A 57,671-nucleotide genomic window follows, 5' to 3' on the forward strand; every position below is an offset into this window, starting at 1 on the left:
GTGGAGGACAGCGCCGGGCCGACGCCACCGTCCGCGCGCTTGACCAGCGTCGCGTCGAGGTTCTTCCACGCGCCGTTCTGGTAGCGGCGCACCGGAGCGAAGCTCTGGTTCATGGTGAAGGAGCCGTCGGCGTTGGCGGTCAGCGTGTCGGTGGCCGTGGTCGCGGCCTCGATGGGCACCGCCTTACCGGTGTGGCGGGCCTGCGCCGAGGCCTGATCGGCCGTCAGCGGCTTGGCCTTGGCGGGCGCGACGGGTGCGGGAGCGGTGGGGTTGGCGTGTGCGGCAGCGGTGAACGCGGTGAGCGACGCGGCGGCGAGCGCCGTCGTCACCGCCCCGGCCAGCCACCGCCGGCCCGGGGTGACCGATCTCGGTCTGGTCATGGCAAAGGATTCCTCGTCCTGGGATGAACTGATCAGCCCAGGGCGGCTCCAAGCCCCCCCGAGCGGGAAGCAGCCTCCCATGCCGTTCGCGCACGTGCGAGTCTGATCGGCCGTGAAGTTGCCGCGGTACGCCGGATTCGTCAGCTCTTTACCCGATTTGACTTGTCATCAGGAAGTAAAGGATTCGTCAAACTCGTTGGCCTGCTCTCGAACTTCGAGTGACTCGACAGGTCGTGCACTGTCATAGTCGCTGCCGAGCCGGCCGGTGCGCCGGGGGGTTTCTGCTGCCCGTGTGGCGGCTGAGCAGGGGGCGGTCCTTCGCATGCCCAGTTCTGATCTGATACGTCCCAGACGGGGCGGATTGCGACCGAGAAGCCTGGGGGTGCTGTGCACGGCCGCCCTGGTGGCCTCGTTGACGGCGGCTCCGGCGTTCGCGGTGCCGCTGTCGTCGTCCAAGCCGGGGGTGCCGGGCGCGGCGGCGGTCAAGGGGGTCAAGTCCCTCGCGGCCAGGAAGATCGAGGTGCCGGACGACGCGAAGCGGGCGTTCGCGCCGAAGGCGGTGGCGTGGCCGAAGGCGGCTTCGGGTCGGGCGGCGTCGGCTGCTCCGGGTGCGAAGTCGCAGGCCGCGGGGACGCCGGTGTGGGTGAAGGCGGATTCCTCCGCCGCTGCGCCGGGTGTGGACGTGAAGGTGCTGGACCAGGCGAAGAGCGCCCAACTGGGTCTATCAGGCGTGGTGTTCACCGTGGACGGCGGTGACGCGCGCGGGAAGGTGCGGGTCGGGGTCGACTACTCCGCCTTCGCGGAGGCGCTGGGCGGCAACTGGGCGTCGCGGCTTCAGCTCGTCTCGCTGCCGGCGTGTGCGCTGACCACGCCGGAGGTGGCGGCGTGTCAGGTGCGGACGCCGTTGAAGACGGACCGCGACGCGGCCGGGAAGTCGGTGTCGGCGGAGGTCGACCTCGGCTCGGCCGGTGCGGTGAAGGCGAGCGCGACCGACACCGGGAAGGTCGTTCCGGCTGTCTGGTCGGGCAACGCCTCGGCGGTGCAGGCGTCTTCGGCCTCGGCGCCGATGGTGCTGGCCGCCGCCTCGGGATCGGACGACGGCGGTTCGTCGGCGGGCTCGTACGCAGCCGGCGCGCTGAGCCCCAGCGGTTCGTGGACCGGTGGCGGATCCGCGGGCTCGTTCGGCTACTCCTACCCGCTGGGGGTGCCGGGCGCGTCGAGCGCACTGACGCCGAAGGTCTCGCTGGACTACGACTCGGCGGCGGTGGACGGCAAGACCGCCAGCACCCAGGCGCAGTCCTCGTGGGTGGGCGACGGCTGGTCGACTCCCGACTCCTCCATCCAGCAGACCTTCGTGCCGTGCTCGTCCGATCCGGAGGGCTCACCCGCACCGTCGGCCACGGCGGACCAGTGCTACGCGGGGCAGATCCTGACGCTCTCGCTGAACGGCTCGTCGACGTCGATCGTCTACGACGCCTCGAAGGGCACGTTCACGTCGAGCAACGGTGACGGCTCGAAGATCGCCCACGTCACCGGTTCCAACAACGGGACGGGCACCTACAACACGGACTACTGGACGGTCACCGACCGTTCCGGGACGGTGTACTACTTCGGGCGCAACCAGCTGCCGGGGTGGTCGTCGGGCAAGGCGGTCACCAACTCGGTGGACAGCGTGCCGGTGTACTCCTCGCACTCGGGTGACCCGTGCTACAACGCCTCGGGCTTCGATGCCTCGGTGTGCACGATGGCCTACAAGTGGCACCTGGACTACGTGAAGGACGTCCGGGGCACGGCGATGTCCTACTACTACGCCCAGGACACCAACTACTACGGGCAGAACAACGGGGCGTCGAACACCAAGTACGTGCGCGACTCGTACCTGTCCCGGATCGACTACGGCTTCCTGGACGGTGGCGCCTACGGCACCGTGCCGGACCAGGTCTCCTTCATCACCGGCTCGCGCTGCGTCGCCACGACGTGCGACCCGATCTCGGCGGCGAACAACGCGACGCAGTACCCGGACGTGCCGTTCGACCTGATCTGCAACCAGGGTGCCACCTGCACGCCCAAGGCGCCGTCGATGTTCTCCACCGCGCGCCTCAAGCAGGTCGTCACCAAGCAGTACGACACGGCGAGTTCGCAGTACAAGCCGATCGACACCTGGGACCTCGCACAGACCGAGCCCCCGACGGGTGACGGCACCTCGCCCACCCTGTGGCTGTCGACGATCACGCGGACCGCGAGCGACACCTCCGCCGGCGGCTCCGGCACGCTGGCGCTGCCGCCGGTGAAGTTCGCCGGCACCACGATGCAGAACCGCGTCGACACCGCGAACTTCCCGGGCATGTTCCGCTACCGCCTGACCGCCATCACCACCGAGCTCGGCGCGGTCACCGGCATCAGCTACGGCCTGCCGAACGCGTGCACCGCGGCCTACGTGGCCTCCGCCAACGCGTCAGCCAACACCAACTCCTGCTACCCGGTGAGCTGGACGCCGAAGTTCTACTCGGCGCCGATCACCGACTGGTTCCAGAAGTACGCGGTCACCCAGATCCTGGAGGCCGACGCGACCGGCGGCGCCCTGCAGAAGGCCACCACGTACGAGTACCTCGGCGGCGCGGCCTGGCACTACGACGACAACGAGGTCGTCCAGGCCAAGTACCGCACCTGGGGCCAGTTCCGCGGCTACGCCACCGTCGTCACGCGTACCGGTGACGGGGCGAACGACCGCAAGACCAAGTCCGTCACGGACTACTACCGCGGCATGGACGGGGACTACCTGACCCCGACCACCACGCGCAGCGTCAGCGTCACCGACTCCCAGGGCGGCGTCCACCCCGACAGCGCCCAACTCTTCGGCTCCGCGCTGGAGACCACCTCGTACAAGGGCGACGGCGGCGCGGTCGAGAACTCGACCGTCAGCTCGTACTGGATCTCGCCCGCCCTGGCGACGCGCAACCGCACCGGACTCCCTGCTCTGACCGCGAACACGGTCAAGCCGGTGGAGACCTTCACCCGGCAGGCCGTCACCTCCGGCTGGCAGTACACCGAGACCGACACGACCTACAACTCCAACACCGGCGACGCGAACTTCGGCCTGGCGACGGCGACCTACACGCACACCGTGCCGGTCAACCCGGCCTACGACCAGTGTGCGGTCACCACCTACGCGCCGGCGAACACCTCGCTCAACCTGGTCGGCCTGATCGCCTCCCAGGAGACCGACTCGGCCGCCTGCTCCGGGTACATCCAGGGCGCCAAGCCCTCGGTTCCGGCGTCCGTCAACGCGCTCGGCGCGCCGGCCTCGGTGAACCGCCCGGCGCAGGTGGTCTCCGCGCAGCAGAGCTTCTACGACGACCCGAGCTACGCGACGGCCTTCCCGCAGAGCGCCGCTCCGACGGTCGGCAACGTCACGATGGAGCGCAAGGCCTCCGACTACTCGGGCGGCTTCAGCTGGCAGACCGTCAAGCGCTCCACCTACGACGGGTACGGGCGCCCGCTGGTCGTCTACGACGGCAACGGCAACGCCGGCACCACCAGCTACACGGTGAACGCGGTCGGCCTGACGACCGGTCAGTCCGTCGCCAACGCCAGGGGCCAGGCGATCACCAAGACCTTCGCCCCGGCCAGAGCCCTCACGATGACGGCGACGGACGTCAACGGCGTGGTGGCGACGACCCGGTACGACGTGCTCGGACGGCTCACCTCGGTGTGGCTGAACTCGCGCCCGACCAGCGGCCCGGCTGACCTGCTCTACACGTACACCATTGCGCAGGCCGGCGTGTCGGGGACGACCGCGCAGTCGCTGAACGACTCGCTCGGCTACGCCACGGCTTACACGATCTACGACTCGCTGGGCCGGGTGCGGCAGACCCAGGCGCCGACACCCAAGGGCGGACGCCTGATCGCGGAGTCGTTCTTCGACTCGCGGGGCTGGGTGCGGAAGAAGAACAGCGCCTACTGGGACCCGGACAACTCGCCGTCCCTGTCGGTGGCCTCCGTGCCGCAGGACTCGAAGGTCCCCGACCAGACCGTCTCCACCTACGACGGCCTCGGCCGGGTGGTGGTGGACACCTCATACCAGTACGCGCAGGTCAAGGAGGTCACCACCACCGTCTACGCGGGTGACCGCACCACGGTGATCCCGCCCGACGGCGGCACGGTGAAGAGCACGGTCAAGGACCCGCTGGGCCGCACCGTCGAGAGTGACGACTTCAGCGTCCGGCCGACCGTGACCGCTCCGGCGGACACCTTCACTGGTACTTACGCCGTAAGTGGTGGTACCAGTCAGGCGATCACGTACGGCTTCGACGGGCACGGCAAGCAGAGCACCGTCACCGCCAACGGCTCGACCTGGACCACCACGTACAACCTGCTCGGCCAGGTGACGGCGAAGAACGACCCGGACGCGGGCGCCGACAGCATGCTCTACGACGCTGTCGGCAACCTCGTGCAGACCACCGACTCGCGCGGAAAGGCTGTCAGCACCACCTACGACGTGCTGAACCGCAAGACCGGCACGTACGCGGCCACCCTCGCCAACAAGAGCTCGGCGAACCAGCTCGCCTCCTGGGTCTACGACAACGACAACAGCGTCGCCGGCGTCACCAACCCGATCGGGCACGCCACCACGACCACGTCCTTCGACCAGGGGCAGGCTTACACCACGCAGGCGGTCGGGTTCACCGTGATGGGCAAGTCGGCCGGTGAGACGGTCACCATCCCGTCCGCCGAGGGACTGCTCGCCAAGAGCTACACCTTCAAGCACGTCTACACGGCGATCAAGGGGCTGCCCTACAGCGACCAGTCCCCGGCCGGTGGCGGCCTCCCGCTGGAGACCATCACCTACACCTACGCCACCGCGCTCGACCTGGCCAACGGCGCCACCTCCGGTACCACCGGCTACACCCAGGGCACCAGTTACGACGCGTTCGGGCGGATCGAGCAGAGCACGCTCGGCACGGGCACGAACCTGGCGTACATCACCAACACCCACGACGTGCACACCGGCCAGCTGACCGACCAGCTGGTGTCGCGGTCGAACACCGGGACGCCGAGCGACGTCGACAAGCAGCACTACGACTACGACCTGGCAGGGAACACGACCCGTCAGACCTCGACCCGGCTCGGCGCGACCACCGAGACGCAGTGCTACTCCTACGACCAGCTGGACCGGCTCACCCAGGCGTGGACGGCGACCGACTCCTGCGCCGCAGCCCCGACCGCGCTCAACCACTCCCAGGTGGGCGACCCGATCGGCGGCGGCGCGTACTGGACCGACTGGCAGTTCGACGTGCTGGGCAACCGGACGGTCCAGACCGAGCACTCCACCACCGGCGGCGCCGATGCCGCCACCACCTACACCTACAACGGCAACGGGGCGAACCAGCCCCACAGCCTCACCTCGACCAGCAACGGTTCCGCCTTCACCTACGACACCGCCGGCAACACCCTGCAGCGGACCACCCCGGCCAACGGCGCGCAGACCCTCACCTGGGACGACGCCAGCCGCCTCGCCAAGGTGCACGGCACGGCGGGCGACACCACCTACGTGTACGACGCCAACGGTCAGGTCCTGCTGCAGAAGGACCCGGCCTCCACCGTCCTCTACCTGCCCGGTGAGCAGATCACCCTGGCCGGCGGCGCGACGACCGGCGTCCGCTACACGGCGCTGCCGGGCGGCGGCACGGTGGTGCGCACCGGCTTCGGCGCCAGCTACCGGTTCGAGATCGCCGACCCGCACGGGACGGCGACCCTGAGCCTGGACAGCACGGCGCAGACGCCGACCTGGCGCCAGTTCACCCCCTACGGCGCACCCCGGGGCACCGCGGCCACCTGGCCCGACAACCGCGGCTTCCTCAACGCGCCCGCCAACGGGACCACCGGGCTCACCACCCTCGGCGCCCGGCAGTACGACCCGGTCACCGGCCGGTTCGCCAGTCTGGACCCGCTCTTCGCGGCCGACGACGCCCAGCAGCTCGGCGGGTACAACTACTCGGCGAGCAACCCGGTGGTCAAGAGCGACCCCTCGGGCCTGCGACCCGACCCCGACAGCAAGTGGTGCGACACCCACGCCTGCCCCACCCCGGCCCCGCCGAGCACGGGCACCGGTACGGGCACGCCGCAGGATCCGCCGGGGTGTGCCCACACCGTCAAGTGCGGCCAGGGCGACGACCCGAACGCCAAGCTGAGCGACTACGACAAGAAGATGATCACCTACTCGAAGATCATCAAGACGTCCCACATCAACATGGTGTCGCTGCTCTTCGGCAAGGACGCGGAGACGCAGGCGGGCAAGGACTACGCCGAGTACCGCGAGTGGGTCGAGATGTGCAAGAAGGACATCAACTGCTACGCGGAGATCGACGACAAGTTCGCCGGCTCACTCGACCCCGGAGACCCGTGCGCGAGTGAGGCGGCGCACGCCAGCGGCGCCTGCGGCCTGGAGCGCCCCGCTCCGGACGGGCTCGGGGAGTGGCTGGCCCTGCACGGCCAGATCTCGGCCTCCGGTTGCGTGATCGGTGTGGTGTGCGCGAACGCCACCTTCCAGGGCGGCTACGTCTGGGGGTCGTTCTCGGTCAACGCGCCCTTCCTGACCAAGGACTCGGACCTCGCCAAGCCCGGCGCGTTCTCCACGTTCCGCAGCGCCGTCAAGGCCGGCCTGGGCGGCGGCATCTCCGTCGGCGTGAACAACAAGATGCCGCCGGACCAGAACCTGGGCAGCGGCGGCATCTGCGGGTTCGACGGCGTCGGCGGCTGCATCACCGGCGCGCCGCCCGGGCCTGGCGGGAACATCGGGGTGTCCGTCGGCGGCGGCGTCGGCATCTACCCGACCGGATCCCGGTCGACCGACCCGATCTTCCTGACCCAGCTCCCCGGAGCGGCCTACCGCTGGATCACCCGCTGATCCCCTGACGCCACCCCGAAGGCACCGAAGGCACCGAAGGCCCCGACTCGCCGAGCCGGGGCCTTCGGCCTTCCCGGGCCGGCGCGCGTCTGCCGACTCACGCCGGGCGGGCGCCGCCGGGGCACGCACCTCGACGGCTTCCCGTCAGTCGCCCATGGCCCCGGCCCCCCTTGGGGCTGGGGGAGACGCCCGCTGATCCGACGTGAGTCGACAGACGCGCCCTAGGATGCGGCCTGTGACCGAAACCCTGCAGGACGCGGCGCTCGTCCTGGTGTTCATCGTGCTGGGCGGGCTGTTCAACGTCGCGGAGATCGCGTTGATCTCGCTGCGCGAGGGGCAGATCCGGACGCTGGAGACGGCCGGGTCGCGGCGGGCCGCGCGGGCCGCGCACCTGGCGGCGGACCCGAACCGGTTCCTGGCGGCGGTGCAGGTCGGGGTGACCTGCATGGGGTTCCTGTCGGCGGCGTTCGGCGCCGACACGCTGTCCGGGAAGCTGGCGCCGGTGTTCGTGGACGCGGGCCTCTCGACGGGCGTCGCGGACGCGGTGGCGCTGGTCTCGCTGACCCTGGTGATCTCGTACGCCTCGCTGGTGCTGGGCGAGCTGACGCCCAAGCGGATCGGCCTGCAGCGGGCCGAGTCGATCGCGCTGCTGGCCGCGCCGGTGGTGGACGTGATGTCGGTGGCGCTGCGGCCGGTGATCTGGCTGCTCGGCCACTCGACCAACCTGATGGTGCGTCTGCTGGGCGGCGATCCGACCGCCGGGCGCGGCGCGATGAGCCCCGAGGAACTCCGCGGGCTGGTCGCCGCCAACACCGAACTGGGCAGCGACGAACGCGAGTTGATCAACGACGTGTTCGCCGCGGGGGAGCGCCAGCTGCGCGAGGTGATGGTCCCACGCACCGAGGTGACCTTCCTGGACGCCGACCGGCTGGTCAGCGAGGTCCGCCCGGAGGCCGACTCCTCCCCGCACTCCCGCTACCCCGTCACCGAGGGCTCGTACGACGCGGTCACCGGCTTCGTGCACGTCCGCGACCTGTACGGGGTGCGCGGCGAGCAGGCCGCCCGGGTCCGCGACCTGGCCCGGCCGGTCAAGCTGCTGCCGGCCACCAAGCGGGTGCTGGAGGCGATGGGGGAGATGCGCCGGGAGGGCCACCACCTGGCGATCGTGGTCGACGAGTACGGCGGCACCGCGGGCATCGTCACCCTGGAGGACCTGGTCGAGGAGGTGATCGGCGAGATCCGCGACGAGTACGACGAGCAGGACACCACCGCCACCCGCCGGCTGGCCGGCGGCGGGGTCGAACTCGACGGCCTGCTCAACCTCGCCGACTTCGCCCAGGAGACCGGCTTCGCGCTGCCCGAGGGCCCGTACGAGACGGTCGCGGGCTACGTGGTGCGCGAGCTCGGCCGGCTGCCGGAGAAGGGCGACCAGGTGGTCGCCGACTCGGGGGCGCGGCTGACCGTCGCCCGGATGGACGGCCGGCGGATCGAACGGGTCCGGGTGAGCGCGGTCACACTGGCCCATCCGGTCGGGCCGGAGGTTTCCTGAGCGACCGGTGGAACTGGAAGAATGACCGCATGGTCAACGCAGCGGTCACCGGTCCCGTGAAGGACCGTCCCCGGGTGCTCTCCGGCATCCAGCCCACCTCAGGCTCGTTCCACCTGGGCAACTACCTCGGCGCGGTGCGCCAGTGGGTCGACCTGCAGAAGGAGAACGACGCCTTCTACATGGTGGTGGACCTGCACGCGATCACCGTCGAGCAGGACCCGGAGACGCTCCGGAACAACACCCGGATCTCCGCCGCGCAGCTGCTCGGCGCGGGCCTCGACCCGGAGCACTGCACCCTGTTCGTGCAGTCCCAGGTGCCCGAGCACGCCCAGCTGGCGTGGGTGATGAACTGCCTCACCGGGTTCGGCGAGGCCTCCCGGATGACCCAGTTCAAGGACAAGTCGGCCAAGCAGGGCAACGACCGCACCACGGTCGGCCTGTTCACCTACCCGATCCTGATGGTCGCCGACGTGCTGCTCTACCAGGCCGACGCCGTCCCGGTCGGCGAGGACCAGCGCCAGCACCTGGAGCTCACCCGCGACCTCGCGGACCGCTTCAACACCCGCTACGGGCAGACCTTCACCGTCCCCAAGCCGTACATCCTCAAGGAGACGGCGAAGATCCAGGACCTGCAGGACCCGGCCGCGAAGATGAGCAAGTCCGCGGCCACCGACAAGGGCCTGGTGAACCTGCTGGACCCGCCGAAGACCAGCGCCAAGAAGTTCAAGAGCGCCGTCACCGACACCGACACCGTGGTGACCTACGACGAGGCGAACAAGCCCGGCGTCTCCAACCTGCTGCGGATCCACTCCGCGATGAGCGGGATGAGCATCGACGAACTGGTCGCGCACTTCGACGGCAAGATGTACGGCGCCCTGAAGACCGAGCTGGCCGACCTGTTCACCGAGTGGGTGACGCCGTTCCAGGCCCGCACCCGGCAGTACCTGGACGACCCGGCCGAGCTGGACCGGGTGCTCGCGCTGGGCGCCGAGAAGGCCCGCGCGGTGGCGGCCGAGACGCTGGCCCAGGTGTACGACCGCATCGGCTTCCTGGCGCCGAAGCGCTGATGCCGACGGCTGCCGTCCCCGGTGGTGACGACCTCGACGAGGCCGTCACCATCGGCGTGTCCATACACGTGCCGGAGCCGTACGGCAGCCAGGTGCAGGACGCCCGGGCCGGGCACGGCGACCCGCAGGCCCGGGCGATACCCACCCACGTCACCCTGCTGCCGCCCACCGAGGCCGGCACCGGGCGACTGCCGGAGATCGACCGCCACCTGCGCGCGGTGGCCGCGCTGCAGCGGCCGTTCCGGATGCTGCTGCAGGGCAGCGGCACCTTCCGCCCGATCTCCCCGGTGGTGTTCATCCGGGTCGAGGAGGGCGCCCAGGAGTGCCGGGTGCTGGAGGCCGAGGTCCGCTCCGGGCCGCTCGCCCGCGAGCTCGCCTTCCCGTACCACCCGCACGTCACCGTCGCGCACGGCCTGAGCGAGCCGGTGCTGGACGAGGCGTACGAGAAGGCCCGCGGTTTCCGCGCCGCCTTCGAGGTCGCCGAGTTCGTGCTCTCCCGGTTCGGCGCCGACGAGGTCTGGCGGCCCTGGCGCAGCTACCGGTTCGGCATCGCCTGAGCGCCCGCTGAACAGCGCATGAGTGCAGGTTGAGGGCGGTCTGACCGTTTCACCCGCAGGCACTGCCAGTTCGATGAGAAAGCTTCGTCGGCACTTCGCCCGCCGTTGTGTCCTTGTTAGCGTCGCGACCAGGAACGAGGCGCGGCGGGAGAGACATGGCGGCCAAGACGGTGCTGAGGCCGGTCCGACGGGCCGCCGGACGGGCCCTGCGGGCGTGCGGACTGCTGCCGCCCCCGCCGTCCGCCCCCGTCGATCCGCAGCGGCTGCGCGAGGACGAGCTGCGGGCCGCCGGTGTTCAACTCGCACGCGATCGAGACCGGACTGCACCGGATCCCCGGCCTGGCCGAGCACTTCCTGTACTTCAACGACGACATGTTCCTCGGCCGGCCGGTCCGCCCCGAGGACTTCTTCCTCGGCAGCGGACTGCCCAAGGTCTTCCGCGACACCCGGATCGTCCCGCCGCCCGCCCCCGGCACCGACGTCTACACCGCCGCCCAGCAGACCACCCGCCGCCTGCTCGAACGCGACCACGGCCGCGCCCTCACCCGGGTGCTCAGCCACGTCCCCTACCCGCTGCGGCGCAGCCTGCTGCGCGACGCCGAACGCCGCTGGGCCCCCGAACTGCGGGCCACCGGCCGCTCCGGCTTCCGGGCCGGCACCGACGTCGCCCCCATCACCCTCGCCGCCTACCACGCGCTGCTCACCGGCCGCGCCGTCGACGGCGCCCTGACGCACGCCTACCTCGCCACCGACCGGCCCGCCGACCGCGCCCGCCTCGCCGACCTGCTCGACCGGCGCGACCTGGACGTCTTCTGCCTGGCCGACGGCGGCGACCGCCCCGCCGCCGAACAGGCGCACGCGGTACGGGAGTTCCTCGCCGCGTACTTCCCGGTGCCGGGCCCCTGCGAGGGCGCGGGACAGCCGACGAACCGTCAGGCCGTCCCGCGCGGCGCGAACACCCGGGCGTAGCGCGGGCTCCCGAAGCGGGGGCTACCGCGCTCCCGCTACTTCTCGGCGGCCGCCAGCAGCGCGTCGACCACCCGCGCCGACGCCTGGCCGTCGTCCAGGTCGCCGTACGCCTCCTTGAAGGCCGCGTACTTCTGCGCGTACTCCGCCGCGAGCTCCGGCACCCGGCCGAGCGCCGCCACGACCTCCTCGGAGGTGCGCAGCAGCGGACCCGGCGCCTGCGCCTCGAAGTCGAAGCTGAAGCCGCGCAGGTTGTCCCGGTAGTGCTCCAGGTCGTAGGCGAAGAACAGCACCGGCCGGCCCGTGCACAGGAAGTCGAACACCGACGCCGAGTAGTCCGTCACCAGCACGTCCGCGACCAGCAGCAGCTCCGCCATGTCGGGGTAGCTGGAGACGTCCCAGACGTAGCCGTTGCCGGCGTCCGGCACCTGGCCGCAGATCACCTCGTGGCTGCGCACCAGCAGCACCTGGTCCTCGCCCAGGGCGGCCTTCGCGGCGTCCAGGTCGAGCCGCAGGTCCAGCTGGTAGCCGCCGTCCGGCAGCCGGCGGTCCTCCCGGAAGGTCGGCGCGTACAGCACCACCCGCTTGCCCTCCGGCAGGCCCAGCTGCTCGCGCACCCGCTCCGCGGTCTTCTCCCGGTCGGCGGCGAACAGCACGTCGTTGCGCGGGTAGCCGCTCTCCAGCACCTCGCCCTCGTACCGGAACGCCCGCCGCAGCACCGGCGCCGACCAGCGGTTGCCCGCCAGCACCAGGCTCCACTGCGGGACCTCCTGGGCCAGGTGCTCCAGGTAGTCGGAGTCGGTGAACCAGACCTTCTCGAAGTCGTGGCCGATCCGCTTCAGCGGGACGCCGTGCCAGGTCTGCAGCACCACCTGGCCGGGGCGGCGGCGGAAGAACGTCGGCAGGTGGGTGGAGGCGACCACGTACTTCGCGGTGGCCAGCGCCTCGAACCACTCCGGCGAACGGTGCCGCAGCGGCTCCGCGGTCTGCGGCAGCTCCGTCTGCAGGTCCACCGAGGTCCACAGGTGACGCAGCGGCAGGCCGCGGCGCACCAGCTCCTCGTGCACCGCCCGCGGCGAGTCGGCGTACGCGCCGCCCAGCGCCGACCAGCGGTCCTCGCGCACGCCGTGGTACAGCACCGTGTCGGTCAGCGGGGCGCGCTGCAGCTCGGCGAAGGCGAGCCGCTGCTCGCGCTGCCGGTAGCCGCTGCGCTCCTCCGGCGCCAGCGCGTCGTACGCCTCCAGCGACAGGCCGTCGAACAGGCGGCGCTCCAGCGCGATGGTCTTGCCGCGGGCGTCCACCTCCAGCGGCAGCGCGTCGTTGGCGGACGCGCCGACCAGCGCGGTCGGCCAGCGGCTGCCCGCGGCGGCGCCGACCGGGCGGAACAGCACCGTCCAGGTGCCCTTGTGCAGCGGCACCCGGCCGGCGAACGACGCGGTCGGCACGGCCGGCAGCGCCGCCCGGAACCGGCCGTCGGCGATCTCCACCGGGTAGGCGTGCTCCTCGCGCAGCGTCTTGTGCCGGATCACCAGCTCGTAGCGGTGCTCACCGGGCAGCGGGAAGGAACCGGAGACCACGAAGCCCTCGGTGCCCTGCGCCGGGGCGACCTCCTCCACCACCGGCTGCAGCACCTGGTCGGACAGCTGCAGGTAGCCGCCGGGGGAGGGCTTGGCGTACAGCGCCCGGGTGCCCTCGGCGATCGCCGTGTGCAGCGTCGGCACGGCCTCGCGGTCGTCCAGCACCACCGGCAGCGCGCCGCCCTCGGCGAGCTTCAGCTCGACGTCCCAGCGGTCGCGCAGCCGCTCCGCGGCGGCCGGGTCGAGGGCGTCCCAGGCCTTGCGGACCGCGGTCAGCGCCTCGACCGCCACCTGCGCGGTGAACGGCACGTCCCGGCCCTGCGGCACGCCGAGCTCCAGCGGCACCACCACGTCGCGGTCGGACTCCACGTGCTTCAGCCGCAGCTCCGCACCGGCCAGGTCGGGGCCGGAGCGGACCAGGCCGCGGATCTCCAGGCCGCCGCGCTCGGCGGTCACCGACACCGCCCGGGCGCGCACCCGCTCCACCCGCAGCAGCAGGTAGGTGTCGCGCAGCCAGGGCACGATCCGCACGTCGTCCGCGACCCAGTGCACCGGCGGGTGCTCGGCGCGGTCGTGCCAGCCGCCGGCCACCCGGCCCTTGTACACGCCGCCCTTGCCGGCGCCGGCCACCAGCACCCGCCAGGAGCCTTCCTTCCACTCCCCGCGGTGCTTGAGCCGCTGCGGGTCGATGGTGGCGGAGAAGCCCGCCCAGTCGCAGCTGTACAGGTCGTGGTTGGAGCTGGCGGTCGCCTCCGGGCTGTACTCGGCGCGGGTCTGCACGCCCACCACCCGGCGGCCGGTCGCCTCGCGCAGGATCAGCGCCCGCACCATGTCGTGCTTGTGCTCGGCGCCCAGGTGCTCCGGGTAGGCGTGCCCGGCGAGCTGCAGCTTGCCGTCCTCCCAGCGGGCCTCGTACAGCCGAGAGCGCATCACCAGCGCGTTCTTCAGCCGCAGCACGTCCGCCGGGACGGACTTGCGGCCGCCGCGCAGGAACGGGTAGTCGGCGAACGGGCGGAGCAGGCCGCGGGCCGGGGCGGCGCCGTTGCTCTCCTTCTCGAACCGCAGCTGCTCGATCAGCTCGTCCATCCGGCCCTGCAGGGTCAGGTGGTACTTCAGCCGCAGCGGCGCCCGCATCCTGCGGACCTGGTCCGGGCCGATGGCGCGCAGCAGCCGGGTCACCGACTCCAGGTACGCGGCGTTGTACGCCTCGTCGCCCTCCAGCACCGAGTTGAAGAACATCGGGATCTCCTCGACGAGGTTGTTCTCGTCGTAGGAGCGCAGGTACTTGCGGAACTTCGGGTCGGACTGCGAGGTCATCCAGTCGCGCACCAGCTCCATCGACTTGACCCGGTCGGTGACGCCCCGCGGGTTGGTCTTCATCTGGGTGATCGACATCTCGCCGACCTCCCGCTCGCGCCAGTGGTAGATCGGGTCGGCCAGCACGTCCACCCGGCGGGCCAGGTAGTGGTGCGGCACGCTGACCGGCGCGTCCTCGTACAGGATGCCCTCGGGGTACAGCACCCCGGCCTCGTCGAAGAACGCGCGCCGGTACATCTTGTTCCACGCGGTGCGGTCGGTGACCAGCGCCGGGATCTCGGTGACGTGGGTGCGCAGCCGGGTCGCCGCGAACGGCTTCTTGTGGCCCCCGGACTGGTAGTAGCCGATCGCGCGGAACCGCAGCACGTTGCCGGTGCAGAAGTCCGAGCCGGTCTCCTCCAGGGTGCCGATCATCAGCTCGTACGCGGACGGCGGCAGGGTGTCGTCGCTGTCCACGAAGGCGAGGAACTCGGTCCCCTCGGCGATGTGCCGGTAGCCGGTGTTCCGGGCCGCCCCCAGGCCCTTGTTCACCTGCTTGACCAGCCGGAAGCGGGAGTCCTTGGCGGCGTACGCCTCGGCGATCGCCGCGCTGGAGTCCTTCGAGCCGTCGTCGACCATGACGCACTCGAAGTCGTCGAAGGTCTGGGCGGCGATGGAGTCCAGGCACTCCTCGAGATAGCGCTCGACGTTGTAGATCGGGACGACGACGGACAGACGGGGGGCCATCGGTAGCGCAGAGCCTTTCCTCAGGAGGTGCGACCGGGTTGCCCGAAAATGCGAGTAATCCGGACCGTTACCAGCGGCGATCCTACCTCCCGATTGTTGCTAGTCTGCGCCTGGCCAGGCCAGGTCCAGGAGAGTGAGAAATGCCCCGGTTCAGCGTCATCGTCCCGGTCCACGCCGTCGAGGAGTACCTGCCCGCCTGCCTGGAGTCGGTGCTCACGCAGTCCTTCCGGGACTTCGAACTGATCGCCGTCGACGACCGCTCCCCGGACGGCTGCGGCGCGCTGCTCGACGAGGCCGCCGCCCGCGACCCGCGGATCACCGTCCGCCACCTGGAGCGCAACGTCGGCCTCGGCCTCGCCCGCAACGCCGGGATCGAACTCGCCACCGGCGACTACCTGCTCTTCCTGGACAGCGACGACACCCTCACCCCCGACCTGCTGGCCGCCGCCGACGCCCGGCTGCGCGCCACCGACGACCCCGACCTGCTGGTCTACGACTACGCCCGCTCCTACTGGGACGGCCGGGTGGTCCGCTCCGCCTCCGCCCCGGTGTTCGCCAGGCCCGGCGCCGAGGTCTTCACCCTGGACGAGCGCCGCGACCTGCTCGACCTGCTGCAGGTGGTGTGGAACAAGGCCTACCGCCGCGAGTTCGTCGCCCAGCAGGGCCTGACCTTCCCCGCCGGGTACTACGAGGACACCCCGTGGACCTACCCGGCGCTGCTCGCCGCCGAGCGGATCACCCTGCTCGACAAGGTCGGCGTGCACTACCGGCAGCGCCGCGAGGGCGGCAACATCCTGGCCACCGCCTCCCGCAAGCACTTCGACGTCTTCGACCAGTACGACCGGGTCTTCGCCTTCCTGGACGCCCGCCCCGACCTGGACCGCTGGCGCCCGGTGATCTACCGGCTGATGCTCGGCCACCTGGCCACCGTGGTCGGCAAGCCCGGCCGGGTCCCGGCCGGCGACCGCCGCGAGTACTTCCGCCGCGCCGCCGACCACTGCGCCCGGCTCCGCCCCGACGGCTACCGCCCGCCGGCCGGCCCCGAGGGCGTGCGCGGCGAACTGCTCAGCCGCGGCAGCTACCTCGGCTTCCAGAGCCTGCGGGTGCTCGCCAAGGCCCGCCGCGCCGTCCGGCACTGACGGACCCTCACCCCACCCGCACGCGTCGCTCCCGGGCCCTCCACCGGCGGCGCGGTATACAGCGAGGCGTGGACTTCCTCACCAAACTGCCGGTGATCGGCCCGCTCGTCTCGTGGGTGCTGCGCAGCCGCGCGTACCGGGTGTACCTGCTGTTCACCGACGTCCAGGGCAACCGGCTGGCCGGGGCGGTCACCTTCTTCGGCTTCCTCGCCCTGTTCCCGCTGCTCACCGTGGCGCTGGCGATCGCGCTGGCCACCCTCTCCGACTCCCGGGTGCACCAGCTCCAGGACAAGATCTCCGAGCAACTGCCCGGCCTGTCCGACTCGCTCGACCTGAACGCGATGGTCGCCAACGCCGGCACCATCGGCCTGGTCAGCGGCGTGCTGCTGCTGGTCTCCGGCCTCGGCTGGGTGGACACCATGCGCGGCTCGGTGCGCGCCGCCTGGCGGCTGCCCGCGGAGGGCGGCAACCCGGTGCTGGTGAAGGCCCGCGACTGCCTGGTGCTGCTCGGCCTCGGCGTGGTCTGCCTGGCCTCGCTGGCCGCCTCCGCGGCCGCCACCACGCTGGCCCACCGGCTCGCCGACTGGCTCGACCTCGGTGGCGGGGCCGCCCGCTGGCTGCTCTCCGCGCTCGGCTTCCTGATCGCCGTCGGCGCCGACCTGCTGCTCTTCGCCTACCTGCTCGGCCCGTTCCCGCGGATCCACGGCCAGCGCCGCCGCGCCCTGCTGGCGGGCGCGCTGATCGGCGCGGTCGGCTTCGAACTGCTGAAGCTGCTGCTCTCCTCGTACCTCGGCTCGGTCGCCGGGCGCAGCCTGTACGGCGCGTTCGGCGTGCCGGTGGCGCTGCTGCTCTGGATCGACTTCGTCGCGCGGCTGTTGATGTACTGCGCGGCCTGGACGGCGCTGGCCGACCCGGAGGCCGCCCGGCAGCGCGCCGTCGAGCAGGCACGCAAAGCCCTCGAAAACGCCGAAGGATCTCCGGAGTTTCCCCCTGTCCAGCATCCGGACGAATGACTATGATCCCGGTCACAGTCGGTTGGTCGACCCCCCTGAGCCCAGCCGCACCGAGCTCTCTGGAGGTCGCGTGTCCAGCACCGACACCACCGCCGCGCCGGCGAAGCCCGCCACGCCCGACGACGTCCCCGGCTGGTTCTTCCGAGTGGACCGCGAGGTCTTCGGCTGGCTGCTGAGCCGACAGACCGGCGCCGGCGTCACCGGCGACCTGCTCGAACTCGGCGCCTACCTCGGTCGCTCCGCCATCCTGCTCGGCGACCACCTGCAGCCCGGCGAGTCGTTCACCGTCTGCGACCTGTTCGACTCGGACGCCCCGGACGACGGGAACTCCGCCGAGATGAACATGTCGTACCGCTCCACGCTCACCCGGCGCGCCTTCGAGACCAACTACCTGGCGTTCCACCCCGAACTGCCGACCATCGTCCAGGCCCCGACCTCGGTCCTCGCCGACGGCCGGATCCGCACCGGCAGCTGCCGCTTCGTCCACGTCGACGCCTCGCACCTGTACGAGCACGTGGCCGGCGACATCCTGGTCGCCCGGGACGCACTGGCCAAGGACGGCATCGTCGCCCTCGACGACTACCGCGCCCCGCACACCCCCGGAGTGGCCGCCGCGGTCTGGGAGGCGGTCTTCACCCTCGGCCTGCGGCCGGTGCTGCTCACCCCGGAGAAGTTCTACGGAACCTGGGGCGACCCGGACGCCGTCCGCGACGACCTGCTCGCCCGGGACTGGCGCGGCGACGGCTTCCGGATCGACGAGGAACAGCTCGCCGGGCAGCGCTGCCACCGCCTCGCCTACGACGAGCCGTCCCCCGCCGCCCACCGCTCCACCGCCCGCCGGGTCGCCCTCGACGTCCTCCCGCCGATCGCCGCCCGGGCCGCCCGCAAGGCGCTGCGCGCGGCCCGCAACCGCAAGCCTGCCTGACGGCCCGTCGCCCCCCCCGGGCCTGACCTGCCGTCAGGCCCCGCGGCGGGCCGCCCGGCGGCGCAGCGCACGCAGCCGCAGCAGCCCCGCGCCCGCGACCGCCGCGCACACCGCGACGGCCCACCAGGTGGCCATGTCCGGGCCGTCGCTCGCCGCGGCGTGCGCGGCACGGGCCGGGCCGGCGGGCGGCTGCGCCGCGCCGTTCGGCTGCGCCGCGCTGCTCGGCGGGCCCGCGGCGGGCTGCGGGGCCGGGCTCGGCGAGGACTCGGCCGCCGGAGCCACGGGAACGCCCCGGTCCTCGGCGAGGGTCCCGACGGGGGTGACCTTGTCGGCCGCGGCGAAGCCCCAGTCCAGCAGCGCCGCGGTCTCGTCGTACACCTTCGGGTTGGTGACGGTGTGCATCACCGTCACCAGCAGGGTGCGGCCGCCGCGTTCGGCGGCGCCGGTGAAGGTCGCCCCGGCATTGGTGGTGTAGCCGTTCTTCACCCCGATCAGGCCCGGGTAGGTGCCGAGCAGGCGGTCGGTGTTGGCGATCCCGAAGCTGCCGCGCTGCCCGGTCGTCTTGTCCACCGCACCGGGGAACTGCGCCGAGCGGGTCCCGCAGTACGCCCGGAAGTCGGCGTTCTTCAGCCCGGCCCGGGCGAACAGCGTCAGGTCGTACGCCGAGGAGAGCTGCCCGTCCATGTCGTAGCCGTCCGGGGTGACCACATGGGTGTCGCGGGCCTGCAGCGCCTCGGCGCGGGCCTGCATCTCGGCGACGGTCGGCTCGACGCCGCCGTTCATGTGGGCGAGGACGTGCACGGCGTCGTTGCCGGAGCTCAGGAACACCCCGCGCCACAGGTCCTCGACCTTGTAGTCGAGGTCCTCCTTGATGCCGACCAGGCTGCTGCCCGCGCCCATGCCCATCAGCTCGGCGGGCGCCACCCGGTGCACCGTCGCGGCCGGGAACTTCGGCAGCACGGTGACCGCGAACAGCATCTTCAGCGTGGAGGCGGGCGGCAGTTGGCTGTGCGGGTTGAACGAGGCCAGCACCTCGCCGCTGCCGGCGTCGGCGACCATCCAGGACTTGCCGGTCAGACCGGTGGGCAGCGGCGGCGCCCCGGGCAGCGGAGACACCTGCACCCCCGCCATGCCCAGCCGCTCGCCGCCCACGACCGCGGGCGGAGGGGCGTCCGCGCCGTCGGCGCGGGCGGCGGGTGCGCCGAGCGACACCACCAGGACAGCGGCGGCCGAACCGTGGACCAGTCGGCGGATTATCTGCATACCGGAACGGTCCCCAGCCGCCGCCCGCCCTTCCCGGACCCCGCCCGCCGACGCCACGAACGAGTACCCCCGGCTGCTCCGTTCGGCGCTCCCCGCATACTGGACGGGCATCCCGTCTGCCGCGAAGGACCCGTCATGAAGCTCAGCCGCCCGGTCTCCTGGTTCCTCACCGCCTTCGGCGTCTGGTCGGTCTTCATCTGGACCACCTTCGTCAAGAACCTGTGGAAGGACTCCGGCGGCCAGGCCTTCGTGAACGGCGACCACGGCCAGCCCACCGCCTTCTTCTGGGTCCACCTGCTGCTCGCCGTCACCTCCCTCGCCCTCGGCCTCGCCATCGGCTGGATCGGCGTCCGCGGGCTGCGCGCCCTCAAGCGCGCCGCCGTCGCGCAGCCCACCGAATAGCCCCGCGAACAGCCCCGCCGAACAGCGCTCCCGGATCTGACGTGAACACTCTGTCGGTGGCCGGATCCTGCTGCTAGCCTGCCCGGCACGAGTTCCGGGCGGCGGCGGGCGAGGGGCTTGTCGCCGGGCCCGGGGAGCAGGGGACTTGGGGAGGCTCGCGATGAGCACCAGTGCCACCCTCGACCACGCCAGGCCGGAGTGGGGCGTGCGGCAGGAACGGGAACGGCGGCACCGGCGCGCCAAGTCCCGGCTACGACTGCCCTTCGCGGTCGCCGCGGCCAGCGAGGCCGTGCTGCTGTTGTGGTGGCTGGCCGCGTACCCGGCGTTCACCGCGGGCGACCCGGACGGCTCGGCGCCGCTGTACGCGGCGGCCGTCCGCTGGACGACCCGGCTCACCGGCACCACCGGCACGATCACCCTGCTGCAGACCTTCGCGGTGGCCTTCGCCCTCGGCTACCTGACCGCCGCACTCGCCCGCTTCGGAGTCCGCGGACGCTACACCGGACCGGTCGCCCTGGCACTCGCCGCACTGCCGCCGACCGGCGGCTTCGTCGTCTCGCTCACCCCCCAGGTCGCGTACACCGCAGGCGTCCTGATGCTCAGTGGGGTCGGCCTGCGGCTGCTCGTCCGCCGCAGCGAAGGCACCCTGCACCGCGGCGGCCCCGCCCAGCGACTCGACCTCGCCGCGCTCTTCGCGGCCGTCCTCGTACTCGCCCTCACCGGCACCCGCGGAGCCGGCACCGCGCTGGTCGCCGTCGCCGTGCTGCTGCTCTTCCTGCCCCGGGTACGGGCCCGGCTCGCCCTGCTCACCGCCGTCGCCCTGGCCGTGCCGATCGCCCTAGGCCTGTTCGGACACCCCGCCAGCCACGCCGGCGACCTCCACACCCTGCGCGCCGCCGACCTGGCACTCGCCTACCACCGCGACCCCACCCAGTTCACCCCGGCGCAGCGCACCGTGCTCGCCGCCGTCGCCCCGCTCACCGCCTGGGACGCGGCCGGCGCCGACTGCTCCTCCACAGCGGCGCTCACCGCCCGCTGGGGCGAGGCCGCCGCGGCCCGGCGCGGCCCGCAACTCGCCGAGATCTGGCAGCAGTTGCTCCGCGACCACCCCGACCGGGTGTTGGACGCCCGGCTCTGCCGCGGACGCCTCGCCTGGGGCGTGTGGGCCGGCACCGCCGACCAGCACGCCGAGACCCTGGTCGCCCCCGCCGACCCCGACTCCCGCGGCCTGTTCGCCCCGCTGCACTCCGTCGCCACCTGGAGCACCACCCTGCTGCGCGCCCCGCAGCTCGACTGGATCCTCTGGCGCGGCGCCCTCTGGGCCTACCTCGGCCTGGCCGCCGCCGTCCTCTACGCCTGGCGGCACCGGCTCGCCGCGATCGTCCCGGTAGCCGGCGCGGCGCTCCTCGGCGTCCAACTCGCCCTCACCGCCTCGGCCGCGAACCAGGACTACCGCACGATGGCCCCGGCGCTCTTCCTCGGCCCACTCCTCCTGACCCTCGCAACGGTCAGGTCGGGAGGACCGAACCAGGGGCTCGGGGAACTGCGAGGCGAGTGACTCGCGGTCTCGGGCTGGCTGTGCGTCATGGAGACCTCTGAGCGCCCAGATCTCGCAGCGCCCTCGAACCCTCGCCGCCACGCACTCCCGCCGTTCCCCGGGCCCCTTGTGAGCTTCGCTCACCCGGGCCCCTGAAGACCCGAAAGGCCCGCCCCGGAGTTGAACTCCAGGACGGGCCTTTCGGTGTGGCGGAGCCTAGAAGCGGCGGGTGACCAGCGCCCGCTTGACTTCCTGGATCGCCTTGGTGACCTCGATGCCGCGGGGGCAGGCCTCGGAGCAGTTGAAGGTGGTGCGGCAGCGCCACACGCCCTCGCGGTCGTTGAGGACCTCGAGGCGCTGCTCGGCGCCCTCGTCGCGCGAGTCGAAGATGAAGCGGTGCGCGTTGACGATGGCCGCCGGGCCGAAGTACTGGCCGTCGTTCCAGAACACCGGGCACGAGGAGGTGCACGCGGCGCACAGGATGCACTTGGTGGTGTCGTCGAAGCGCTCGCGGTCGGCCTGCGACTGCAGGCGCTCGCGGGTCGGCTCGTTCCCGTTGGTGATCAGGAACGGCATGACGTCCTTGTACGCCTGGAAGAACGGGTCCATGTCCACGATCAGGTCCTTGAGGACCGCGAGGCCCTTGATGGCCTCGATCGTGATCGGCTTCTCCGGGTTGACGTCCTTGATCAGGGTCTTGCACGCCAGCCGGTTGCGGCCGTTGATCCGCATGGCGTCCGAACCGCAGATGCCGTGCGCGCAGGAGCGGCGGTACGTGAGCGTGCCGTCCTGCTCCCACTTGATCTTGTTGAGCGCGTCCAGGACGCGCTCCTTCGGGTCCATCAGGAGCTGGTAGTCCACCCACACCGGGTCCGGGTGCTCCTCCGGGTTGAACCGGCGGATCCGGAAGGTGACGTTGATCAGCTGAACGCTGGCCGACTCTGCCGCGTCCAGCGCGGCCGAGTGCGTCTCGACGGTCGGAGTGGACATCAGTACTTACGCTCCATCGGCTGGTAGCGGGTCTGCACGACCGGCTTGTAGTCGAGGCGGATCGAGGTGGAACCGTCCTCGGCCACCTCGCGGTACGCCATGGTGTGCTGCATGAACTTCACGTCGTCGCGGGTCGGGAAGTCCTCGCGGTAGTGACCGCCTCGGGACTCCTCGCGGGCGAGCGCCGAGACGACCAGCACCTCGGCCAGGTCGAGCAGGTTGCCCAGCTCGATGGCCTCCAGCAGGTCGGTGTTGTAGCGCGAACCCTTGTCCTGGATCGAGACGTTCTTGAAGCGCTCCTTGAGCGCCGCCACGTCCTCCACGGCCTGCTGCAGGGTCTTGCCGGTGCGGTAGACGGACGCGTTGGCGTCCATCGACTCCTGCAGCTCCAGGCGGATCTTGGCGACCGACTCGGTGCCGGTGGACTCCCGCAGGCCCTCCACCAGCGCCTCGACCACCGCGCCCGGGTTCTCCGGCAGCTCGACGAAGTCGTGCTTGTCGGCGTACGCGGCGGCGGCGATGCCCGCGCGGCGGCCGAACACGTTGATGTCCAGCAGCGAGTTGGTGCCCAGGCGGTTGGCGCCGTGCACCGACACGCACGCGACCTCGCCCGCGGCGTACAGGCCCGGGACGACGTCGGTGTTGTTGCTCAGGACCTCACCCTCGACGTTGGTCGGGATGCCGCCCATCGCGTAGTGCGCGGTGGGCTGGATCGGGATCGGGTCCGTGTAGGGCTCGATGCCGAGGTAGGTCCGGGCGAACTCGGTGATGTCGGGCAGCTTGGCGTCCAGCTGCTCCGGCGGAAGGTGCGTCAGGTCCAGGTAGACGTGGTCGCCGTCGGGGCCGCAGCCGCGGCCGGCCCGGATCTCCGAGTAGATCGCGCGGGAGCACACGTCACGGGACGCCAGGTCCTTCATGACGGGGGCGTAGCGCTCCATGAAGCGCTCGCCGTCCTTGTTGCGCAGGATGCCGCCCTCGCCGCGGGCGCCCTCGGTGAGCAGGATGCCCATCCGCCAGATGCCCGTCGGGTGGAACTGGAAGAACTCCATGTCCTCCAGCGGCAGGCCCCGGCGCAGCGCCACGGCCTGGCCGTCACCGGTCAGGGTGTGCGCGTTCGAGGTGACCTTGAACATCTTGCCGGTGCCGCCGGAGGCGAACACCACGGCCTTGGCCTGGAAGACGTGGATCTCGCCGGTGGCGAGCTCGTAGGCCACCACACCGGCGGTCTTGCCCTCGTTGATCAGCAGGTCGAGGACGTAGAACTCGTTGAAGAACTCCACACCGTGCTTGACGCAGTTCTGGAACAGCGTCTGCAGGATCATGTGGCCGGTGCGGTCCGCGGCGTAGCAGGACCGGCGGACCGGGGCCTCGCCGTGGTTGCGGGAGTGGCCGCCGAAGCGGCGCTGGTCGATCCGGCCCTGGTCGGTGCGGGAGAAGGGCAGGCCCATCTTCTCGAGGTCGAGGACCGCGTCGATGGCCTCCTTGCACATGATCTCGGCGGCGTCCTGGTCGACCAGGTAGTCACCACCCTTGACCGTGTCGAAGGTGTGCCACTCCCAGTTGTCCTCCTCGACGTTGGCGAGGGCGGCGCACATGCCGCCCTGCGCCGCGCCGGTGTGGGACCGGGTCGGGTAGAGCTTGGTCAGGACGGCGGTGCGGCTGCGCTGCGTCGACTCGATGGCCGCGCGCATGCCGGCGCCGCCGGCGCCGACGATGACGGTGTCGTACTGGTGAATCTGCATGGGGGTCAGTCGCCTCTGGTGGCTCGTCAGATGTTCGGGTCGAAGGTGAAGATCACCAGGGTGCCGAGCAGGACCGTGAACACGGTCGCGGCGCCCAGGAGACCCTTCAGCCACAGACGAGTGGCGTCCTTCTCCGCGTAGTCGTTGATGACGGTGCGCATGCCGTTCGCGCCGTGCAGCATCGCCAGCCACAGCATCAGCAGGTCCCAGCCCTGCCAGAACGGGGACGCCCAGCGGCCCGCCACGAAGGCGAAGCTGACCTTGGTGATGCCGCCGTCGAGCATCAGGTTGATCAGCAGGTGGCCGAGGACCAGCACCACCAGGACGACACCCGACAGGCGCATGAACAGCCAGGCGAGCATCTCGAAGTTGGTGCGGGTGCGGCGCGGCGTCCGCTTGGTGCGGGTCCGGGCCGGCTCCACGACGAAGGCGTCGGCCGGGTTACCGGTGCCGAGGCCCTTGCCGGTGTGGGCCTGGAGCGAGGGGACCACCAGGTCATTGGTGTCGGTCGACATCAGGATCAGCCCCCGAACCAGGTGCGAAGGGTGTGCTGCAGCACGGGGTAGAAGGCGCCGCCCATCAGGACGACCCAGACGCCGACCACGGTCCAGAGCATCTGCTTCTGGTACTTCGGACCCTTGGCCCAGAAGTCGACCGCCACGACCCGCAGGCCGTTCAACGCGTGGAACAGGATGGCGGCCGTCAGGCCGTACTCCATCAGGTTCACCAGCGGGTTCTTGTAGGTGGCGATGACCGAGTCGTAGGCCTCGGGCGACACCCGCACCAGGGCGGTGTCAAGGACATGTGCGAACAGGAAGAAGAAGATCAGGACGCCGGTGACTCGGTGAGCCACCCAGCTCCACATGCCTTCCCGGCCGCGGTACAGCGTTCCAGCCGGCACGGAAAACCCTCCGGAAGCGATTGGGGGCTCGGCCGGCTTCGGTGTCGGTCAGCCCGGCCGGGTACGGTCCACCGGCCGCGAGCATCCTATCGACGCCGCGTCCGCTCCAGCCGCCGGGGGCCCCTGGTGTGATCAATCAGGCACGCACGGCCTAACGAAATCGGGAACAGTGACGCTGCGTCACTCCTTCGCCACGCTACGGTGTCGTCCCGCCGCACCCGGACCGACGCCCAGAAGAGAGACCCGCCGTGCGCCCCCAGCCCCTGCTCACCGGCCTCGCCGCCCTCACCCTCGCGGCCGCCTGCACCCGGACCGCCGCCCCGCCGTCCGCCGACCACGCGTCGCCGAGCGCGAGCGCCGGTTACGACGCGCCGAGCCTGCGCGAGCTCGCCGTCACCGACGCCGACCTCGGCCCCGGCTGGCACGTCACCGTGATGCAGCCCGGCCAGGGCGACATCACCAGCCCCCCGCAGACCGCCGACGCACCCGCCTGCCAGCCCGTGCTGGACGCGCTCGCCCCCGCGAAGGGCTCCGCCGGCCCGCTCGCCGAAGCCGACCTCGACATCGCCCGCACCGCGGACGACCGGGCCTCCCTCTACACCGCGATCCTGGCCTTCCGGCCCGGCCGCGCCGCGGTCGTCCACACCGAGCTCGACCAGGTCCTCATCCGCTGCCGCGTCTTCACCTCCGGCGCCGGCCGCCACGTCATCACCCGCCTCGACACGCCCACCCCCGAAGGAGCCGACGCCGCCACCGCGTTCACCCTCACGAATGAAACCGGCGGCGCGACCCTCACCCAACGCGCCCTCCTGACCCGCACCGGCGACATCCTCACCGTCTTCACCACCCTCGACACCACCGGCCACGAGCCTGCGGCGCCGGACGCGGAGGTGATCAAAAGGCAATTGGGCAAGTTGCAACCACCCAGGGGCCCGGGGAGCGGCGGCGGTGCGGGGCGGTAGGGCGACGGGGCGCTGCAAGGTCCGGGCGCATGGAGGTCTCCAAGGCCACCAGCCGTACTGAGACCCTCCGCCACTCGCCTCGCAGTTCCGCCCCCAGCCCCAAGGGGGGCCGGGAGGTACCCCCAGAGCCCCCGAAGGATTCACCCGTGCATGGCCACCAGGTGTTCGAGTCGGATCAGCGCGATTCGCCTCAACTCCTCCGCGGAGATGAGGCGTTCCTCGTCGGGGTCGTTGGCGAGGCGGGTGCGGATGGAGGTCAGGACGGCGTCGAGCATCTCCTCGGGGTCGACGCCGTCGAGGCAGACCACGAAGACGTGGCCGAACCGCGCCTCGTACGCGGCGTGGGCGGCCCGCAGCGCGGTGTGCGCGGCCTGGCTTCCCGGTGCGCGCATGCCGAGCAGGGGCTGGGGCATCCAGCTCTCGTCGGCGAGGGCCTCGGCGAGGTCCGCGGGGCGCAGGTCGTAACTGGCTTCGCTGGCGGCGGCGAGCAGGGACGCTATGTCGGGATAGGGCCGGTGGGCGGTGAGGCGGAGGGCCCACCGGTGGCTGCCGCAGCAGGCGAGCAGGGCTTCCTCTGCGGCTCCGGTGTCGGCTTCGTTGAATCGGTGAAGCCCCAGCAGGGACGGTTCCGTCCGCGCGTCGAGTCGCTGCGGCGGGATGTCGCTGGCCAGCGGATCCTCCTCGTGAGGGCAGGAAGGGGAGTGCTCCAGAGACGAAAGGTAGGGGGATGAGTGGGGGCGACGAAGATGCCCGGCAACGTCGACACAGGCCGACGGGGCAGCGCCTCCACGGTAGTTGAGCGCTCATCAGTTGGGGAGGCGGCGGGCCGAATTCACTCGATCGAGCTATCAAGTTGTGACCCGCCGCCCTCGACGTTCATCGGCAGCCGATCAACTGACCCGATACACCTTGTGGTTGGCGGCCTGGGCGCGCGGCCGGACGACCAGCAGGTCGATGTTGACGTGCGCGGGTCGGGTGACCGCCCAGGAGACGGTGTCGGCGATGTCCTCGGAGGTGAGCGGGTCCGGGACGCCGGCGTAGACCGCGGCCGCCTTGGCCTGGTCGCCGCGGAAGCGGGTGAGCGCGAAGCCCTCGGACTGCACCATGCCGGGCGCGATCTCGATGATCCGGATCGGCTCGCCCACGAGTTCGAGGCGCAGCGTCTGGGCGAGCGAGTGCACCGCGTGCTTGGCGGCCACGTAGCCGCCTCCGCCCTCGTACGCGGCGAGCGCCGCGGTGGAGGACATGATCAGTACGGTGCCGTCGCCGGTGGCGCGCAGCGCGGGCAGCAGGGCCTGGGTCAGGTGCAGCACGCCGAGCACGTTCACCTCGAACATGGTGCGCCAGTCCTCGGGGTCGCCGTTCTCCACGGTGTCCGCGCCGAGGGCGCCGCCCGCGTTGTTCACCAGCACGTCGACCCGGCCGACCCCGGCGGCGAAGGCGTCCACCGCGGCCCGGTCGGTGACGTCCAAAGTGTGCGCCCGGCCGCCGATCTCCTTCGCCAGCTGTTCGATCCGCTCGGTGCGCCGTGCGGTCAGCACCACCTCGAAGCCGTCCGCCGCCAGCCGGCGGGCGGTCGCCGCGCCGATGCCGCTGCTGGCGCCGGTGACCACGGCCACCTTCTGCTCCGTCATGTCCACTCCTCGTGTGTCCGGTCGATGGACCGATCATCCCAAGGGGCGGTCGATGCGTGTTGTGAGCAAGCTCCCAGGCGTCGCATCTGTTTGCCTTCAGCGGGCGCGACTACATTGCGTATCCAGCTGACCCGTTAATCAGCACTAACTTCCCATTCCCCCCGCGGAGGACATCCATGGCAGCCGAGCCCCGCCGCACCGAGTCGGGCCTGCCGATCGCGCCGGTGTACGGTCCCGAGACCCTGGCGGACTTCGACGCCGCGAGCCGGCTCGGCGCTCCCGGGCAGTACCCGTTCACCCGCGGCGTCTACCCGACCATGTACACCGGCAAGCCGTGGACCATGCGCCAGTACGCGGGCTTCGGCACCGCCGCGGAGTCCAACGCCCGCTACAAGCAGCTGATCGCCAACGGCACCATGGGCCTGTCGGTCGCCTTCGACCTGCCCACCCAGATGGGCTACGACTCGGACGCGGCGATCTCGCACGGCGAGGTCGGCAAGGTCGGCGTGGCGATCGACAGCGTCGAGGACATGAGCGTGCTGTTCGGCGGCATCCCGCTCGGCGAGGTCTCCACCTCAATGACCATCAACGCGCCCGGCTCGCTGCTGCTGCTGCTCTACCAGTTGGTCGGCGAGGCCCAGGGCGTGCCGTCGAACAAGCTGACCGGCACCATCCAGAACGACGTGCTCAAGGAGTACATCGCCCGCGGCACGTACATCTTCCCGCCGAAGCCGAGCCTGCGGCTGATCGCCGACATCTTCCAGTACTGCCGGGCCGAGATCCCGAAGTGGAACACCATCTCCATCTCCGGCTACCACATGGCCGAGGCCGGGGCGAACCCCGCGCAGGAGATCGCCTTCACCCTCGCCAACGGCATCGAGTACGTGCGCACCGCGGTCGCCGCCGGGATGGACGTGGACGACTTCGCGCCGCGGCTCTCCTTCTTCTTCGTCTCCCGCACCACGCTGCTGGAGGAGGTCGCCAAGTTCCGTGCCGCGCGCCGGATCTGGGCCCGCGTCATGAAGGAGGAGTTCGGCGCGAAGAACCCCAAGTCGCAGATGCTGCGCTTCCACACCCAGACCGCGGGCGTCCAGCTGACCGCCCAGCAGCCCGAGGTCAACCTGGTGCGCGTCTCGGTGCAGGCGCTCGCCGCAGTGCTCGGCGGCACGCAGTCGCTGCACACCAACTCCTTCGACGAGGCGATCGCGCTCCCCACCGAGAAGTCCGCCCGGCTCGCGCTGCGCACCCAGCAGGTGATCGCCTTCGAGACCGACATCACCGCCACCGTCGACCCGTTCGCGGGCTCCTACGTGGTCGAGGCGATGACCGACGAACTCGAGGCCGCCGCACTGGAGTTGATGACCAAGGTGGAGGACCTGGGCGGCGCCGTCGCGGCGATCGAGCAGGGCTACCAGAAGGGCGAGATCGAGCGCACCGCCTACCGCATCCAGCAGGAGCAGGACTCCGGCGCGCGCACCGTGGTCGGCGTCAACCGCTTCCAGCTGGACGCCGAGGAGCCGTACGAGCCGCTGCGGGTCGACCCGGCGATCGAGTCCCAGCAGGCCGAGCGCCTCGCCCGGCTGCGCGCCGACCGCGACTCCTCCGCGGTGGACCGCGCGCTGACCGAGCTCCGCAAGGCCGCCGAGGGCTCCGACAACGTCCTCTACCCGATGAAGGACGCCCTGGCCGCCCGGGCCACCGTCGGCGAGGTCTGCGACGCCCTGCGCGGCGTGTGGGGCACCTACGTTCCGGTCGACCGGTTCTGACCTGACGGATGACGGAGGGGGTGCCGGGGCCTGAGCCCCGACACCCCCTCCGTCGTGCGCGCTACTACTTCTTGATGTGGAAGGACTTGAAGAAGTTCCTGCCCGGGGAGCCCAGGCCGGTGGCGGTGTCGTAGCCGTCGGTCGCCTTCAGGCCGAAGTCCGAGGCGATCTTGTAGAGGCGGACCTTCAGGACGCCGTTGACGGTGCCCAGGTCGACCACGTTGCCGAACTTGTTGTGGACGGCGGAGTCGTCGACGTCGTGGAAGGCGCCGGTGCCGGCCCGGTCGTACAGGGCCGGGTTGGCGAAGCCGAGGGCGCGGCCGCCGCGGGCCTCGAAGGCGTCGGCGAACATCGCCGCGGTCTCCGGGGCGGAGACCGAGGTGCCGCCGAAGCCGCCCTCGGAGTAGACGCCACCGGAGGTGTAGCCGACCGTGGTGGCGGCGACCAGGTCACCGCTCATCGCGATGTCGGGGGTGGCGCGCAGCGGGGTGGCGGAGTGGGTGCCGTCGGCCGCGGTCTTGCTGACCGAGTCCGGGACGACGCCCTGCTGGTACCACGGCTGGGCGAAGTCCTTGGAGACACCGCCGCCGCCGCCGAAGTAGAAGAAGCCCGGCATCGGGTTCCAGGACTTCTGGTCGGCGGAGAGCACCGAGCGCTGGTCGCCCATGGAGACCTCGTGCGCCCAGCGGCCCGACTTGTCGCCGAGCTCCAGCGCGGTGCCGCCGACCGAGGTGACCCACGGCGAGGCGGACGGCCAGTCGGCCTGCGCCTGGTTGGTGTCGGCCTGGCAGTTGACGCCGGTGGCGGCGGCGCCGGGGGAGCTGTCGCCGCAGTCGCCGGAGGAGAAGGTGAAGCCGATGCCGGTGACGGCGCCGAGCTGGAACAGCTTGTTGTCGGCGGCGACCACGGCCGGGTCGATGTCCCCGGAGGTGCCGTGCATGATCTCGCCCCACGAGTTGGAGACCACGTCGGCCAGGTGCTGGTCGACGACCTTGGCCATCGCGTCGTAGAGGTCGTCGTCGTAGCAGGAGTTGCCGCCGACGTAGACCACGTTGGCGTCGGGCGCGAGGCCGTGGGCCATCTCGACGTCGAGGGCCTCCTCGCCCGCCCAGCCGTCGGCGCCGCCGCACTCGGCCTGGTGGACCCACTTGTCCGGGGTGACGTACTCGGTGTACTGCCCGGTCTTGAACGGCTGGTCGCCGTGCAGGGACGAGAAGTGGTTGGCGTCCTGCTCCATGGTCGGCAGGCCGTACGCGTCGATGATGGCGATCCGGGCGCCCTTGCCGCTGACCTTGGCGTCGGTGACGCCGTAGGCCTTGCGCAGCTGGCTGGGGACGTACGAGCAGGGAGCGAACGGCTCGTTCTTCTCGTAGCCCTCCGGCGCGCCCTTGGCGATCTTCGAGCCGTAGCCGTCCTCGGAGCAGGTCGGCTCGGTCGGCAGGGTCGCCGGGGCCTTCTTGTCGGGGGAAGCGGCGGCCAGCTTGGCGGCGGCGCGCTGCTCGGCCTCGCGGACCGAGGTGGCGGTGGAGCTGTTCTGGTGGATGGCGTCGGCGAGGCCGGAGACGCCGAGGACCACGCCGGCCACCGAGGCGGGCAGCTGCGCGTCCTTGGCGGGCGCGCGGTGCACGCCGTCCGCGGTGCGGTAGTTGTGGATGTCGGTGCCGAAGGCCTTGGCCAGCGCGCCGGTGGAGCCGGAGACCTGGACGTAGTGGCCGGTGGTGGCGGAGACGGTCAGGCCGGCGCCGGTCACCCAGTCGGTGACCGCCTTGACCTGGGCCGGGGTGGCGCCGAAGCGCGCCTGGACCTGATCGGCCGTCAGGTACTGGCCGTAGCCGGCCGAGTTCGGGTCGGAGACCGCCTTGGCGAGTGCGGCGAGGCCGCTGGAGTCCTGGCCGGCCAGGTAGACGCGGGCGCTGGCGGGAGCGTCGGCGGCGACCGCACCGGCGTCGGCCGCCGGGGTCGCCCACTCGGGGTGGGTGCCGGGGAGCGCCTGGGGGGCGTTGTCCGAGGTCGGCGTGGCGGCGGAGGCCGGAACGGCCGCGCCGAGGGTGGTGAGGATCAGTGCGGCGGCGACGGTGGCCGGGGCGATGCTCTTGGCGAGCCGGTTGCGCGCAATGGGCACGTCGGTCCCCCCTTCTCGGTTCGTTGGAGCGTCGACGACCCCTTGTGAGGGCGCGACGGCGTGCCGCGAGCGGATGACCCCCCACCGCGGCACCGGAGTTGACTGTGCGAGAGCTGTCTATTCGGACTGATGTGCGCCGCTCAAGAGCGCGTCCGAAAGCTTTACCCGGTCATGACCTGATCGGGAGTGACGGATCGGCCGCGTCGAACGCCGACGCCCAGCCGGAGCAGCCGCCGTGTCCGCGGGCCGGTCCAGGTCGTTGCACAGGACAGGGAACGACCGGAGAGGCGGCTGAATCGAAGTGTCATACCCATCCCCGCGGCCGCTATGCGCCCATCCGGTGAGGACTTCGACGGAAGCCGGGCCAAAACCCCCCCACCGGCCTACGATTGACAAGGTGAACGATCCTCAGTCCGCCGCCGCGGCCGCCGTCACCGCCGTCCGCCCCGCCGCCGACCTGCGCGCACGGGTCCGGGCCCACCAGGCCGAGTTGATCGACCTGCGCCGTGACCTGCACCGGCACCCGGAGCTCGGCCGTCAGGAGTTCCGCACCACCCGGCTGCTGCGCGAGCGGCTGGTGGCGGCCGGCCTGGAGCCTCGGGTACTGCCGGGCGGCACCGGCCTGCTGGTGGACCTCGTCCCGCCCGGTACCACGCCCGGCACCCCGCTGCTGGCGTTCCGCGCGGACATCGACGCGCTGCCGATCGACGACGCGAAGACCGAAGCGCCGTACCGTTCCACGCTCCCCGGCCGGGCGCACGCCTGCGGCCACGACGTGCACACCGCGGTGGTGCTCGGTACCGGGCTGGTGCTCGCCCGGGCGATGGCGGACGGCGAGCTGACCCGGCCGGTGCGGCTGATCTTCCAGCCCGCCGAGGAGGTGATGCCCGGCGGCGCGCTGGACGTCATCAAGGCCGGCGGCATGGACGGCGTCGGGCGGATCTTCGCGGTGCACTGCGACCCGAAGGTGCAGGTCGGCCGGATCGCGCTGAAGACCGGCGCCATCACCTCGGCCTGCGACCGGCTGCTGCTGTCGATCGACGGCCCGGGCGGGCACACCGCGCGGCCGCACCTGACCACCGACCTGGTCACCGCGGTCGCCAAGCTGGCCGCCGAACTGCCCGCCGCGCTGTCCCGCCGGATGGACCCGCGCTGGGGCGTCTCGCTGGTCTGGGGCCGGATCGCCGGCGGCTCGGCCGCCAACGTGATCCCGCAGCACGCCGAACTGGAGGGCACCGTCCGCTGCCTGGAGCTGGCCGGCTGGCGGGAGGCCCCGGAGGTGCTGGAGGAACTGGTCGCCCACCTCGCCGAGACCTACCGCGCCAAGTGGTCGATCGACTACCACCGCGGCGTCCCGCCGGTGGTCAACGAGGTCGACTCGATCGCCCAGCTGGAGGCGGCGATGACCGCCCGGTTCGCCGAGGGCCGCGGTCCGGTGGTCGAGCCCACCGAGCAGAGCCTCGGCGGCGAGGACTTCTCCTGGTACCTGGAGCACGCCCCCGGCGCGCTGGCCCGGCTGGGCGTCCGCGGCCCGCACGAGAAGGGCGTCCGCGACCTGCACCAGGGCGACTTCGACGTGGACGAGCGCGCGATCGCGGTCGGCGTGGAGCTGTTCGCCTCGCTCGCCCTGGAGCACGGCCGGGTCTGACCAGGGGCCGGACCGGCGGCCGCGTCGCGGGGAGATCGGCGCGGCTGCTTCTCGGGGGGTGGCCGAGGGGCGTACGGTGGTGGCCCGATACCAGTCGGTAATGACTGCGGGTTGAACAGCTGGGCGCCTATGTCCGGATTTGACCGGGCGTACGACCACATTTTGATAACAACCCGAATGGCTCTGCAGGCCGTAACACAACCGTGTTCTACGCGCGTTACGGTGGCGCTCGACCACGCCAACCGGGTGTGTGAGAAGGAGAAATTCCCTTGCGCCGTTCACTGAAGCTCGCCGCGGTAGTGCTCTCGGGTTCCCTGGGCATCGCCTCGCTCGCCGCTTGCGGCGCAAAGAGCACCGACAACAACAGCAGCTCCGCCTCGGCCGGTGCCTCCGGCGGCTCCGGCCTGAAGGTCGGCATGGCCTACGACATCGGCGGCCGCGGCGACCAGTCGTTCAACGACTCCGCCGCGCGTGGTCTGGACCAGGCCAAGTCCCAGCTGGGCGCCACCGTCCTGGAGGCGGAGGCCAAGCAGGGCGAGGCCGAGGCCGACAAGGAGCAGCGCCTCAAGAGCCTGGTCACCGGTGGCTACAACCCGATCGTCGCGGTCGGCTTCGTCTACCAGGACGCGGTCAACAAGGTCGCCAAGGACAACCCGAACGTCAAGTTCGCGATCATCGACTCCGCCTCGGCCGACCAGCCCAGCAACGTCACCTCGCTCACCTTCTCCGAGGAGCAGGGCTCCTACCTGGCGGGCGTCGCCGCGGCCAACAAGTCGACCGCCAAGCACGTCGGCTTCATCGGCGGTGTGCAGTCCGAGCTGATCAAGAAGTTCGAGGCCGGCTACACCGCGGGCGCCAAGTCCGTCGACCCGAACATCAAGGTCGAGGTCACCTACCTCACCACCCCGCCGGACTTCACCGGCTTCGCCGACCCGGGCAAGGGCAAGCAGGCCGCGCAGGGCCAGCTCGACAAGGGCGCGGACGTCATCTACTCCGCCGCCGGCTCCTCCGGCACCGGCGCCATCGAGGCCGTCTCCACCGCGGGCAAGTGGGCCATCGGCGTCGACTCCGACCAGGCCAGCCAGCCGGCCCTGGCGAAGTACAAGGACCACATCCTCACCTCGATGGTGAAGAACGTCGACACCGCCGTGTTCAAGTACATCGAGTCGATCAAGAACGGCAACCCGCTGACCGGGGTCAAGAACTTCGACCTCAAGGAGGGCGGCGTCTCGCTGGCCACCACCGGCGGCCACATCGACGACATCAAGGCGAAGCTCGACGCGGCCACCCAGGCGATCACCAGCGGCGCCACCAAGGTTCCGACCGCTCCGCAGAGCTGATCCGCCACCCTTCCGCCGCCTCCTGCCGGGCGGCGGAAGGGAACTGATGACACTTCACGGGAGGGGCTCGGACGGGTGCGCGGCCGCGCATCCCCCGAGCCCTTGCCGTTCCGGGCCCCGACCGCCCGGGCCGCGCCAGAGATTCCCCTGAGCTCCCCAGCGCAACGACGCGCCCGACGACCAGCAGGAGATCGCCATCACCCCCTCCGACTCCGTCCCCACAGACGGCACCCCCAGCGCGGGGACGGCGACAGCGGCCGTCGAACTGCGCGGCATCACCAAGCGCTTCCCCGGCGTGGTGGCCAACCACGACATCGACATCACCGTGCAGCGCGGCACCGTGCACGCCCTGATGGGCGAGAACGGCGCCGGCAAGTCCACCCTGATGAAGATCCTCTACGGGATGCAGAAGCCGGACGAGGGCACCATCGCCGTCAACGGCGAGCAGGTGGAGTTCTCCACCCCCGGTGACGCCATCGACCGCGGCATCGGCATGGTGCACCAGCACTTCATGCTGGCCGACAACCTGACCGTCTGGGAGAACATCGTCCTCGGCGGCGAGAAGCTCCACGGAATAGGAGCCAAGGCCAAGGCGAAGATCCGCGAGCTCTCCGACCAGTACGGCCTCGGCGTGCGGCCGGACGCGCTGGTCGAGGACCTCGGCGTCGCCGACCGGCAGCGGGTCGAGATCCTCAAGGTGCTGTACCGCGGCGCCCGGATCCTGATCCTCGACGAGCCGACCGCGGTGCTGGTCCCGCAGGAGGTCGACGCGCTCTTCGACAACCTGCGCGACCTCAAGGCCGAGGGCGTCACCGTCATCTTCATCTCGCACAAGCTGCACGAGGTGCTCGCGGTCGCCGACGCGATCAGCGTGATCCGCCGCGGCACCACGGTCGGTGACGCCGACCCGCACACCGTGACGGCCCGTCAGCTCGCCGAGCTGATGGTCGGCGCCGAACTGCCCTCGCCGGAGAGCCGCGAGTCCACCGTCACCGAGGCCGAGATGCTCCTGGTCGAGGGCCTGCGGATCGCCAAGGCGGACGCCGAGGGCATCGAGCGCGTGGTGCTGGACGACATCTCGCTGCGCATCCGCAAGGGCGAGATCCTCGGCATCGCCGGTGTCGAGGGCAACGGCCAGGCCGAACTGGTCGAGGCCATCATGGGCATGCTGCCGCTGGACGCCGGCACCGTCTCGCTGGACGGCGTCGACCTCACCGGCAAGCTCACCCGGGTCCGCCGCGAGGCCGGCATCGGCTACATCCCGGAGGACCGGCACCGGCACGGCCTGCTGCTGGAGGCCCCGCTCTGGGAGAACCGGATCCTCGGGCACGTCACCGAGCGCCCCAACTCCAAGGGCGTGCTGCTCGACCCGGCCGGCGCCCGCGCCGACACCCTGCGGATCGTCGAGGAGTTCGACGTCCGCACCCCCGGCATCGAGGTCACCGCGGCCTCGCTCTCCGGCGGCAACCAGCAGAAGCTGATCGTCGGCCGCGAGATGAGCCACCAGCCCAAGCTGCTGATCGCCGCCCACCCGACCCGCGGCGTGGACGTCGGCGCGCAGGCGCAGATCTGGGAGCAGATCCGGGCCGCGCAGCGCGACGGCCTGGCGGTGCTGCTGATCTCCGCCGACCTGGACGAGCTGATCGGCCTGTCCGACACCATCCGGGTCATCTACCGCGGCCGCCTGGTCGCCGACGCCGACCCGGCCACCGTCACCGCCGAGGACCTCGGCACCGCGATGACCGGCGCCGCCCGCGGCCACATCGAGTCCGAGCCGGAGGCCCTCGCCGAGGCGCAGGCCGCCGCCGCCGAGGGCACCGAGGCCGAGGCCGAGGCCGGCCCGTCCACCGACACCGCCGACGACGACCAGGCGGGGGAGTAGCCAGATGACCAGTCCCAACCCCGAGGCCGCGAACGCGGCCAAGCCGTCACTGCGGCAGCGGATCGACCTGGAGCGCATCGCGCTCGGGCTCGCCGCGCCGGTGCTGGCGGTGCTGCTCTCGCTGATCATCGCCGGCGCGCTGCTGGCGGTGTCCGGCCGCGACCCGTTCGAGGCGTTCCGCATCATGTGGGACTACGGCACCGCCTCCGACGGCCAGGTCGCCACCCTGAACAAGGCCACCGTCTACTACCTGGCCGCGGCCGCCGCCGCGTTCGGGTTCCGGATGAATCTGTTCAACATCGGCGTCGAGGGCCAGTACAAGCTGGCCATGCTGTTCGCCGCGTACGTCGGCAGCCAGGTCGACCTGCCGGCCTTCCTGCAGATCCCGCTGCTGCTGGTGACCGCGATGCTGGTCGGCGGCCTGTGGGCGTCGATCGCCGGTCTGCTGAAGGTCTACCGCGGCGTCAGCGAGGTCATCTCGACCATCATGCTGAACGCCATCGCCACCGCGGTGATCGGTGTGCTGCTGGTGCCCGGCGTGTTCGCGCCGAAGACCAACGGCACCAGCAACTCGATCCAGACCGGCAAGATCTCCGAGTCCAGCCACTTCTTCTCGATCAGCACCCAGGGCGGCACGCTGTGGGGCTTCGTCGTGATCGCGGCGCTGGTCGGCGTGGCCTTCCAGTTCACCCTGAACCGCACCCGGTTCGGCTTCGACCTGCGCGCCACCGGCCGCTCGGAGTCGGCGGCCAAGGCGTCCGGCGTGAACGTCAGGCGCATGGTGATCACCTCGATGGTGGTCTCCGGTGCGCTGGCCGGCCTGATCGGCCTGCCCGAACTGATGCAGAACACCCCGTACTTCGGGCAGAACGTGCAGACCAACCTGGGCTTCATCGGCATCTCGGTGGCCCTGCTCGGCCGTAACAGCCCGATCGGCATCGTCTTCTCGGCGCTGCTGTTCGCCTTCCTGGACGCCTCCGGCGCCCAGCTGCCCACCCAGGGCGACTTCCCGTCCGAGATCATCCCGGTGATCCAGGGCACCATCGTCATCTGTGTCGTCGTGGCCTACGAGTTGGTGCGCCGCTACGGCCTCAAGCGCCAGCAGCAGAAGGTCGGCGCCGAGCTCGCCGCGCAGGCTGCCGCGGCCGCCAAGAAGGAGGTCGCGGCATGAGCACGGCCATCGCGAGCAAGCCCAAGTCGCCCAACGCGCCCGCCAAGAAGCCCAAGCTGACCTGGCCGGTGGTGCTGCTGCTGATCGCCGGTGCCCTGGTGCTGTTCTCGGCGGTCGGCATGGCCACCGGGAACCACGGTCTGACCTCCTCCGGGCAGATCAGCGCCGCGCTCTCCTCCGCGGTGCCGATCGCCATGGCCGGTCTCGGCGGTCTGTGGTCCGAGCGCGCGGGCGTGGTCAACATCGGCCTCGAAGGCATGATGGTGGCCGGCACCTTCTGCGGCGCCTGGGCCGGATTCCTGGTCAACCCGTGGGTCGGTCTGCTGGCCGGCATGGCGGGCGGCGCGCTCGGCGGTCTGCTGCACGCGCTGATCACCGTCACCTTCGGCGTCGACCACATCGTCTCCGGCGTCGGCATCAACCTGCTGATCCCCGGCATCTGCGCCTACGTCAACCGGATCTACTACAAGGACTACGTGGCCGACGGGGCCGGCGCCAACCAGTCGCCGCCCGCCGACTCGCTGCCCAACATCACCATCCCGGGCCTGTCGGGCTGGCTCAAGACGATCGAGGGCCACCACTACTTCCTGCTCTCCGACATCGCGGGCATCGTCGGCGGCGTGGTCACCAACCTGTCGGTGGTCATCGTGATCGCCGCGGTCTTCCTGATCGCCAGTTACTTCGTGCTCTGGCGCACCGTGTTCGGCCTGCGGCTGCGTTCCTGCGGCGAGAACCCGACCGCGGCCGAGTCGCTGGGCGTCAACGTCTACAAGTACAAGTACCTCGCGGTGATCGCCTCCGGCGCCTTCGCGGGCCTCGGCGGCGCGTACCTCTCGCTGGTCGCCGCGCACTTCTACCGGGACGGCCAGACCCAGGGCCGCGGCTTCATCGGCCTGGCCGCGATGATCTTCGGCAACTGGATGCCGGGCGGCCTGGCCGCCGGCGCGGGCCTGTTCGGCTTCACCGACAGCCTCCAGCTGCGCGACGCCGACTCGGTGCACGTGCTGCTGCTGATCGTCGCCATCGCGATGGCGCTGCTGGCCCTGTGGCAGTCCTACCGCCGCCAGTTCACCGCCGGCGTGATCAGCATCCTGGTGGCCGGCGCGGTCGCCACCTGGTACGCCCTCACCGACGCGGTGCAGCGTCCGCTGATCGTCGCCACCCCGTACGTGATCACCCTGGTGGTGCTCGCGCTCGCCTCGCAGCGGCTGCGGCCGCCCAAGGCGGACGGTCAGATCTACCGCAAGGGCCAGGCCAAGTGACGGCCCCCGCCCCGGACTGGGAGGCGCTGCGGGAGGCCGCCCGCGCGGCGATGCGGCACGCGTACGCCCCCTACAGCAAGTTCCCGGTCGGGGCGGCCGCCCTGGTCGAGGACGGCCGTACGGTGGTCGGCTGCAACGTGGAGAACGCCTCCTACGGACTCGCGCTGTGCGCCGAGTGCGGGCTGGTCTCCGCGCTGCACGCCTCCGGCGGCGGCCGGCTGACCGCCTTCACCTGCGTGGACGGCAGCGGCCGGCTCCTGATGCCGTGCGGCCGCTGCCGCCAGCTGCTCTACGAGCACGGCGGACCCGACCTGCTGGTCGACCTGCCCTCCGGGGTACGGCCGATGAGCGAGGTGCTGCCGGACGCATTCGGCCCCGAGTGCCTGTAGTTATTTGCACTGTTACGCGCGTAGAGTGTCGCGGGAGGACATCCCGCGGCACTCTTCGCATTTCACACCTTTCTGGAGCACCTGTATGGACGCCATCTCCGTCATCCGGACCAAGCGCGACCGCGGCGAGCTGACCGACCCCCAGATCGACTGGGTGATCGACGCGTACACCCGCGGTGAGGTCGCCGACGAGCAGATGTCCGCCCTCGCCATGGCGATCCTGCTCAACGGCATGACGGGCCGTGAGATCAGCCGCTGGACCGAGGCGATGATCCGCTCCGGCGAGCGGATGGACTTCTCCTCGCTGGGCGTCCCGACCGCCGACAAGCACTCCACCGGTGGCGTCGGCGACAAGATCACCCTCCCGCTCGCCCCGCTGGTCGCCGCCTGCGGCGCCGCCGTCCCGCAGCTCTCCGGCCGCGGCCTCGGCCACACCGGCGGCACCCTCGACAAGCTGGAGTCCATCCCCGGCTGGCGGGCCCTGCTCTCCAACGAGGAGATGCTCTCCGTCCTCGGCTCCACCGGCGCGGTGATCTGCGCCGCCGGCGACGGCCTGGCCCCCGCCGACAAGAAGCTCTACGCCCTGCGTGACGTCACCGGCACCGTCGAGGCGATCCCGCTGATCGCCTCCTCGATCATGTCCAAGAAGATCGCCGAGGGCACCGGCGCGCTCGTCCTGGACGTCAAGGTCGGCTCCGGCGCGTTCATGAAGAACCTCGACGACGCCCGCGAACTCGCCCGCACCATGGTCGGGTTGGGCCGCTCGGCCGGGGTCGCGACGGTCGCCCTGCTGACCGACATGTCCACCCCGCTCGGCCTCACCGCGGGCAATGCTCTGGAGGTCCGCGAGTCGATCGAGGTGCTGGCCGGCGGCGGCCCCGCCGACGTCGTCGAGCTCACCCTGGCGCTCGCCCGCGAGATGCTCGCCGCCGCCGGGGTGCACGGCAAGGACCCGGCGGACGCGCTGCGCGACGGCTCCGCGATGGACCACTGGCGCCGCATGATCGCCGCCCAGGGCGGCGACGTCGACGCCCCCCTCCCGGTCGCCCGTGAGCAGCACGTCGTCACCGCCTCCGCCACCGGCGTGCTCACCGCCCTCGACGCCTACGGCGTCGGCGTCTGCGCCTGGCGTCTCGGCGCCGGCCGCGCCCGCAAGGAGGACCCGGTCCAGGCCGGCGCCGGCGTCGAGATCCACGCCAAGCCCGGCGACACCGTCACCGCCGGCCAGCCCCTCCTCACCCTCCACACCGACACCCCCGAGCGCTTCCCCTACGCCCTGGAGTCCCTGGAAGGCGCCATCGAGATCGCCCCCACCGGCACCGCCTTCACCCCGGCCCCGATCATCCTCGACCGCATCGCCTGACGCCCCGTCGGCGTCCTGCGCACGGACGCTCCGTCAGGAGTACGTGAGCAGGACGCCGGTGCTCAGGCCCGCACGGTGGTGGCGACCCGGCGGGTGGCCATGGCCTGTCGGGTGGCGTAGAGGGTGACGCCGGTTGCGCAGGCCATGGCGGTGAGGCCCACGGCGGCGGTGCCGGGCCAGGCGGTGGCGTGGTAGGCGTCGGCGCCGAGGGTGCCGCCGAGGCTGTTGCCGAGGTAGTAGGCGATCAGGTACAGCGCGGAGGCCTGGGCGCGGCCGGTGGTGGCGGTGCGGCCGACCGCGGAGGACGCGGTGGCGTGGCCCGCGAAGAAGCCCGCGGTGATCAGGACCAGGCCGAGGACGGTGCACAGCAGCGTCCCGGCGAGGGAGAGCAGCAGGCCCGCGGCGGTGACGGTGATCGCGGTGTACAGGGTGCCGCGGCGGCCGAGCCGGGCGGTGAGGCGTCCGGCCGAGGCCGAGGACGCGGTGCCGACCAGGTAGACCACGAAGATCGAGGCGGCCACCGACTCCGGCAGGTGGAACGGCGCGCCGGTCAGCCGGTAGCCGATGGTGTTGTAGACGGCGCCGAAGACCGCCATGAACAGCATCCCGAGCGCGTACAGCCGCAGCAGCAGCGGGTTGCGCAGGTGCCCGGCGACGGTCGCGGCGAGCGCCCGCGGGTCGACCGCGGCGCGGCGGAAGTGCCGGGCCCGGGGGATCAGCGCACGGAAGGCGAGCGCGGCCAGCAGCGCCAGCGCGGCGGAGACCGCGAGGCCCCAGCGCCAGCCCCACGCGGCGGCGGCCCAGCCGGAGACCAGCCGTCCGCCCATCCCGCCGATCGAGTTGCCCGCCACGTACAGCCCCATCGCGGAGGCGAGCGCCGCCGGGTGGACCTCCTCGGCGAGGTAGGCCATCGCGGTGGCGGGCAGTCCGGCCAGCGCGGCGCCCTGGACGGCGCGCAGCACCACCAGGGTGGTGAGGTCGGGGGCGAACGGCAGGGCGACGGCGAGCAGCGCGGCGGCCAGGGTGGAGGCGGTCATCACCGCGGTGCGCCCGTACCGGTCGGAGAGCGCGCTGGCGGGGAGCAGCGCGAGCGCCAGGCCGAGGGTGGCGGCGGAGGCGGTCCAGCTGGCCTGACCCGGCGTCAGGGCGAGGTCGGCGGAGAGGATCGGCAGCAGGCCCTGGGTGGAGTACAGCAGGACGAAGGTGGCCACGCCCGCGGCGAACAGCGCGAGGTTGGCGCGGCGGAAGTCCCGGGTGCCGGGGCGCAGACGCAGGTCGGTGGGGGTTTCGGCGGCGGGCGCGGACGGCGCCTCGATACTGGCGGGCTGCATGCGGTCGACGTTAGGACCGCGCCGGTTGATGCGTCCAATGCATGAATACGCGAAGATCCATGCCATGACGTATGAGAGCAGCTCCGCCCCGGTCCGCCTCGCCGAACTCGGTCCGGACGCCGATGTGACGTGCCTCGCACCGCAGTTGGCGGAGTTCGCGGCGGTCGCCCGGCTGGAGCACGTCACCCAGGCCGCGCAACTGCTCGGCATGCCGCAGCCCACCCTCTCCCGGGCGGTGGCCCGTCTGGAGGCCGAGCTCGGAGTCGACCTGCTGGCCCGGCACGGCCGCGCCGTCCGCCTCACCCGGGCCGGACGGCTGCTGCTGGACGCCGTCGAACGCGCCCTGCTGGAGGTCGAGCGCGGCGCGGAGGCGGCCCGCGCGGAGGCCGACCCGGCGGCCGGCCGGGTCGCGTTCGGCTTCCTGCACACCATGGGCACCGACGCGGTGCCGGCCCTGCTGCGGGGCTTCCGGGCCGGGCACCCGCGGGTGCGGTTCCAGCTGGTGCAGGACTACGTCGCCGCGATGCTGGAGCGGATGCGGGCCGGCGAACTAGACCTCTGCCTGGTCTCCCCGCTGCCGGACGACCCCGACCTGACGGCCCGTCCGCTGGACGAGCAGCGGCTCTTCCTCACCGTCCCCGCCGACCACCGCCTCGCCGGACGGCGGCGGATCCGGCTGGCCGAGGTCGCCGCGGAGCCGTGGGTGACCGTCGAGGAGGGCTACGGGCTGCGCCACATCATGGACGGCTTCTGCGCGGAGGCCGGCTTCACCCCGCGGATCGCCTTCGAGGGCGAGGAGGTCGAGACCCTGCGCGGACTGGTCGCGGCGGGACTCGGGGTCGCCCTCCTGCCGCCCGCGCTGGTGCCCCGCCCGGGCGTCGTCGAACTGGAGGTCACCGCCCCGCGCACCCGCCGCGCGATCGGCCTGGCCTGGCACACCACCCGGCCCCTCACCCCGCCGGCCGCCGCCTTCCGCGACTTCGTGCTCTCGCGGAGAGGGAGCATCCTGACCCACGACTGACCTCCGGTCGGGGTGGGGGGTGAGGGAGAGCGGGCGGCGGGGCGTGATGGGGTCGGCGGCGGGGTTGACCTCCGGTCGGGGCGGGGGGTGGGGGAGAGCGGGCGGCGGGGTTGACCTCCGGTCGGGGCGGGGGTGAGGTTCGGCCGGGCCGCGCCCGCGGGGGGCGTCTCGGGATGTTCACTCTTGGTTCTGCCGCTGCTCTGGCGTGGCGTTCTAGGAAATCTACGCGCGTAGGGGCTATGCTCTCGCAATGGAGAAGCAGATCCCTGCCACTGCGGGCACCACGGCCCCGCGCATTCCCACTCCCGAGCAGATCGCCCGTGCCCCGAAGGTGCTCCTGCACGACCACCTGGACGGCGGGCTGCGGCCCGAGACGATCGTCGAGCTGGCCGCGGACTGCGGCTACGAAGGCCTGCCGACCACGGACCCCAAGGAGCTCGGGGTGTGGTTCCGGGAGGCGGCCGACTCCGGTTCGCTGGTGCGGTACCTGGAGACCTTCGCCCACACCTGCGCGGTGATGCAGACCCGCGACGCGCTGATCCGGGTGGCGGCCGACTGCGCCGAGGACCTGGCGGCGGACGGCGTGGTGTACGCCGAGGTGCGCTATGCCCCGGAGCAGCACCTGGAGGGCGGGCTGACCCTCGACGAGGTGGTCGAGGCGGTCAACGAGGGCTTCCGGCTGGGCGAGGCGAACGCCAAGGCGCGCGGGCACCGGATCCGGGTCGGCACGCTGCTGACCGCGATGCGGCACGCGGCCCGCTCGCAGGAGATCGCCGAACTGGCGAACCGCTACCGGGACCACGGCGTGGTCGGCTTCGACATCGCGGGCGCCGAGGCGGGCTACCCGCCCACCCGGCACCAGGCGGCCTTCGACTACCTGAAGGGCGAGAACAACCACTTCACCATCCACGCCGGCGAGGCCTTCGGGCTGCCGTCGATCTGGGAGGCGCTGCAGTGCTGCGGCGCGGACCGGCTCGGCCACGGCGTGCGGATCGTCGACGACATCGCGTTCGACGAGGACGGCCGGGTGCAGCTGGGCCGGCTGGCCGCGTACGTGCGCGACAAGCGGATCCCGCTGGAGATGTGCCCGACCTCCAACCTGCAGACCGGGGCGGCCGACTCGTACGGCGAGCACCCGATCGGGCTGCTGAGCCGGCTGAAGTTCCGGGTCACCGTCAACACCGACAACCGGCTGATGAGCGGCACCAGCATGAGCCAGGAGTTCGGGCACCTGGTGGAGGCCTTCGGCTACACGCTGGGCGACATGGAGTGGTTCACCGTCAATGCGATGAAGTCGGCGTTCCTGCCCTTCGACGAGCGGCTGGCGATGATCAACGACGTGATCAAGCCCGGGTACGCCGAGCTGAAGGCCGAGTGGCTGTTCAGCCCGCGGGACTGACGCGCCGTCGGATCGTCGGATGAGCGCCATGGATCTCAACGTCCATGGCGCTCATCCGACTTATCCCTCCGAAGAGTGAGTGGCCTTTGATCCGCACGCGACATGGTCACTACGGTGGGCCGGTCACTGCTGACTCGGTGTGACGACCGGGCCCGTCCCCCGTGGGGCTCGCCGCCGTCGCGCCGCCCGACCAGGACTCGAGGACGCACACATGAAGCAGGCCACTCTCAAGGCAGCCGGTACGGCCGCTCTCGGCGTCGCGATCGCCGCCGTCGCCGCGGGTTCCGCCTCCGCCGCGCCGGCGCCCGGCGGCCTCGGGCTGCCGACCAGCGCGCTCACCAACCCGGGGCTCACCAACGCCGCGACCGGCGCCGTGAGCAAGCTGCCGGGCGGTGACTCGGTGAGCCAGGTGACCGGCACCCTCAACCCGACCGCGGGCAAGCCGGCCCAGGCCCCGGCCGCCGCCCCCGCGCCGGAGCAGGCGCCCGGCGCCGTCGAGCAGACCGGCCCGGGCGGTGCCGAGCAGGCCGCCCCCGCGCCCGAGCAGGCGCCCGCCGCCGCCCCGATGCCGATGGACGCCGCCGCGCCGATGCAGGCCGCTCCCGCCGCGCACGCCAACCGGATCGGCGGCCTGGACTCCGTCCCCGGCGGCCAGGGCCTGGCCAAGACCCCGGTCGGCGGCGTGGTCGGCACGCTCAGCAGCCTCTCCCCGACCGGCGGCGGCGCGCCGGGCCTGCCGGGCCTGGGCGGCTGACGCCCGCCCGACCCGCGCCGAGGGGCCGTCCCGTGGGGGGACGGCCCCTCGGCCGTGTCACGGGTGCGGTCACGGCTCCTGCGGGAGGAGCAGCCACAGCGCCAGGTAGATCAGGAACTGCGGGCCGGGCAGCAGGCAGGAGACCAGGAACAGCACCCGGACCGTCCACGGGGTGAGCCCGAAGCGCTTGGCGAGGCCGGCGCAGACGCCGCCGATGACGCGGTTGTGGCGAGGACGGGCGAGGGTGCTCATGGTCTCCTCCGAGGAGTTCTCCCGGTGCGGTCCCTCCGACCGGGCTGACTCCCATCCTTCCGCCGTGACCAGCGCTTTTCGTCCGCCCCGATGCCGATCCCACCCCCGAAGTCCGCACCTCCCGGAGGACTCCGTTTCTCGGGGTCGCCTCAGGGCCCCACCCCGAGTGGGCCCACCCGGCCCCGGCGAGAACGGGGGCGAACCGGCGTCCGTACGGATCCGTTCCCCATGCAGGGTCTCCGCGTACCCCGTGGCGTTCTGCAGCGCGACGCCGATCCGCATCCGAGGCCAGGGACGGGACCGTTGACAAGAACGGCCGGCACCACATGCGGGTCCTGCGGTTCCCGTCGGCGGACTCCACCACCGAGCGGGGTATCGGCTCGCACACCGACTACGGGCTGCTGGTCATCGCCGCGCAGGACGAGGAGCCGTGGGCGTTCGTCGAACCGGTGGCGGATGTCTTCACGGTCCTTTCCGGGCGACATCACGCGGTTCATCACCGGCGGCACGCTGCTCTCGACACCGCACAGGGTCACCCTGGCCGCCCGGGAGCGGTGGTGCTACCCGGACCGGGCGGTGACCTCCGGGATCGTGGCCGAGGGCGGGCTCGAGGTGCTGGAGCGCCTGCGGAAGGAGCATGTCGAGTCGTGATTCCCGGTGGTCCCGCCCTCCGCTGCCTTCCGGGGTGAATCGTCCGGATGTAACGGCGGGTTAAAGAAGGGGGAGGCGGTGGGCGGGCGGGTCGGGGGGCGTTGGCAGACTCGCGGACCTGATCGTCTCCCAAGCAAGAGGAACTCGTTCGATGCGCGCATCCAGGTTTCTGGCCGTCACCATGCTGTCCGCCCTCGGGGTCTCGGCCGTAGCCGCCTGCGGGCCGGACGACGGCGGCAGCAAGGACGCGGCCGCCCCGAAGGCGTCCGCGTCCGCGTCGCCGTCCGCGGCGGCCGGGGGCCTGGAGAGCCTGTCGGTCGGGGACATCCTGAAGAAGTCGCAGGCCGCGGGTGCCAAGGTGACCTCGGTGAAGCTCACGTTCAAGCTGAAGATGGACGCGAGCACCACCATGACCGGCGCGGTCGCCGAGGACGGCAAGGGCAACTGCGCCGGCAAGATCGGGTTCGAGGGCAAGGGCCAGGCGGACATCCTGCGCCAGGGCGCCACCCTCTACCTGAAGCCGGACACCGCGTTCCTGAACGCCTTCGCGCCGGGCTCCTCCGCGGTGGTCGGCGGCAAGTACATGAAGCTGGGCGCCGACGCCGCCAAGGCGAAGGAGTTCGCGACCTTCTGCGACCTCGGCCTGCAGACGCTGAAGCAGGTCGGCCAGAACGACGACGGCTCCGACGTGGCCGGCACCAAGTCGGGCGGCAAGCAGGTCGACGGCGTCAAGGCCCTGATCATCAAGGACCAGGACGCCGGTACCGCGGCCGAGATCGCGATCGCCGAGGAGGGCGAGCCGTACGTGCTGTCGCTGATCACCACGGGCGACGACCAGGGCAGCATGCAGTTCAGCGACTTCGACAAGCCGGTGACGGTCACCGTGCCGCCGGCCGCGCAGGTCATCGACGGCGGCAAGTACCTGGGCTGATCCGGAGTCAGGGGCCGGGTGGGGCGCGAACGCGCTCCGCTCGGCCCTTCGCCGTTCCCGGCGGGTCGGTCCCGGGCAGGCGGTCCGGGAGACCCCGTCAGTGGCGCTGCGGCCCGGTCGAGGTGAGCGCGGGCACGGCGGGCCGGGCTGCCGTTCCGGGCAGCGCGCGGCGCTCCGGGCGGGGCGCCGGGAGGTGGACCGCGGGCCGGTGGCGCAGCGCGAGGCGGCGCAGCAGCGGGACCAGGGCGAGGTGGGCGACGGCCGCGCCGAGCGTGCCGAGCAGGATGTCGTCCACGTTGAGGACGTGGCCGGGGGCCCAGCCCTCGGCGATCTCCAGGGCGGTGGCGAGCAGCGCGACCGCGCCGGTGGTGCGCAGGAAGGACGGCAGCCAGGGGGCGTCGGCACCGCCGAAGGCGAGCGGCAGCAGGACGCCGACGGGTGCGAGCGGGAGGAGTCCGGCGGCGAGCTGGCGGGCGCCGGCCAGGCCGCCGACGGCGAGTGCCTGGTGGACCGAGGCGAACGGGGTCAGGTTGGGCGGGTAGGTCCAGCTGACCGGGAGCGGGCGCAGGCTCGACCAGGCGAGCAGCAGCAGGTGCAGGGCCAGCAGTAACCGGGCCGCGGTCCGGAGTCGGTGCGGCGCCGCCGACCCGGCGGGTGCCTCGGCGGGCGCCTGCTCGGTCGCGGGGTCGGGATGCGCGGTGGTGTGCACGCTGTCAGGGACGCGAGGTCCGGCCGGGACGGTTCCGGCCGGACGGGCGGTCGTCCCGGGTGGTCCCGCCGGGTGGTGCGCACACCACCCGGGCGTGACGATCACCGGGCACGACCATCACCCGGGTACCGCGGTCAGCCGGGGCAGCGGGTGCTGGACGGGGCGCCGAAGACGCCGGTGGGGGTGAGGGACGGGGGCGGGCTCGCGGGCGCGGCCGTGACCTTGGCCGACGGGACCGCGGACGGGACCGCCGACGGGGAGAGGCTCGCCGCGGGCGACGGCGCGGGGCTGGAGACGGCCGGCGCGTTGGGGACCTGCACCGGGTTGGGGCAGGCCGTCCGGCTGGCCGGGGCCCCGGCGTCGACCGGGACGTCGGTGGGGCGGATGCCGCAGCCGGTCAGCGCGGCGAGCGCGGTGGCCGGCAGCAGGGCCGAGAGCAGGAGCCGACGGACGGTCATCAGGTGGTCTCCGTCCCGGCGGGCGGCTGGGTGAGCGGCAGGGTGAGGGTGAAGACCGCGCCGACGCCGTCGGGGTTGTTGGCGGCGGTGATGGCGCCGCCGTGGATCTGGGCGTTGGCCATCGCGATGGACAGGCCCAGGCCGCTGCCCTCGGAGCGGGCCCGGCCCTTGTCGGCCTTGTAGAAGCGGTCGAACACGTGCGGGAGGACGTCCTCGGGGATGCCGGGGCCGGAGTCGGAGACCTGGACCACCACGGTGTGGGCGGAGTCGTCCTGACGGACCCTCACCCGGACCGGGGAGCCGCCGTGCTTGAGGGCGTTGCCGATCAGGTTGGCGAAGACCACGTCGAGGCGGCGCGGGTCGACGACGGCCTGGATGCCGCGCGGGGCGTCCACCTCGACGGCGTCGTACCAGGCGCGGCCGTCGATGCAGGACATGATCAGGTCGGCGATGTCCACCTCGTCGGCGACCAGCTTGGCGGTGCCCGCGTCGAAGCGGGTGACCTCCATCAGGTTCTCGACCAGGTCGGAGAGGCGGCGGGTCTCGGAGACCACCAGGCGCACCGCCGGTTCGATCATCGGGTCGAGCGAGTCGGCCTCGTCCTCCAGGATGTCGGTGACGGCGGTCATCGCGGTGAGCGGCGTGCGCAGCTCGTGCGACATGTCGGCGACGAAGCGGCGGGACTGCGCCTCGCGGGCGCTGAGTTCGGCGACCTGCTCGGAGAGCGACTCCGCGGTCTTGTTGAAGGTCCGGGCCAGGTCGGCGAGTTCGTCGTTGCCGTCGACGTCGAGCCGGGTGTCCAGCTTGCCCTCGCCGAGCTGCCGGGCGGCGTCGCCGAGGCGGCGGACCGGGCGCAGCACGGTGGCGGAGGCGCCCTGGGCGAGCAGCGCGGAGCCGACCAGCGCGAGCAGGGTGGCGATCGCCAGCGACCAGCCGAGGGTGTTCAGGTCGGCGCGCTCGTTCTGCAGCGACTTGAACATGTAGGCGGTCGGACCGGTCGGCACCACCTTGGTCCCGCCGATCACGTACGGGCCGTCGAGGTTCACCCGCTGCCAGTACAGGTGGTACGGGTACGGGTTTCCGGAGCCGGTCTCGCGCGGCTTGGCGACCGCGGCGGCCAGCGGGGCGGGCACCTGGCCGCCGGTGAACCGGCCCGGGTCGGAGGAGGCGGTGCAGCCGGGCTGCGACTCGTCGACCACCACCACGTCGTAGGCCAGGCCGGAGCTGGCCACCTGGACGGCGAGCGTGGTGAGGTCCTGGCAGCTGGGGTGCAGCGGCAGTTGCGAGACGTTGCGGGTGAGCGAGACCCGGAAGTCGTTGAGCGCGGTGTCCTGGGCGCGCTTGAGCACCGCGTCCCGGTTCAGCCAGTAGGCGATCCCGGACGCGGAGACCGCGGTGACCAGCGCGACCGCGGCGAACACCGCGATCAGCCGGACCCGCAGCGAACTGAGCCGTCGCCAGGAGCCCGGGCGGGCACGGCGCGGCACCGTCTGATGGTCGGTCAAGAAGGGCTCATCCAGAGAACGAAGGAGTGGGTCACGCGGGCGGGTCGAGACGGTAGCCGACGCCGCGGACGGTGCGGATCAGGGTCGGCGCGGACGGCACGTCCTCGACCTTGGCGCGCAGCCGCTGCACACAGGCGTCCACCAGCCGGGAGTCGCCGAGGTAGTCGTGTTCCCAGACCAGGCGCAGGAGTTGCTGGCGGGACAGCGCCTGGCCGGGGCGGCGGCTGAGCTCCAGCAGGAGCCGCAGTTCGGTCGGGGTCAGCTGCAGGTCCTGGCCGTCCTTGGTGACGGTCATCGCCGAACGGTCGATCACCAGGCCGCCGTAGGCCGCCGAGTCGGTGCTCTCCCGCTCGCCGCGGCGCAGCACGGCGCGGATCCGGGCGTCCAGCACCCGCGGCTGCACCGGCTTGACCACGTAGTCGTCGGCGCCGGACTCCAGGCCGACCACCACGTCGATGTCGTCGGAGCGCGCGGTGAGCAGGATGATCGGCAGCTGGTCGCTGCGGCGGATCCGCCGGCAGACCTCGAAGCCGTCGATGCCCGGCAGCATCACGTCCAGGACGATCAGGTCCGGACGCTGCTCCTTGAACAGCTTCAGGCCCTCCTCGCCGGACGCGGCGGCGGCCACCCGGTGGCCCTGGCGGGTGAGGGCGAGTTCGAGGCCGGTGCGAATGGCGTCGTCGTCCTCGATCAGAAGCAGGAAAGACACGGGGGTCATTGTGACCCACCGGGCCCCGCGAAGCACCCACCAGGGTGACCCGTAATCAGTCGGGAACCGGACCGGCGCTCTCCGGCGTCCGCTCCGGCAGGCACGGGTGTGTCCGCGTCCGGCCGGGCTTGTGACAGCCCTGTGACAGTCGACGGACACCGCCATGACGAGCGCCGGGCAGGATTTTCCTTGTCGCCGCGTAAGGACGCACCAGCTCAACGCCGGTGTTGCGGCACACGCAAGGAACCACTCGTACCGACCATGGGGGTGCCCGATGACCGCAACGCTGACGACCCGCACCACGGGGCCGCGTGCCGTCCTGGGCACCAACCGGCCGAACTGCGAGGAGGAGAGCTCCGGCGCCGTGATCGTACGGGGGTGCGCACACAGCGCCGGAACCCGCCGCCCGGTGGCGGGGGCCACCAGGGGCGGGGAGGCACACGGCCGGGTGGGGAGCCCGGCCGCGGGACGGGTGCTGCGGATCGCTCCGCAGACCTTCCGGGGGGAGCAGGGCGACCAGGGAGGCGTGCAGGGGGAGCACCCGGCCGCCGCGGCCGACGAGGCGAGCGACATCGCCGAGTTCACCGCGTACGTGCGCGAGCGCCGCGCCTCCCTGTACGCCACCGCCTACCACCTGACCGGCGACCGCTACGAGGCGGAGGACCTGCTGCAGAGCGCGCTGTTCTCCACCTACCGGGCGTGGGGCCGGATCACCGACAAGGCCGCGGTGGGCGGCTACCTCCGCCGCACCATGACCAACCTGCACATCTCCGCCTGGCGGCGCCGCAAGGTCAACGAGTACCCGACCGAGGAGCTGCCGGAGTACGCCGGCGACACCGACGCGATGGGCGGCACCGAGCTGCGCGCCGTGCTCTGGCAGGCGCTGGCCAAGCTCCCGGAGAACCAGCGCACCATGCTGGTGCTGCGCTACTACGAAGGCCGCACCGACCCGGAGATCGCCGACATCCTGGGCATCAGCGTCGGCACCGTGAAGAGCTCCATCTGGCGCGCGCTGCGCCGGATGCGCGAGGACGAGCAGCTCAACCGCTCGGGCGACACCGTGCACGCCTTCGGCGAGCTGGTCGCCTGACGGACGATCAGGAACTGACACCCCGGAAACTCCCGTCGGGGGACGGGTGAAGGGGGGCGGTGGGACGACGGCGCGCTCGGGGGAGCGGCGGCCGGGGGGAGGTCCCTCAGCCCTGACGAGGCGGGCCCCGGTGCGGGGGAGAAGCACCGGGGCCCGCCGCGTCGTTCCTCCGGTGGGGCACGCCGCGGTGACAATGACCCGATGGACGCCGCCCCCACCCCTCCCGCCGAGAGCCCGCAGGCCCGGGCCGACCGGCGGCTGATCGAGCTGCTGCAGGAACTGCGGGTGCTGCAGACCGGCGTGCAGATCGTCTTCGCCTTCCTGCTCGGCGTCGCGTTCACCCCGCGCTTCGCCGAGCTGCACGACTCCGAGCAGGACCTGTACGTCGTGGTGCTGCTGCTCGCGGTGATCGCCGCGGCGGTGCTGGCCACCCCGGTCGCGCTGCACCGCGGACTGTTCCACCACCCCGACCGGGTCCGGATCGTGCGGGTCTCCGCCCGGATCGCGCAGGTCGGCCTGGTGCTGCTGGCGACGGCGCTGTCCGGCGCGGTGCTGCTGGTGCTGACGGTGGTGCTCGGCGCGGCGGCGGCGATCCCGATCACCGCGGTGGTCGCGCTGGTCTTCACCGGCCTGTGGTTCGTGCTGCCGTGGGCGGTACGCCGTGGCCTGACCGAGGAGTGAGCCGGCGTCAGACGTACTCGGGGTGGCGGGCGAGCGAGGCGATCCGGCGGCCGGCCTCCAGTCCGGAGCAGGCGTAGGAGCCGAGTTCGACCTGCCGGGCGACGATGCCGCGCTCGGCGCGCATCAGCCGCCAGCCGCGGCGGACCAGGTACGGGACGGACTTGCGGCCCTCGCGGACGTCCCGGCGAAAGCGCCGCCAGGCGGTGGTGGAGGGCCGGTTGCGCAGGCACAGGGCGTCGCCCAGCAGGCCCTCGGCCGCGCACTGGCGGGCCAGCTCGGCGGCGAAGATGCCCTCGGCGACGAACGCGGGGGCGCCGTCCAGGCCGAGCGGGCGGCTGCCGATCCGGCCGTTGTCGGGGATCGAGTAGACCGGCACGTCGGTGGTGCCGCCGCCGGCCAGCGCGCGGATCGCGGCGAGCGCCTGTTCGCGGTGCCAGGAGAGCGGGGAGTCCCAGTCGGTGCCGCCGTCGTCCGGCAGCTGCGGCAGGGTCGGGTCGTCCCCGTCCTTGTAGAAGTCGTCGAGCTGCAGCACGGGCAGGCCGCTGCGCTCGGCCAGCGAGGACTTCCCGGAGCCCGAGGGACCCGACAGCAGGATGACGCGGGATACCGGGCGACGGTTCAGCGGGGAGTCACTCACGAGACACCAGTCTGACGCATCCTGCGGGCGGGTCGGAACCCCGCGGTCCGCCGCCGTGACGGGGCCCACACCCGGGGGCGCGCGGAGCGCGGCACATCTCGGTCGCGCATCGAACTCCCGTCCCGCCTACCATCCTCCTACGCGCGTAGATATGCTGGTCTGGTGACTATGTCCACTCTTGCAGCCAATGCCCCCGGTGCAGCGGGCAGCGGTCTCACGGACGTCGCGGCGTCCGAGGCCACCTTGCGCCGCTTCCTGCACGGCCTGCCCGGCGTCGACCAGGTCGGCCTGGAGTCGCGGGCGGCGTCCCTCGGCACCCGCTCGATCAAGACGACCGCCAAGGCGTTCGCCGTCGACCTGGCCATCTCGATGATCGACCTGACCACGCTGGAGGGCGCGGACACGGTCGGCAAGGTCCGCTCGCTGTGCGCGAAGGGCCTGAGCCCCGACCCCGGCGACCGCACCACCCCGCAGGTCGCGGCGATCTGCGTCTATCCGGACATGGTCGCCACCGCCAAGGACGCGCTGCGCGGCAGCCGGGTCCAGGTCGCCTCGGTGGCCACCGCGTTCCCGTCCGGCCGCGCCGGCATGCCGGTGAAGCTGGCCGACACCGCCGAGGCGGTCGCGGCCGGCGCCGACGAGATCGACATGGTGATCGACCGGGGGGCCTTCCTCTCCGGCCGCTACCTGGAGGTCTTCGAGGAGATCGCCGCGGTCAAGGAGGCGTGCAGGCGCCCGGACGGCACCGCCGCCCACCTGAAGGTGATCTTCGAGACCGGCGAGCTGCAGACCTACGACAACGTCCGCCGGGCCTCCTGGCTGGCGATGATCGCGGGCGCGGACTTCATCAAGACCTCCACCGGCAAGGTCGCGGTCAACGCCACCCCGCCGGTCACCCTGCTGATGCTGGAGGCGGTGCGAGACTTCCGCGCGGCCACCGGCACCCAGGTCGGCGTGAAGCCCGCGGGCGGCATCCGCACCACCAAGGACGCGATGAAGTACCTGGTGATGGTGAACGAGACCCTGGGCGACGACTGGCTGAGCCCCGAGTGGTTCCGGTTCGGCGCCTCCAGCCTGCTGAACGACCTGCTGATGCAGCGTCAGAAGCTGCGCACCGGCCGGTACTCCGGTCCCGACTACGTGACGGTGGACTGAGGACGATGGCGAAGACCAAGAAGACCGAAGAGCAGCCGGCCAAGGCGTCCGGCCTGTTCGAGTACGCCCCGGCGCCGGAGTCCCCGGCCGCCGCGGGTGAGATCGCGACCAGCTACGGGCACTTCATCGGCGGCGAGTTCGTCGACTCCTCCGGCTCGGAGGCGCTGAAGACCGTCAACCCGGCCACCGAGCAGGTGCTGGCGGAGTTCGCCCAGGGCACCGACGAGGACGTCGACCGCGCCGTCGCCGCGGCCCGCCGGGCGTTCGCCGACTGGTCGGCGCTGCCGGGCAGCGAGCGCGCCAAGTACCTGTTCCGGATCGCCCGGATCATCCAGGAGCGCTCGCGCGAGCTGGCGGTGCTGGAGTCGATCGACAACGGCAAGCCGATCCGGGAGACCCGCGACGTCGACCTGCCGCTGGTCGCCGCGCACTTCTTCTACTACGCGGGCTGGGCCGACAAGCTCGACTACGCCGGCTTCGGGGGCAACCCGAAGCCGCTGGGCGTGGCCGGCCAGGTCATCCCGTGGAACTTCCCGCTGCTGATGCTGGCCTGGAAGATCGCCCCGGCGCTGGCCACCGGCAACACCGTGGTGCTCAAGCCGGCCGAGACCACCCCGCTGACCGCGCTGCGGTTCGCCGAGATCTGCCGGCAGGCCGGTCTGCCCAAGGGCGTGGTGAACATCGTCACCGGCGACGGCCGCACCGGCGCCGCGCTGACCGCCCACCCGGACGTCAACAAGGTCGCCTTCACCGGCTCCACCCCGGTCGGCCGGGCCATCGCCAAGCAGCTGGCCGGCACCCGCAAGAAGCTCTCGCTGGAGCTCGGCGGCAAGGCCGCCAACATCGTCTTCGACGACGCGCCCCTCGACCAGGCGGTCGAGGGCATCGTCAACGGCATCTTCTTCAACCAGGGCCACGTCTGCTGCGCGGGCTCCCGCCTGCTGGTGCAGGAGTCGATCCAGGACGAGCTGCTGGACGCGCTCAAGCGCCGGATGGGCACCCTGCGGGTCGGCGACCCGCTGGACAAGAACACCGACATCGGCGCGATCAACTCGGCCGAGCAGCTGGCCCGGATCACCGAGCTGGCCGCCGCGGGCGAGCAGGAGGGCGCCGAGCGCTGGGCGCCCGCGTGCGACCTGCCCGGCGCGGGCTACTGGTTCCGCCCGACGCTGTTCACCGGCGTCTCGCAGGCCCACCGGATCGCCCGCGAGGAGATCTTCGGCCCGGTGCTGTCGGTGCTCACCTTCCGTACCCCCGCCGAGGCGGTCGAGAAGGCCAACAACACCCCGTACGGGCTGTCGGCCGGCATCTGGACGGAGAAGGGCTCGCGCATCCTCTGGACCGCGAACCGGCTCAAGGCCGGCGTGGTCTGGGCGAACACCTTCAACAAGTTCGACCCGACCTCGCCGTTCGGCGGTTACAAGGAGTCGGGCTACGGCCGCGAGGGTGGCCGCCACGGTCTGGAGGCCTACCTCGATGTCTGATGTGGCACTGCGTCTTGATGTCTTCAAGACCTACAAGCTGTACGTCGGCGGGAAGTTCCCGCGCTCCGAGAGCGGGCGGGTGTACGAGGTGACCGACGCAAAGGGCCAGTGGCTGGCCAACGCCCCGCTCGGCACCCGCAAGGACACCCGGGACGCCGTCCTGGCCGCGCGCGCGGCGGTCAAGGGCTGGTCCGGCGCCACCGCGTACAACCGCGGCCAGGTGCTGTACCGGGTCGCCGAGATGCTGCAGGGCCGGCGCGAGCAGTTCGTCGCCGAGGTGGCGGCCGGCGAGGGCGTCGGCGTCAAGAAGGCGGCGGCGCTGGTGGACGCGGCGATCGACCGCTGGGTCTGGTACGCGGGCTGGACCGACAAGGTCGCCCAGATCGCGGGCGGTGCCAACCCGGTGGCCGGGCCGTTCTTCAACCTGTCCACCCCGGAGCCGACCGGCGTGGTCGGCATCGTCGCGCCGCGCACCGGAGCGGGCTTCTCGCTGCTCGGCCTGGTCTCGGTGATCGCCCCGGCGATCGCCACCGGCAACACCGTGGTGGTCGCGGCCGCCGAGCACGCGCCGCTGCCCGCGCTCTCGCTCGGCGAGGTGCTCGCCACCTCCGACCTGCCCGGCGGCGTGGTCAACCTGATCTCCGGCCGCACCGCGGACATCGCGCCCACCCTCGCCTCGCACCAGGACGTCAACGCACTGGACCTCGCCGGGGCGATCGACCCCGAAGGCCCCGGCGCGGCGGCGGCCCTGGAACAGGCCGCGGCGGATACGCTGAAGCGAGTGGTCCGACCGGCCGCCGACCCGTCCGCCGAGGACTGGACGGCCGCGCCCGGCACCGGGCGACTGCTCTCCTTCCTGGAGACCAAGACGGTCTGGCACCCGATGGGCATCTAGCCCCCGGACCGTTCAACTCCACACAGACCGGCCGTCCCCACGCCCCTACCCCCCCCGGGGGCGGACGGCCGCCGACGGGCCCGCACTTCTCCCCCCCTGGTGCGGGCCCGTCCTCATGCCCGGGCGGGGCGCCCGAGCGGGTTCGGGGACAATGGCGGGATGACTGGCACGAAGACGCGGGGGCGGCGGCCCGGGGGTGAGGACACCCGGGGAGCGGTGCTGGCGGCGGCGCGGGCGGAGTTCGCGCAGCACGGGTACCAGAAGGCGAGCATGCGGGCGATCGCCCGCTCGGCCGGGGTGGACGCGGCGCTGCTGCACCACTACTTCGGCAGCAAGGACCGGCTGTTCATGGCCGCGCTGGAGTTCCCGCTCGATCCGCGCGCGGTGGTGGAGCAGGTCTTCGCCGGGGATCTGGCGGGCATCGGCGAGCGGGTGGCCGGCTTCGTGCTCGGGCTGTGGGAGGAGCCGACGGTCCGCGACCGGCTGCTGGCGCTGGTGCGCACCGCGGCCGGCAGCGAGGAGGTCGCGGCGCTGATGCGCGGCTTCATGGTGACCGAACTGGTCGACCGGGTCGCCGACCTGCTGGAGGTCGACCAGCCCGAGCTGCGGGTCGAACTGGTGATGTCGCAGATCGTCGGGCTGGCCATGGCCCGCTACGTGATCGCCGTCGAACCCCTCGCCTCGGCACCCCCGGAGGCGCTGGTCCCACTGCTGGGCCGCACCATCCAGGGGTACCTGACGGGCTGACGGGTGATCAGGCCTCGCCGCCGCCGAAGCGCTCGGTCCAGGAGGCCAGGTCCTCGTCGGTGATCTTGGCGAAGAGCACCGGCGGGACGGTGAACGGGGTGCCGGCCGGGACGAGCTGCAGAGCCCGGGCCTCGTCGGCGCTCACCCAGGTGCGGGTGTCGCCGTCGAGGGTGAAGGACTCCCGGATCGCCTGCGCGGCGGCCGGGATGAACGGCTCGGACACCACCGCGTAGAGGTGGATCAGGTTGATCGCGGTGCGCAGGGTGCGCGCCGCGGCCTCCGGGTCGGTCTTGATCTGCGTCCACGGGGCGGTCACGTCGAGGTACGCGTTGCCGGCCGACCAGAGCGCGCGCAGCGCCTGCGCGGCCTTGCGGAAGTTCAGCGCGTCCAGCTGGGTCTCGTACTCGGCGAGCAGCTCGCCGATCTGGGCGCCGAGCTGGAGCTCCGCCTCGCCGGCCTCCGGGCCCGCCGGGACCTCGTCGCCGAAGCGCTTGCGGCTGAACGAGAGCACCCGGTTGACGAAGTTGCCGAGGGTGTCGGCCAGGTCCTTGTTGACGGTGGACGCGAACAGGTCCCAGGTGAAGCTGGAGTCGTCGGACTCGGGGGCGCTGGCCATCAGGTAGTAGCGCCAGTAGTCGGCGGGCAGCAGCTCCAGGGCGACGTCGGTGAAGATGCCGCGCTTCTGGCTGGTGGAGAACTTGCCGCCGTAGTACGTCAGCCAGTTGAAGGCCTTGACGTAGTCGACCTTCTTCCACGGCCGGCGCG

Annotated in this window: 47 protein-coding genes and 1 pseudogene (1 of these 48 running past the window's edge); 30 read left to right on the forward strand and 18 right to left on the reverse strand. The window is 72.0% G+C overall.

Translation table 11 applies throughout. The features are described 5' to 3' along the window. Positions 1 to 380: pseudogene (locus AB0K51_RS20415) on the reverse strand (hypothetical protein); the annotation flags it as partial. A 382-nt stretch (positions 381 to 762) separates the two neighbouring features. Here AB0K51_RS20415 and AB0K51_RS20420 point away from each other — a divergent pair. From AB0K51_RS20420 to AB0K51_RS20440, 5 genes are all read left to right on the forward strand, one after another. Further along, positions 763 to 7,287 (forward strand): RHS repeat-associated core domain-containing protein, encoded by a 6,525-nt coding sequence (locus AB0K51_RS20420; protein WP_363457233.1) that lies wholly within the window; start codon positions 763 to 765, stop codon positions 7,285 to 7,287. Between the two features lie 226 nt (positions 7,288 to 7,513). Next, entirely contained in the window at positions 7,514 to 8,836 is a 1,323-nt protein-coding gene (locus AB0K51_RS20425) for a hemolysin family protein (RefSeq protein ID WP_363457235.1), read from the forward strand. Between the two features lie 29 nt (positions 8,837 to 8,865). Further along, positions 8,866 to 9,903: a tryptophan--tRNA ligase gene (gene trpS / locus AB0K51_RS20430; protein WP_363457238.1), complete on the forward strand. Its 1,038-nt coding sequence runs from the start codon at positions 8,866 to 8,868 to the stop codon at positions 9,901 to 9,903. Then, the gene (locus tag AB0K51_RS20435; protein WP_363457241.1) at positions 9,903 to 10,460 is read left to right on the forward strand and encodes a 2'-5' RNA ligase family protein; all 558 of its coding nucleotides are present in this window, start codon (positions 9,903 to 9,905) and stop codon (positions 10,458 to 10,460) included. The genes trpS and AB0K51_RS20435 overlap by 1 nt, the downstream gene beginning before the upstream one ends. A gap of 291 nt (positions 10,461 to 10,751) precedes the next feature. After that, complete coding sequence (locus AB0K51_RS20440) at positions 10,752 to 11,429, forward strand: stealth conserved region 3 domain-containing protein (RefSeq protein WP_363457244.1); 678 nt, start codon at positions 10,752 to 10,754, stop codon at positions 11,427 to 11,429. Between the two features lie 35 nt (positions 11,430 to 11,464). Here the strand turns inward: AB0K51_RS20440 and AB0K51_RS20445 are convergent, their stop codons facing one another. Further along, positions 11,465 to 15,046: a CDP-glycerol glycerophosphotransferase family protein gene (locus AB0K51_RS20445; RefSeq protein ID WP_363457246.1), complete on the reverse strand. Its 3,582-nt coding sequence runs from the start codon at positions 15,044 to 15,046 to the stop codon at positions 11,465 to 11,467. A gap of 140 nt (positions 15,047 to 15,186) precedes the next feature. Here AB0K51_RS20445 and AB0K51_RS20450 point away from each other — a divergent pair, with 140 nt between their 5' ends. From AB0K51_RS20450 to AB0K51_RS20460, 3 genes are all read left to right on the forward strand, one after another. After that, a complete protein-coding gene (locus tag AB0K51_RS20450) occupies positions 15,187 to 16,185 on the forward strand; it encodes a glycosyltransferase (protein WP_363457249.1) in 999 nt (332 codons plus the stop codon). Between the two features lie 68 nt (positions 16,186 to 16,253). Beyond that, on the forward strand, positions 16,254 to 17,198 hold the full coding sequence (locus AB0K51_RS20455; protein ID WP_363457252.1) for a YihY/virulence factor BrkB family protein: 945 nt from the start codon (positions 16,254 to 16,256) through the stop codon (positions 17,196 to 17,198). A 70-nt stretch (positions 17,199 to 17,268) separates the two neighbouring features. Next, positions 17,269 to 18,123 carry a class I SAM-dependent methyltransferase gene (locus AB0K51_RS20460; RefSeq protein WP_363457255.1) on the forward strand — a complete coding sequence of 285 codons (855 nt, stop codon included), beginning with the start codon at positions 17,269 to 17,271 and terminating at the stop codon, positions 18,121 to 18,123. Positions 18,124 to 18,156: 33 nt separating this feature from the next. On the opposite strand, the gene AB0K51_RS20465 is transcribed toward AB0K51_RS20460, so the two are convergent. Next, positions 18,157 to 19,386, reverse strand: coding sequence for a D-alanyl-D-alanine carboxypeptidase (locus tag AB0K51_RS20465; protein WP_363457258.1), 1,230 nt, complete (start codon positions 19,384 to 19,386; stop codon positions 18,157 to 18,159). Positions 19,387 to 19,521: 135 nt separating this feature from the next. On the opposite strand from AB0K51_RS20465, the gene AB0K51_RS20470 reads away from it, so the two are divergent. After that, entirely contained in the window at positions 19,522 to 19,788 is a 267-nt protein-coding gene (locus AB0K51_RS20470; RefSeq protein WP_363457260.1) for a hypothetical protein, read from the forward strand. Between the two features lie 160 nt (positions 19,789 to 19,948). After that, positions 19,949 to 21,346, forward strand: coding sequence for a hypothetical protein (locus AB0K51_RS20475; RefSeq protein ID WP_363457262.1), 1,398 nt, complete (start codon positions 19,949 to 19,951; stop codon positions 21,344 to 21,346). A gap of 195 nt (positions 21,347 to 21,541) precedes the next feature. Here AB0K51_RS20475 and AB0K51_RS20480 read toward each other — a convergent pair whose 3' ends face one another. From AB0K51_RS20480 to sdhC, 4 genes are read right to left on the reverse strand one after another with little or no spacing between them, the layout of a single operon-like run. Next, positions 21,542 to 22,315 carry a succinate dehydrogenase iron-sulfur subunit gene (locus tag AB0K51_RS20480; RefSeq protein ID WP_363457265.1) on the reverse strand — a complete coding sequence of 258 codons (774 nt, stop codon included), beginning with the start codon at positions 22,313 to 22,315 and terminating at the stop codon, positions 21,542 to 21,544. Beyond that, positions 22,315 to 24,057: a succinate dehydrogenase flavoprotein subunit gene (gene sdhA / locus AB0K51_RS20485; protein ID WP_363457268.1), complete on the reverse strand. Its 1,743-nt coding sequence runs from the start codon at positions 24,055 to 24,057 to the stop codon at positions 22,315 to 22,317. The genes AB0K51_RS20480 and sdhA overlap by 1 nt, the downstream gene beginning before the upstream one ends. A gap of 26 nt (positions 24,058 to 24,083) precedes the next feature. Beyond that, positions 24,084 to 24,572: a succinate dehydrogenase hydrophobic membrane anchor subunit gene (locus AB0K51_RS20490; protein ID WP_363457271.1), complete on the reverse strand. Its 489-nt coding sequence runs from the start codon at positions 24,570 to 24,572 to the stop codon at positions 24,084 to 24,086. A 5-nt stretch (positions 24,573 to 24,577) separates the two neighbouring features. Beyond that, on the reverse strand, positions 24,578 to 24,958 hold the full coding sequence (gene sdhC, locus AB0K51_RS20495) for a succinate dehydrogenase, cytochrome b556 subunit (RefSeq protein WP_363457273.1): 381 nt from the start codon (positions 24,956 to 24,958) through the stop codon (positions 24,578 to 24,580). A gap of 248 nt (positions 24,959 to 25,206) precedes the next feature. Between sdhC and AB0K51_RS20500 the strand changes: the two genes are divergently transcribed. Next, positions 25,207 to 25,920: a hypothetical protein gene (locus tag AB0K51_RS20500; RefSeq protein ID WP_363457276.1), complete on the forward strand. Its 714-nt coding sequence runs from the start codon at positions 25,207 to 25,209 to the stop codon at positions 25,918 to 25,920. A gap of 140 nt (positions 25,921 to 26,060) precedes the next feature. Here AB0K51_RS20500 and AB0K51_RS20505 read toward each other — a convergent pair whose 3' ends face one another. Beyond that, entirely contained in the window at positions 26,061 to 26,540 is a 480-nt protein-coding gene (locus AB0K51_RS20505; protein WP_363457414.1) for a 2-oxo-4-hydroxy-4-carboxy-5-ureidoimidazoline decarboxylase, read from the reverse strand. Between the two features lie 270 nt (positions 26,541 to 26,810). Then, positions 26,811 to 27,554 (reverse strand): SDR family oxidoreductase, encoded by a 744-nt coding sequence (locus AB0K51_RS20510; protein WP_363457278.1) that lies wholly within the window; start codon positions 27,552 to 27,554, stop codon positions 26,811 to 26,813. A gap of 176 nt (positions 27,555 to 27,730) precedes the next feature. Between AB0K51_RS20510 and AB0K51_RS20515 the strand changes: the two genes are divergently transcribed. Further along, positions 27,731 to 29,320 carry a methylmalonyl-CoA mutase family protein gene (locus AB0K51_RS20515; RefSeq protein ID WP_363457281.1) on the forward strand — a complete coding sequence of 530 codons (1,590 nt, stop codon included), beginning with the start codon at positions 27,731 to 27,733 and terminating at the stop codon, positions 29,318 to 29,320. Positions 29,321 to 29,384: 64 nt separating this feature from the next. Here the strand turns inward: AB0K51_RS20515 and AB0K51_RS20520 are convergent, their stop codons facing one another. Continuing rightward, entirely contained in the window at positions 29,385 to 31,442 is a 2,058-nt protein-coding gene (locus tag AB0K51_RS20520) for a S53 family peptidase (protein ID WP_363457284.1), read from the reverse strand. Between the two features lie 457 nt (positions 31,443 to 31,899). On the opposite strand from AB0K51_RS20520, the gene AB0K51_RS20525 reads away from it, so the two are divergent. The 7 genes from AB0K51_RS20525 (at position 31,900) to AB0K51_RS20555 (ending at position 40,497) form a co-directional block, all read left to right on the forward strand. Further along, positions 31,900 to 33,090: an amidohydrolase gene (locus tag AB0K51_RS20525; protein WP_363457417.1), complete on the forward strand. Its 1,191-nt coding sequence runs from the start codon at positions 31,900 to 31,902 to the stop codon at positions 33,088 to 33,090. Positions 33,091 to 33,359: 269 nt separating this feature from the next. Then, positions 33,360 to 34,430, forward strand: coding sequence for a BMP family ABC transporter substrate-binding protein (locus AB0K51_RS20530; RefSeq protein ID WP_363457287.1), 1,071 nt, complete (start codon positions 33,360 to 33,362; stop codon positions 34,428 to 34,430). 295 nt (positions 34,431 to 34,725) lie between these two features. Next, positions 34,726 to 36,312 carry an ABC transporter ATP-binding protein gene (locus tag AB0K51_RS20535; protein ID WP_363457290.1) on the forward strand — a complete coding sequence of 529 codons (1,587 nt, stop codon included), beginning with the start codon at positions 34,726 to 34,728 and terminating at the stop codon, positions 36,310 to 36,312. 4 nt (positions 36,313 to 36,316) lie between these two features. Further along, entirely contained in the window at positions 36,317 to 37,483 is a 1,167-nt protein-coding gene (locus AB0K51_RS20540) for an ABC transporter permease (RefSeq protein ID WP_363457293.1), read from the forward strand. Beyond that, positions 37,480 to 38,745: an ABC transporter permease gene (locus tag AB0K51_RS20545; protein WP_363457296.1), complete on the forward strand. Its 1,266-nt coding sequence runs from the start codon at positions 37,480 to 37,482 to the stop codon at positions 38,743 to 38,745. The genes AB0K51_RS20540 and AB0K51_RS20545 overlap by 4 nt, the downstream gene beginning before the upstream one ends. Then, a complete protein-coding gene (locus AB0K51_RS20550) occupies positions 38,742 to 39,134 on the forward strand; it encodes a cytidine deaminase (RefSeq protein WP_363457299.1) in 393 nt (130 codons plus the stop codon). Before AB0K51_RS20545 ends, AB0K51_RS20550 begins: the two co-directional genes overlap by 4 nt. A gap of 85 nt (positions 39,135 to 39,219) precedes the next feature. Then, complete coding sequence (locus AB0K51_RS20555; protein WP_363457302.1) at positions 39,220 to 40,497, forward strand: thymidine phosphorylase; 1,278 nt, start codon at positions 39,220 to 39,222, stop codon at positions 40,495 to 40,497. A 62-nt stretch (positions 40,498 to 40,559) separates the two neighbouring features. On the opposite strand, the gene AB0K51_RS20560 is transcribed toward AB0K51_RS20555, so the two are convergent. After that, positions 40,560 to 41,828, reverse strand: coding sequence for an MFS transporter (locus AB0K51_RS20560; protein ID WP_363457305.1), 1,269 nt, complete (start codon positions 41,826 to 41,828; stop codon positions 40,560 to 40,562). A gap of 64 nt (positions 41,829 to 41,892) precedes the next feature. Between AB0K51_RS20560 and AB0K51_RS20565 the strand changes: the two genes are divergently transcribed. From AB0K51_RS20565 to AB0K51_RS20575, 3 genes are all read left to right on the forward strand, one after another. Beyond that, a complete protein-coding gene (locus AB0K51_RS20565) occupies positions 41,893 to 42,849 on the forward strand; it encodes a LysR family transcriptional regulator (protein WP_363457307.1) in 957 nt (318 codons plus the stop codon). A 250-nt stretch (positions 42,850 to 43,099) separates the two neighbouring features. Further along, on the forward strand, positions 43,100 to 44,248 hold the full coding sequence (locus tag AB0K51_RS20570; protein ID WP_363457310.1) for an adenosine deaminase: 1,149 nt from the start codon (positions 43,100 to 43,102) through the stop codon (positions 44,246 to 44,248). Positions 44,249 to 44,459: 211 nt separating this feature from the next. Next, entirely contained in the window at positions 44,460 to 45,002 is a 543-nt protein-coding gene (locus tag AB0K51_RS20575) for a hypothetical protein (protein ID WP_363457312.1), read from the forward strand. Between the two features lie 69 nt (positions 45,003 to 45,071). Here the strand turns inward: AB0K51_RS20575 and AB0K51_RS20580 are convergent, their stop codons facing one another. Then, positions 45,072 to 45,254 (reverse strand): PspC domain-containing protein, encoded by a 183-nt coding sequence (locus tag AB0K51_RS20580; protein ID WP_363457314.1) that lies wholly within the window; start codon positions 45,252 to 45,254, stop codon positions 45,072 to 45,074. A gap of 456 nt (positions 45,255 to 45,710) precedes the next feature. On the opposite strand from AB0K51_RS20580, the gene AB0K51_RS20585 reads away from it, so the two are divergent. Then, entirely contained in the window at positions 45,711 to 45,905 is a 195-nt protein-coding gene (locus AB0K51_RS20585; protein ID WP_363457317.1) for a hypothetical protein, read from the forward strand. Positions 45,906 to 46,056: 151 nt separating this feature from the next. Further along, a complete protein-coding gene (locus AB0K51_RS20590) occupies positions 46,057 to 46,836 on the forward strand; it encodes a hypothetical protein (RefSeq protein ID WP_363457320.1) in 780 nt (259 codons plus the stop codon). A gap of 97 nt (positions 46,837 to 46,933) precedes the next feature. Here AB0K51_RS20590 and AB0K51_RS20595 read toward each other — a convergent pair whose 3' ends face one another. The 4 genes from AB0K51_RS20595 to AB0K51_RS20610 all read right to left on the reverse strand — a co-directional run bounded on the left by AB0K51_RS20595 (position 46,934) and on the right by AB0K51_RS20610 (position 50,217). Next, entirely contained in the window at positions 46,934 to 47,545 is a 612-nt protein-coding gene (locus tag AB0K51_RS20595; protein WP_363457323.1) for a VanZ family protein, read from the reverse strand. Positions 47,546 to 47,679: 134 nt separating this feature from the next. Next, positions 47,680 to 48,003, reverse strand: coding sequence for a hypothetical protein (locus AB0K51_RS20600; RefSeq protein WP_363457326.1), 324 nt, complete (start codon positions 48,001 to 48,003; stop codon positions 47,680 to 47,682). Beyond that, positions 48,003 to 49,508, reverse strand: a complete 1,506-nt coding sequence (locus tag AB0K51_RS20605) for a HAMP domain-containing sensor histidine kinase (RefSeq protein ID WP_363457329.1) — start codon at positions 49,506 to 49,508, stop codon at positions 48,003 to 48,005. Before AB0K51_RS20605 ends, AB0K51_RS20600 begins: the two co-directional genes overlap by 1 nt. A gap of 31 nt (positions 49,509 to 49,539) precedes the next feature. After that, positions 49,540 to 50,217: a response regulator transcription factor gene (locus AB0K51_RS20610; RefSeq protein WP_363457332.1), complete on the reverse strand. Its 678-nt coding sequence runs from the start codon at positions 50,215 to 50,217 to the stop codon at positions 49,540 to 49,542. 274 nt (positions 50,218 to 50,491) lie between these two features. Between AB0K51_RS20610 and AB0K51_RS20615 the strand changes: the two genes are divergently transcribed. Both AB0K51_RS20615 and AB0K51_RS20620 read left to right on the forward strand, forming a co-directional pair. Next, complete coding sequence (locus AB0K51_RS20615) at positions 50,492 to 51,307, forward strand: SigE family RNA polymerase sigma factor (protein ID WP_363457335.1); 816 nt, start codon at positions 50,492 to 50,494, stop codon at positions 51,305 to 51,307. A 201-nt stretch (positions 51,308 to 51,508) separates the two neighbouring features. Then, complete coding sequence (locus AB0K51_RS20620; protein ID WP_363457338.1) at positions 51,509 to 51,988, forward strand: DUF6328 family protein; 480 nt, start codon at positions 51,509 to 51,511, stop codon at positions 51,986 to 51,988. A 7-nt stretch (positions 51,989 to 51,995) separates the two neighbouring features. On the opposite strand, the gene AB0K51_RS20625 is transcribed toward AB0K51_RS20620, so the two are convergent. Next, complete coding sequence (locus AB0K51_RS20625) at positions 51,996 to 52,625, reverse strand: ATP-binding protein (RefSeq protein ID WP_363457341.1); 630 nt, start codon at positions 52,623 to 52,625, stop codon at positions 51,996 to 51,998. A 168-nt stretch (positions 52,626 to 52,793) separates the two neighbouring features. Between AB0K51_RS20625 and deoC the strand changes: the two genes are divergently transcribed. The 4 genes from deoC (at position 52,794) to AB0K51_RS20645 (ending at position 56,906) form a co-directional block, all read left to right on the forward strand. Then, the gene (gene deoC / locus AB0K51_RS20630; RefSeq protein WP_363457343.1) at positions 52,794 to 53,780 is read left to right on the forward strand and encodes a deoxyribose-phosphate aldolase; all 987 of its coding nucleotides are present in this window, start codon (positions 52,794 to 52,796) and stop codon (positions 53,778 to 53,780) included. Positions 53,781 to 53,785: 5 nt separating this feature from the next. Then, positions 53,786 to 55,264, forward strand: a complete 1,479-nt coding sequence (locus tag AB0K51_RS20635) for an aldehyde dehydrogenase family protein (RefSeq protein WP_363457346.1) — start codon at positions 53,786 to 53,788, stop codon at positions 55,262 to 55,264. Beyond that, positions 55,257 to 56,159, forward strand: a complete 903-nt coding sequence (locus AB0K51_RS20640; RefSeq protein ID WP_363457349.1) for an aldehyde dehydrogenase family protein — start codon at positions 55,257 to 55,259, stop codon at positions 56,157 to 56,159. Before AB0K51_RS20635 ends, AB0K51_RS20640 begins: the two co-directional genes overlap by 8 nt. Positions 56,160 to 56,318: 159 nt before the next feature. Beyond that, positions 56,319 to 56,906, forward strand: a complete 588-nt coding sequence (locus tag AB0K51_RS20645) for a TetR family transcriptional regulator (protein ID WP_363457352.1) — start codon at positions 56,319 to 56,321, stop codon at positions 56,904 to 56,906. 7 nt (positions 56,907 to 56,913) lie between these two features. On the opposite strand, the gene metG is transcribed toward AB0K51_RS20645, so the two are convergent. Further along, positions 56,914 to 57,671, reverse strand: partial view of a methionine--tRNA ligase gene (gene metG / locus AB0K51_RS20650; protein ID WP_363457355.1) — the 3' end only. It continues 952 nt past the right edge of the window; 758 of the gene's 1,710 nt are visible here — the last part of the coding sequence; its start codon lies off the right edge, out of view; it ends in the stop codon at positions 56,914 to 56,916.

The organism is Kitasatospora sp. NPDC049285 (genome assembly GCF_040678815.1).
Lineage (GTDB): Bacteria > Actinomycetota > Actinomycetes > Streptomycetales > Streptomycetaceae > Kitasatospora.

Coding starts and splice junctions, on each gene's coding strand:
- AB0K51_RS20490 (WP_363457271.1), bottom strand. CDS start 24,572: ATGTCGACCGACACCAATGACCTGGTGGTCCCCTCGCTCCAGGCCCAC.
- AB0K51_RS20445 (WP_363457246.1), bottom strand. CDS start 15,046: ATGGCCCCCCGTCTGTCCGTCGTCGTCCCGATCTACAACGTCGAGCGC.
- AB0K51_RS20470 (WP_363457260.1), top strand. CDS start 19,522: ATGAAGCTCAGCCGCCCGGTCTCCTGGTTCCTCACCGCCTTCGGCGTC.
- AB0K51_RS20465 (WP_363457258.1), bottom strand. CDS start 19,386: ATGCAGATAATCCGCCGACTGGTCCACGGTTCGGCCGCCGCTGTCCTG.
- AB0K51_RS20585 (WP_363457317.1), top strand. CDS start 45,711: ATGTCTTCACGGTCCTTTCCGGGCGACATCACGCGGTTCATCACCGGC.
- AB0K51_RS20425 (WP_363457235.1), top strand. CDS start 7,514: ATGCGGCCTGTGACCGAAACCCTGCAGGACGCGGCGCTCGTCCTGGTG.
- AB0K51_RS20475 (WP_363457262.1), top strand. CDS start 19,949: ATGAGCACCAGTGCCACCCTCGACCACGCCAGGCCGGAGTGGGGCGTG.
- AB0K51_RS20600 (WP_363457326.1), bottom strand. CDS start 48,003: ATGACCGTCCGTCGGCTCCTGCTCTCGGCCCTGCTGCCGGCCACCGCG.
- AB0K51_RS20545 (WP_363457296.1), top strand. CDS start 37,480: ATGAGCACGGCCATCGCGAGCAAGCCCAAGTCGCCCAACGCGCCCGCC.
- AB0K51_RS20645 (WP_363457352.1), top strand. CDS start 56,319: ATGACTGGCACGAAGACGCGGGGGCGGCGGCCCGGGGGTGAGGACACC.
- AB0K51_RS20450 (WP_363457249.1), top strand. CDS start 15,187: ATGCCCCGGTTCAGCGTCATCGTCCCGGTCCACGCCGTCGAGGAGTAC.
- AB0K51_RS20570 (WP_363457310.1), top strand. CDS start 43,100: ATGGAGAAGCAGATCCCTGCCACTGCGGGCACCACGGCCCCGCGCATT.
- AB0K51_RS20590 (WP_363457320.1), top strand. CDS start 46,057: ATGCGCGCATCCAGGTTTCTGGCCGTCACCATGCTGTCCGCCCTCGGG.
- AB0K51_RS20555 (WP_363457302.1), top strand. CDS start 39,220: ATGGACGCCATCTCCGTCATCCGGACCAAGCGCGACCGCGGCGAGCTG.
- deoC (WP_363457343.1), top strand. CDS start 52,794: ATGTCCACTCTTGCAGCCAATGCCCCCGGTGCAGCGGGCAGCGGTCTC.
- AB0K51_RS20580 (WP_363457314.1), bottom strand. CDS start 45,254: ATGAGCACCCTCGCCCGTCCTCGCCACAACCGCGTCATCGGCGGCGTC.
- AB0K51_RS20635 (WP_363457346.1), top strand. CDS start 53,786: ATGGCGAAGACCAAGAAGACCGAAGAGCAGCCGGCCAAGGCGTCCGGC.
- sdhA (WP_363457268.1), bottom strand. CDS start 24,057: ATGCAGATTCACCAGTACGACACCGTCATCGTCGGCGCCGGCGGCGCC.
- AB0K51_RS20615 (WP_363457335.1), top strand. CDS start 50,492: ATGACCGCAACGCTGACGACCCGCACCACGGGGCCGCGTGCCGTCCTG.
- AB0K51_RS20515 (WP_363457281.1), top strand. CDS start 27,731: ATGGCAGCCGAGCCCCGCCGCACCGAGTCGGGCCTGCCGATCGCGCCG.
- AB0K51_RS20540 (WP_363457293.1), top strand. CDS start 36,317: ATGACCAGTCCCAACCCCGAGGCCGCGAACGCGGCCAAGCCGTCACTG.
- AB0K51_RS20510 (WP_363457278.1), bottom strand. CDS start 27,554: ATGACGGAGCAGAAGGTGGCCGTGGTCACCGGCGCCAGCAGCGGCATC.
- AB0K51_RS20435 (WP_363457241.1), top strand. CDS start 9,903: ATGCCGACGGCTGCCGTCCCCGGTGGTGACGACCTCGACGAGGCCGTC.
- AB0K51_RS20575 (WP_363457312.1), top strand. CDS start 44,460: ATGAAGCAGGCCACTCTCAAGGCAGCCGGTACGGCCGCTCTCGGCGTC.
- AB0K51_RS20640 (WP_363457349.1), top strand. CDS start 55,257: ATGTCTGATGTGGCACTGCGTCTTGATGTCTTCAAGACCTACAAGCTG.
- AB0K51_RS20620 (WP_363457338.1), top strand. CDS start 51,509: ATGGACGCCGCCCCCACCCCTCCCGCCGAGAGCCCGCAGGCCCGGGCC.
- AB0K51_RS20560 (WP_363457305.1), bottom strand. CDS start 41,828: ATGCAGCCCGCCAGTATCGAGGCGCCGTCCGCGCCCGCCGCCGAAACC.
- AB0K51_RS20565 (WP_363457307.1), top strand. CDS start 41,893: ATGACGTATGAGAGCAGCTCCGCCCCGGTCCGCCTCGCCGAACTCGGT.
- trpS (WP_363457238.1), top strand. CDS start 8,866: ATGGTCAACGCAGCGGTCACCGGTCCCGTGAAGGACCGTCCCCGGGTG.
- AB0K51_RS20480 (WP_363457265.1), bottom strand. CDS start 22,315: ATGTCCACTCCGACCGTCGAGACGCACTCGGCCGCGCTGGACGCGGCA.